Annotated in this window: 60 protein-coding genes, 1 tRNA gene and 1 other RNA gene (1 of these 62 running past the window's edge); 43 read left to right on the top strand and 19 right to left on the bottom strand. The window is 33.4% G+C overall.

Annotated elements, in window-relative coordinates:
• Positions 1–1,059 (top strand): response regulator transcription factor (locus ACWIUX_RS07125; protein ID WP_448590038.1); only part of this gene is annotated, 1,059 nt, incomplete at its 5' end.
• 126 nt (positions 1,060–1,185) lie between these two features.
• Positions 1,186–1,620 carry a hypothetical protein gene (locus tag ACWIUX_RS07130; RefSeq protein WP_448590039.1) on the top strand — a complete coding sequence of 145 codons (435 nt, stop codon included), beginning with the start codon at positions 1,186–1,188 and terminating at the stop codon, positions 1,618–1,620.
• A 2-nt stretch (positions 1,621–1,622) separates the two neighbouring features.
• Here ACWIUX_RS07130 and ACWIUX_RS07135 read toward each other — a convergent pair whose 3' ends face one another.
• From ACWIUX_RS07135 to ACWIUX_RS07160, 6 genes are read right to left on the bottom strand one after another with little or no spacing between them, the layout of a single operon-like run.
• Positions 1,623–2,075, bottom strand: a complete 453-nt coding sequence (locus tag ACWIUX_RS07135) for a hypothetical protein (protein WP_448590040.1) — start codon at positions 2,073–2,075, stop codon at positions 1,623–1,625.
• On the bottom strand, positions 2,072–2,578 hold the full coding sequence (gene coaD, locus ACWIUX_RS07140; RefSeq protein WP_448590041.1) for a pantetheine-phosphate adenylyltransferase: 507 nt from the start codon (positions 2,576–2,578) through the stop codon (positions 2,072–2,074). The genes ACWIUX_RS07135 and coaD overlap by 4 nt, the downstream gene beginning before the upstream one ends.
• Complete coding sequence (gene rsmD, locus ACWIUX_RS07145) at positions 2,571–3,134, bottom strand: 16S rRNA (guanine(966)-N(2))-methyltransferase RsmD (RefSeq protein ID WP_448590042.1); 564 nt, start codon at positions 3,132–3,134, stop codon at positions 2,571–2,573. Before rsmD ends, coaD begins: the two co-directional genes overlap by 8 nt.
• Positions 3,131–5,134 (bottom strand): ATP-dependent DNA helicase RecG, encoded by a 2,004-nt coding sequence (gene recG, locus ACWIUX_RS07150; protein ID WP_448590043.1) that lies wholly within the window; start codon positions 5,132–5,134, stop codon positions 3,131–3,133. The genes rsmD and recG overlap by 4 nt, the downstream gene beginning before the upstream one ends.
• 16 nt (positions 5,135–5,150) lie before the next feature.
• Positions 5,151–5,624: a 6,7-dimethyl-8-ribityllumazine synthase gene (ribH, locus tag ACWIUX_RS07155; protein WP_448590044.1), complete on the bottom strand. Its 474-nt coding sequence runs from the start codon at positions 5,622–5,624 to the stop codon at positions 5,151–5,153.
• 38 nt (positions 5,625–5,662) lie between these two features.
• Entirely contained in the window at positions 5,663–6,808 is a 1,146-nt protein-coding gene (locus ACWIUX_RS07160) for a bifunctional 3,4-dihydroxy-2-butanone-4-phosphate synthase/GTP cyclohydrolase II (RefSeq protein WP_448590112.1), read from the bottom strand.
• A 172-nt stretch (positions 6,809–6,980) separates the two neighbouring features.
• Between ACWIUX_RS07160 and ACWIUX_RS07165 the strand changes: the two genes are divergently transcribed.
• Positions 6,981–8,570 (top strand): serine hydrolase domain-containing protein, encoded by a 1,590-nt coding sequence (locus tag ACWIUX_RS07165; protein ID WP_448590045.1) that lies wholly within the window; start codon positions 6,981–6,983, stop codon positions 8,568–8,570.
• On the opposite strand, the gene ACWIUX_RS07170 is transcribed toward ACWIUX_RS07165, so the two are convergent.
• Complete coding sequence (locus tag ACWIUX_RS07170) at positions 8,567–9,808, bottom strand: threonine/serine ThrE exporter family protein (RefSeq protein WP_448590046.1); 1,242 nt, start codon at positions 9,806–9,808, stop codon at positions 8,567–8,569. The two genes, ACWIUX_RS07165 and ACWIUX_RS07170, sit on opposite strands and share 4 nt — an antisense overlap.
• Before the next feature lie 64 nt (positions 9,809–9,872).
• Between ACWIUX_RS07170 and ACWIUX_RS07175 the strand changes: the two genes are divergently transcribed.
• A complete protein-coding gene (locus ACWIUX_RS07175) occupies positions 9,873–10,352 on the top strand; it encodes a hypothetical protein (protein ID WP_448590047.1) in 480 nt (159 codons plus the stop codon).
• Between the two features lie 18 nt (positions 10,353–10,370).
• Here the strand turns inward: ACWIUX_RS07175 and ACWIUX_RS07180 are convergent, their stop codons facing one another.
• Positions 10,371–11,948 carry a DEAD/DEAH box helicase gene (locus ACWIUX_RS07180; protein WP_448590048.1) on the bottom strand — a complete coding sequence of 526 codons (1,578 nt, stop codon included), beginning with the start codon at positions 11,946–11,948 and terminating at the stop codon, positions 10,371–10,373.
• 80 nt (positions 11,949–12,028) lie between these two features.
• Between ACWIUX_RS07180 and ACWIUX_RS07185 the strand changes: the two genes are divergently transcribed.
• Positions 12,029–12,517: an adenosine-specific kinase gene (locus ACWIUX_RS07185; RefSeq protein WP_448590049.1), complete on the top strand. Its 489-nt coding sequence runs from the start codon at positions 12,029–12,031 to the stop codon at positions 12,515–12,517.
• Here ACWIUX_RS07185 and ACWIUX_RS07190 read toward each other — a convergent pair.
• The 3 genes from ACWIUX_RS07190 to ACWIUX_RS07200 all read right to left on the bottom strand — a co-directional run bounded on the left by ACWIUX_RS07190 (position 12,514) and on the right by ACWIUX_RS07200 (position 15,140).
• On the bottom strand, positions 12,514–13,728 hold the full coding sequence (locus ACWIUX_RS07190) for an EAL and HDOD domain-containing protein (protein WP_448590050.1): 1,215 nt from the start codon (positions 13,726–13,728) through the stop codon (positions 12,514–12,516). The genes ACWIUX_RS07185 and ACWIUX_RS07190 overlap by 4 nt on opposite strands.
• Positions 13,729–13,803: 75 nt before the next feature.
• Positions 13,804–14,463 carry an NAD(P)/FAD-dependent oxidoreductase gene (locus ACWIUX_RS07195; RefSeq protein ID WP_448590051.1) on the bottom strand — a complete coding sequence of 220 codons (660 nt, stop codon included), beginning with the start codon at positions 14,461–14,463 and terminating at the stop codon, positions 13,804–13,806.
• Between the two features lie 209 nt (positions 14,464–14,672).
• Positions 14,673–15,140, bottom strand: a complete 468-nt coding sequence (locus ACWIUX_RS07200; RefSeq protein WP_448590052.1) for a Spy/CpxP family protein refolding chaperone — start codon at positions 15,138–15,140, stop codon at positions 14,673–14,675.
• A 154-nt stretch (positions 15,141–15,294) separates the two neighbouring features.
• On the opposite strand from ACWIUX_RS07200, the gene ACWIUX_RS07205 reads away from it, so the two are divergent.
• A complete protein-coding gene (locus tag ACWIUX_RS07205) occupies positions 15,295–15,618 on the top strand; it encodes a DUF134 domain-containing protein (protein ID WP_448590053.1) in 324 nt (107 codons plus the stop codon).
• A gap of 1 nt (position 15,619) precedes the next feature.
• Here ACWIUX_RS07205 and ACWIUX_RS07210 read toward each other — a convergent pair whose 3' ends face one another.
• A complete protein-coding gene (locus ACWIUX_RS07210) occupies positions 15,620–16,804 on the bottom strand; it encodes a methyltransferase domain-containing protein (RefSeq protein WP_448590054.1) in 1,185 nt (394 codons plus the stop codon).
• A 91-nt stretch (positions 16,805–16,895) separates the two neighbouring features.
• Between ACWIUX_RS07210 and ACWIUX_RS07215 the strand changes: the two genes are divergently transcribed.
• Both ACWIUX_RS07215 and cydB read left to right on the top strand, forming a co-directional pair.
• Positions 16,896–18,212: a cytochrome ubiquinol oxidase subunit I gene (locus ACWIUX_RS07215; protein WP_448590055.1), complete on the top strand. Its 1,317-nt coding sequence runs from the start codon at positions 16,896–16,898 to the stop codon at positions 18,210–18,212.
• An 11-nt stretch (positions 18,213–18,223) separates the two neighbouring features.
• Entirely contained in the window at positions 18,224–19,234 is a 1,011-nt protein-coding gene (cydB, locus tag ACWIUX_RS07220) for a cytochrome d ubiquinol oxidase subunit II (protein WP_448590056.1), read from the top strand.
• 109 nt (positions 19,235–19,343) lie between these two features.
• Here the strand turns inward: cydB and ACWIUX_RS07225 are convergent, their stop codons facing one another.
• The gene (locus tag ACWIUX_RS07225) at positions 19,344–19,706 is read right to left on the bottom strand and encodes a DsrE family protein (protein ID WP_448590057.1); all 363 of its coding nucleotides are present in this window, start codon (positions 19,704–19,706) and stop codon (positions 19,344–19,346) included.
• A gap of 92 nt (positions 19,707–19,798) precedes the next feature.
• Between ACWIUX_RS07225 and rpmE the strand changes: the two genes are divergently transcribed.
• Together rpmE and thyX are read left to right on the top strand one after the other, a co-directional pair.
• On the top strand, positions 19,799–20,011 hold the full coding sequence (gene rpmE / locus ACWIUX_RS07230; protein ID WP_448590058.1) for a 50S ribosomal protein L31: 213 nt from the start codon (positions 19,799–19,801) through the stop codon (positions 20,009–20,011).
• Positions 20,012–20,032: 21 nt separating this feature from the next.
• Positions 20,033–20,731 carry an FAD-dependent thymidylate synthase gene (thyX, locus tag ACWIUX_RS07235; protein ID WP_448590113.1) on the top strand — a complete coding sequence of 233 codons (699 nt, stop codon included), beginning with the start codon at positions 20,033–20,035 and terminating at the stop codon, positions 20,729–20,731.
• 74 nt (positions 20,732–20,805) lie between these two features.
• Here thyX and ACWIUX_RS07240 read toward each other — a convergent pair whose 3' ends face one another.
• Both ACWIUX_RS07240 and ACWIUX_RS07245 read right to left on the bottom strand, forming a co-directional pair.
• Positions 20,806–21,171, bottom strand: a complete 366-nt coding sequence (locus ACWIUX_RS07240) for a Lin0512 family protein (protein WP_448590059.1) — start codon at positions 21,169–21,171, stop codon at positions 20,806–20,808.
• Entirely contained in the window at positions 21,149–21,814 is a 666-nt protein-coding gene (locus ACWIUX_RS07245) for a DedA family protein (RefSeq protein ID WP_448590060.1), read from the bottom strand. Before ACWIUX_RS07245 ends, ACWIUX_RS07240 begins: the two co-directional genes overlap by 23 nt.
• Before the next feature lie 125 nt (positions 21,815–21,939).
• On the opposite strand from ACWIUX_RS07245, the gene ispE reads away from it, so the two are divergent.
• Complete coding sequence (gene ispE / locus ACWIUX_RS07250) at positions 21,940–22,761, top strand: 4-(cytidine 5'-diphospho)-2-C-methyl-D-erythritol kinase (protein ID WP_448590114.1); 822 nt, start codon at positions 21,940–21,942, stop codon at positions 22,759–22,761.
• Here the strand turns inward: ispE and ACWIUX_RS07255 are convergent.
• The 3 genes from ACWIUX_RS07255 to ACWIUX_RS07265 all read right to left on the bottom strand — a co-directional run bounded on the left by ACWIUX_RS07255 (position 22,748) and on the right by ACWIUX_RS07265 (position 25,459).
• Entirely contained in the window at positions 22,748–23,449 is a 702-nt protein-coding gene (locus ACWIUX_RS07255) for a C40 family peptidase (RefSeq protein ID WP_448590061.1), read from the bottom strand. The genes ispE and ACWIUX_RS07255 overlap by 14 nt on opposite strands.
• A gap of 107 nt (positions 23,450–23,556) precedes the next feature.
• Positions 23,557–23,633, bottom strand: a tRNA-Asp gene (locus ACWIUX_RS07260).
• Positions 23,634–23,683: 50 nt separating this feature from the next.
• The gene (locus tag ACWIUX_RS07265; protein WP_448590062.1) at positions 23,684–25,459 is read right to left on the bottom strand and encodes an EAL domain-containing protein; all 1,776 of its coding nucleotides are present in this window, start codon (positions 25,457–25,459) and stop codon (positions 23,684–23,686) included.
• A 152-nt stretch (positions 25,460–25,611) separates the two neighbouring features.
• Between ACWIUX_RS07265 and ACWIUX_RS07270 the strand changes: the two genes are divergently transcribed.
• On the top strand, positions 25,612–26,760 hold the full coding sequence (locus ACWIUX_RS07270; RefSeq protein WP_448590063.1) for an O-antigen ligase family protein: 1,149 nt from the start codon (positions 25,612–25,614) through the stop codon (positions 26,758–26,760).
• On the opposite strand, the gene ACWIUX_RS07275 is transcribed toward ACWIUX_RS07270, so the two are convergent.
• A complete protein-coding gene (locus ACWIUX_RS07275; protein ID WP_448590064.1) occupies positions 26,750–27,742 on the bottom strand; it encodes a glycosyltransferase family 9 protein in 993 nt (330 codons plus the stop codon). The two genes, ACWIUX_RS07270 and ACWIUX_RS07275, sit on opposite strands and share 11 nt — an antisense overlap.
• A 139-nt stretch (positions 27,743–27,881) precedes the next feature.
• On the opposite strand from ACWIUX_RS07275, the gene ssrS reads away from it, so the two are divergent.
• From ssrS to cobA, 31 genes are all read left to right on the top strand, one after another.
• Positions 27,882–28,054, top strand: a non-coding RNA gene (gene ssrS, locus ACWIUX_RS07280) — 6S RNA.
• 16 nt (positions 28,055–28,070) lie between these two features.
• The gene (locus ACWIUX_RS07285) at positions 28,071–28,406 is read left to right on the top strand and encodes a histidine triad nucleotide-binding protein (RefSeq protein ID WP_448590065.1); all 336 of its coding nucleotides are present in this window, start codon (positions 28,071–28,073) and stop codon (positions 28,404–28,406) included.
• A 24-nt stretch (positions 28,407–28,430) separates the two neighbouring features.
• A complete protein-coding gene (gene rpsU / locus ACWIUX_RS07290; protein WP_013756837.1) occupies positions 28,431–28,610 on the top strand; it encodes a 30S ribosomal protein S21 in 180 nt (59 codons plus the stop codon).
• A gap of 11 nt (positions 28,611–28,621) precedes the next feature.
• The gene (locus tag ACWIUX_RS07295; protein WP_448590066.1) at positions 28,622–30,670 is read left to right on the top strand and encodes an HD family phosphohydrolase; all 2,049 of its coding nucleotides are present in this window, start codon (positions 28,622–28,624) and stop codon (positions 30,668–30,670) included.
• Between the two features lie 118 nt (positions 30,671–30,788).
• Positions 30,789–31,202 (top strand): rRNA maturation RNase YbeY, encoded by a 414-nt coding sequence (gene ybeY / locus ACWIUX_RS07300; protein WP_448590067.1) that lies wholly within the window; start codon positions 30,789–30,791, stop codon positions 31,200–31,202.
• A complete protein-coding gene (locus ACWIUX_RS07305; RefSeq protein WP_448590068.1) occupies positions 31,177–31,590 on the top strand; it encodes a diacylglycerol kinase in 414 nt (137 codons plus the stop codon). Before ybeY ends, ACWIUX_RS07305 begins: the two co-directional genes overlap by 26 nt.
• Positions 31,587–32,891, top strand: coding sequence for a hemolysin family protein (locus ACWIUX_RS07310; RefSeq protein ID WP_448590069.1), 1,305 nt, complete (start codon positions 31,587–31,589; stop codon positions 32,889–32,891). Before ACWIUX_RS07305 ends, ACWIUX_RS07310 begins: the two co-directional genes overlap by 4 nt.
• On the top strand, positions 32,875–34,497 hold the full coding sequence (locus tag ACWIUX_RS07315; protein WP_448590070.1) for a CTP synthase: 1,623 nt from the start codon (positions 32,875–32,877) through the stop codon (positions 34,495–34,497). Before ACWIUX_RS07310 ends, ACWIUX_RS07315 begins: the two co-directional genes overlap by 17 nt.
• Before the next feature lie 80 nt (positions 34,498–34,577).
• Positions 34,578–35,024 carry a cytidine deaminase gene (gene cdd, locus ACWIUX_RS07320; RefSeq protein ID WP_448590071.1) on the top strand — a complete coding sequence of 149 codons (447 nt, stop codon included), beginning with the start codon at positions 34,578–34,580 and terminating at the stop codon, positions 35,022–35,024.
• Positions 35,021–35,557, top strand: a complete 537-nt coding sequence (locus ACWIUX_RS07325; protein WP_448590072.1) for a recombination protein O N-terminal domain-containing protein — start codon at positions 35,021–35,023, stop codon at positions 35,555–35,557. The genes cdd and ACWIUX_RS07325 overlap by 4 nt, the downstream gene beginning before the upstream one ends.
• Positions 35,550–36,746, top strand: coding sequence for an MFS transporter (locus ACWIUX_RS07330; RefSeq protein ID WP_448590073.1), 1,197 nt, complete (start codon positions 35,550–35,552; stop codon positions 36,744–36,746). The genes ACWIUX_RS07325 and ACWIUX_RS07330 overlap by 8 nt, the downstream gene beginning before the upstream one ends.
• Entirely contained in the window at positions 36,739–37,860 is a 1,122-nt protein-coding gene (locus tag ACWIUX_RS07335) for a glycosyltransferase family 4 protein (RefSeq protein ID WP_448590074.1), read from the top strand. Before ACWIUX_RS07330 ends, ACWIUX_RS07335 begins: the two co-directional genes overlap by 8 nt.
• 231 nt (positions 37,861–38,091) lie before the next feature.
• The gene (locus tag ACWIUX_RS07340) at positions 38,092–39,369 is read left to right on the top strand and encodes a glycosyltransferase (RefSeq protein ID WP_448590075.1); all 1,278 of its coding nucleotides are present in this window, start codon (positions 38,092–38,094) and stop codon (positions 39,367–39,369) included.
• A gap of 1 nt (position 39,370) precedes the next feature.
• Complete coding sequence (locus ACWIUX_RS07345) at positions 39,371–40,252, top strand: glycine--tRNA ligase subunit alpha (RefSeq protein ID WP_448590115.1); 882 nt, start codon at positions 39,371–39,373, stop codon at positions 40,250–40,252.
• Positions 40,253–40,300: 48 nt separating this feature from the next.
• On the top strand, positions 40,301–42,373 hold the full coding sequence (gene glyS / locus ACWIUX_RS07350; protein WP_448590076.1) for a glycine--tRNA ligase subunit beta: 2,073 nt from the start codon (positions 40,301–40,303) through the stop codon (positions 42,371–42,373).
• A 4-nt stretch (positions 42,374–42,377) separates the two neighbouring features.
• Positions 42,378–43,190 carry a pyruvate, water dikinase regulatory protein gene (locus tag ACWIUX_RS07355; RefSeq protein ID WP_448590077.1) on the top strand — a complete coding sequence of 271 codons (813 nt, stop codon included), beginning with the start codon at positions 42,378–42,380 and terminating at the stop codon, positions 43,188–43,190.
• Between the two features lie 76 nt (positions 43,191–43,266).
• On the top strand, positions 43,267–45,918 hold the full coding sequence (gene ppdK, locus ACWIUX_RS07360; RefSeq protein ID WP_448590078.1) for a pyruvate, phosphate dikinase: 2,652 nt from the start codon (positions 43,267–43,269) through the stop codon (positions 45,916–45,918).
• A gap of 18 nt (positions 45,919–45,936) precedes the next feature.
• On the top strand, positions 45,937–46,965 hold the full coding sequence (locus ACWIUX_RS07365; RefSeq protein WP_448590079.1) for a deoxyguanosinetriphosphate triphosphohydrolase: 1,029 nt from the start codon (positions 45,937–45,939) through the stop codon (positions 46,963–46,965).
• Positions 46,966–47,066: 101 nt separating this feature from the next.
• Positions 47,067–47,411, top strand: coding sequence for a hypothetical protein (locus tag ACWIUX_RS07370; RefSeq protein WP_448590080.1), 345 nt, complete (start codon positions 47,067–47,069; stop codon positions 47,409–47,411).
• Between the two features lie 15 nt (positions 47,412–47,426).
• Positions 47,427–48,305, top strand: coding sequence for a lipoyl domain-containing protein (locus ACWIUX_RS07375; RefSeq protein ID WP_448590081.1), 879 nt, complete (start codon positions 47,427–47,429; stop codon positions 48,303–48,305).
• 65 nt (positions 48,306–48,370) lie between these two features.
• Positions 48,371–49,159: a 4-hydroxy-tetrahydrodipicolinate reductase gene (dapB, locus tag ACWIUX_RS07380; protein WP_448590082.1), complete on the top strand. Its 789-nt coding sequence runs from the start codon at positions 48,371–48,373 to the stop codon at positions 49,157–49,159.
• A gap of 144 nt (positions 49,160–49,303) precedes the next feature.
• A complete protein-coding gene (gene pstC, locus ACWIUX_RS07385; protein ID WP_448590083.1) occupies positions 49,304–50,245 on the top strand; it encodes a phosphate ABC transporter permease subunit PstC in 942 nt (313 codons plus the stop codon).
• A 1-nt stretch (position 50,246) separates the two neighbouring features.
• On the top strand, positions 50,247–51,065 hold the full coding sequence (locus tag ACWIUX_RS07390; RefSeq protein ID WP_448590084.1) for a PstA family ABC transporter permease: 819 nt from the start codon (positions 50,247–50,249) through the stop codon (positions 51,063–51,065).
• Between the two features lie 11 nt (positions 51,066–51,076).
• Positions 51,077–51,829: a phosphate ABC transporter ATP-binding protein PstB gene (pstB, locus tag ACWIUX_RS07395; protein WP_448590085.1), complete on the top strand. Its 753-nt coding sequence runs from the start codon at positions 51,077–51,079 to the stop codon at positions 51,827–51,829.
• A 17-nt stretch (positions 51,830–51,846) separates the two neighbouring features.
• The gene (gene phoU / locus ACWIUX_RS07400; RefSeq protein WP_448590086.1) at positions 51,847–52,512 is read left to right on the top strand and encodes a phosphate signaling complex protein PhoU; all 666 of its coding nucleotides are present in this window, start codon (positions 51,847–51,849) and stop codon (positions 52,510–52,512) included.
• Positions 52,513–52,718: 206 nt separating this feature from the next.
• Positions 52,719–52,937 (top strand): hypothetical protein, encoded by a 219-nt coding sequence (locus ACWIUX_RS07405; RefSeq protein ID WP_448590087.1) that lies wholly within the window; start codon positions 52,719–52,721, stop codon positions 52,935–52,937.
• A gap of 30 nt (positions 52,938–52,967) precedes the next feature.
• On the top strand, positions 52,968–53,396 hold the full coding sequence (locus ACWIUX_RS07410) for a universal stress protein (protein WP_448590088.1): 429 nt from the start codon (positions 52,968–52,970) through the stop codon (positions 53,394–53,396).
• A gap of 107 nt (positions 53,397–53,503) precedes the next feature.
• On the top strand, positions 53,504–54,955 hold the full coding sequence (locus ACWIUX_RS07415) for a menaquinone biosynthesis decarboxylase (RefSeq protein ID WP_448590089.1): 1,452 nt from the start codon (positions 53,504–53,506) through the stop codon (positions 54,953–54,955).
• A 42-nt stretch (positions 54,956–54,997) separates the two neighbouring features.
• On the top strand, positions 54,998–55,846 hold the full coding sequence (locus tag ACWIUX_RS07420; RefSeq protein ID WP_448590090.1) for a UbiA-like polyprenyltransferase: 849 nt from the start codon (positions 54,998–55,000) through the stop codon (positions 55,844–55,846).
• 21 nt (positions 55,847–55,867) lie between these two features.
• The gene (locus ACWIUX_RS07425; RefSeq protein ID WP_448590091.1) at positions 55,868–56,440 is read left to right on the top strand and encodes a UbiX family flavin prenyltransferase; all 573 of its coding nucleotides are present in this window, start codon (positions 55,868–55,870) and stop codon (positions 56,438–56,440) included.
• A 22-nt stretch (positions 56,441–56,462) separates the two neighbouring features.
• Positions 56,463–57,671, top strand: partial view of a uroporphyrinogen-III C-methyltransferase gene (gene cobA, locus ACWIUX_RS07430; protein ID WP_448590092.1) — the 5' portion only. Its footprint extends 297 nt past the window's final position; the window shows 1,209 of its 1,506 coding nt (coding positions 1–1,209); it begins with the start codon at positions 56,463–56,465; its stop codon lies beyond the right edge, outside the window.

Here is a 57,671-nt window from a genome sequence, read left to right on the forward strand (position 1 = left end):
ATCTTAATAATTTTTAACTCCATCTTTTTTGCGTATTTTTTAGTATTAACTTTTTCTATCTTCTTTAAAGAAAGATTTATTTCGTGGTCAGTAATATTTGCTATATCAACTCTTTTTGCTACGATTATTATGTTTTTATTAAATTTTTTAAACAACATTGCGGCATATTTTATCTTTTCATTATTACCACTTGTGTTTATTTTCCCAAAATTTGATCTTAGTTTTTTGTTTTTAAGAAGTTTAGATAAGTTTAGGTTTGGCATTTTTCCAAGGAAGGTTATCTTTTTATTTTTTGGTTATTATTGTTGTGGCGGAGCAGTATATAATTACCTTTTAAATTCTTCTTCTGGTGAAAACTATTTTCTCACAAATATAGCTTATTGTCTTGCTATTGTGACGTTACCCTTTGTAATTTATTTTAAGAGGTTGGAAATTTCAAGTTTATATAGACCATCTTTGGCCCTTTTAATTGCTGCCCTTTTTTGGTTACCAGTTTATTTTGAACATCCATTTTCTAAGTTAATTTTCGTTATTTTTCAGATTGCTTTTGCAATCTTTGATTTTTATTCTTTGTCATTAATACTTTATTTTGCTATCAAGGAAAAAAATGACATAAGAGTGATATCTTTTGGCTATTTTGTAATTACTACTTCTATATTTTTAGGGGAAATTTTATATTTTTTTATTCATAAAGTTTCTAAAAGTTATGAAATATTCAATTTTATGTCTTATGCAGTAGGTATAATGTTACTTTTGTTTTTTGTATTTGTAAAAGCTGACGATTACAATCCTTTTTTATTTTTTGCTAGAAAAATTCCTCACCTCTTAAATGAAAATAAACACTATAATAAGGAAATCGATATGAGCTTTGATTCTTTTAGGCTAACGCCAAGAGAAAAAGAAATTGTTAGATATATCTTGATGGGTAGAAATGGGAGATATATTGCTGAAAATCTGCACATTTCAGAAAATACCTTTAAGACTCATATGAAAAATATTTTTAGGAAATTTAACGTTTCAAATAGACAGGAATTAATTGACATATTTAGAAAAAATTAGTAAAAGCCTTTTATGTTTTTTGCTAAATGCAATTTTTTACAGTAAAAAAAGTAAATATTAGAAGACAATGGTAAGAATTTTTTACAGCTGTTATAATTATATTACAGAGTTAGCTAGGAGGAAATTATGAAAAAGAGAAATAGTAAGATATTAGACAATGATTTTAAGCTGGAAGCGTTGTCACTTATAAATTGTACCTTTAAGATGAAACCGCTTCATTCTCCTGAGAGTTCGATATTTGTGGATATCAAACCTTCAATAAAGAATACTGTAGACAGGACTCATGAGGTAGAGATTGTAACGAACATTAGGGGTACAGAATTGGATGATAGTGTGGAAGAAGGATCTGGGAGAAGAAAAAAGCCCTGGCTTGAGTTTTCGGCTACTTATTTTTTGGTTATAACTGAAAACAAAAAGGTAAAAGAAAAAGATAATTTGGTTATTGAAGCGTCTATAAAAGCTGTCTGGCCTTTTATAAGGGAATTTTCTCAAAATATGTTTTTCAGGGCAGGAATTCCTGCAATAATCGTTCCCATGAACCTTTTGGAGATTGAAAAATAAAACTAATCTTTTGACCTTAGTATTTCTTTACCTTTTCTAATATTGGCTAAAAGTTTGTCTATCTCGTACTCTAGTTTCTGCAAAACGTTTTCGGAATATTCTCTCGCCTCTTTCATAAGTTTGTTTGCTTCAATTCTCGCCTCGTTTTTTATTCTCTCAGATTCTTCTTTTGCTTTAATAATTAGGTCATTTTCATCTAACTTTTGTCTAGCTTTTAGATCTGCGTTGAGAATTATTTCGTCGGCTTTTTTCTGAGCATCGCTTAATATGCTTTCCTTTTCTTGGAGAAACTTTTGGGCTTCAACGATTTCTTGAGGCATGTTTATCCTAATTGAATCTATAATTCTAAATATTTCTTGCTCGTTTACCAAAACCATATTTGTAAGTGGTATTTTTGGAGAACTCATTACAAGAAGCTCAAGATCTTCTATGAATTTTAGAAAAGTTTGACTCATTTTTTCCCCTCTCTTCCTAATAGTTTTTCGTTTAGCGCGTTCTTTACAACGTCTGTTACCCAAGGAGTTACGTTTCCATTTAAAGAGGCAATTTCCTTTATTATTGAAGAGCTAATATATGAGTAGTCTTCGTGGGTCATCAAGAAAACAGTTTCAATTCTTGGATCCATTCTCCTATTTGTAAGAGCCATTTGAAACTCAAACTCAAAATCAGAAATTACTCTTAAGCCTCTTACTATAGAGCTTACATTAAGAGATTTTGCAAATTCAATTGTTAAGCAGGTGTAGCTTGTTACAGAGACATTGTCTGGCATATTTCTCTCCTTGAGCGACTCTTTTATAAGATTTACTCTTTCTTCTATATTAAAGAGTGCTTTCTTTTTTTCATTATACGCAACAGCAATAATTACTTCGTCAAAAAGGTGAGAAGCCCTTCTCACAATGTCTAAATGACCTAGCGTTATAGGATCAAAACTGCCTGGATATAAAGCCCTTTTAATCATCTAAAGGATCTTTGGGTACGTAAAAAGTAATCGTGTTGCTTGAATAGGTCCTTGAATCTAATATTTTCCAATGACATAAATTCTCCTTTGGCTTATTTTTAAAAAAATGATGCAAAATAAATATTGATTTTTTATGATAACATCTAAAATTAGAAAAGATTTGTAAAAGTTCTTCTAGATTATAAGAAAAAGGTGGATCCATATAGATTATATCAAATTTTATATCCTGACAATTAAGTAAAAATTTCTCAACAGAATAATTTACTATAGTACATCTATCTAGCAAATTAAAATTTTCTAAATTTCTTCTGAGGAAATCTGCTATTTTTGGATTTTTTTCAACGCTTATAACCTTTTTGGCACCTCGAGATAAGAATTCTATGGATACAGAGCCTATACCAGCAAATAAATCTAAAAGCGTGCAATCGATGACACTTCTACCAAGAATATCCATTAAAGACTTTCTAACCCGTGAGCTAAGAGGTCTAACCTCTTTTGTTTTTGGACTTAGTAAAAATCTATTTTTAAATTCTCCTCCAACAATTGAAGTTTTCAAATTGCCTTTATTACCTCTCTATCTCTGAAGGTTTTTTCCATCTTTAATTTTAATTCTTTGAAGTGTTTGAGATCTGGATCCTTTAATAAAATCAACTCTGCTACCTTTTGCGCCACTTTCATTATATCCTTATCTTTTAATGGATTTGCTACTTTTAACGTTTCATCTAAACCGCTTTGCTTAGAACCGATTATTTCTCCCTGACCTCTTAGCTCTAAATCTTTTTCAGCAAGCTCAAACCCATTGCTTACCTTTTCAAAAATTTGCACTCTTTTGCAAAAACATGATTCATCATCTACTAACAAATAACAAGTTGAATCAAGATTTCCCCTTCCAATTCTTCCGCGAAGCTGATGTAGTTGAGCTAGACCAAATCTTTCCGGGTTTTCTATTACCATAATATTTGCTTGGGGTATGTCAATTCCAACTTCAATAACTGTTGTAGAGACTAGTATTTTGATCTTTCCTGATTTAAAATCTTGCATAATTTTATTTTGTTCATTTTGGCTGAGTTTCCCGTGTATTAGACCTACCTCAAATTCTGGAAATATATTTATTAGTTCTTCGTGTCTCTTTTTTACTGATTCTAATTTTAAGGAATTTGAATCTTCTATTAAAGGACATACATAAAAAACTCTTGAGTCGCACTTTTTTAAGTTGTCCCGTATAATTGAATATAGTCTTTTTATGTCGCTCTTGTTTATTATTTTTGTAACTATTTCTTTTCTTCCCTTAGGCATACTTCTTATCTCAGAATAATCTAAATCTGCATAAAAAATTGATGCTAAAGTTCTTGGTATTGGAGTTGCTGTCATAACAAGCGTGTGCGGACATGTACCCTTTTCTATTAGACTCAATCTTTGTCTTACACCGAATCTGTGTTGTTCATCTATCACAACAAGCCCTAGATTTTTTAATTCAAGATCTTCAGTAATAAGGGCGTGAGTTCCAGTAAGAATTAAGGGTATACCTTTATTTATTTCTTCAATTATGAGTTTCCTTTCTGATTTTTTTGTTGAACCTGTTAGGAGATAAATTTTAACACCAATAGGTGCTAGCCACTCTCGAAGTTTTTCATAGTGTTGCCTTGATAGTATTTCTGAAGGTACCATAAATGCTGCCTGGAAACCAGAAGACACTGAGCACAATAAGGCACTAACCGCGATGACAGTCTTACCCGAGCCTACATCTCCTTGAAGTAACCTTTGCATAGGCTTACTTTTGCTTACATCCGAGAAAATTTCGTCCAGTACTCTTTTTTGGTCTTCTGTTAGTTCGAATGGCAATGAGGATAGAAATTTTTTTACTAATTCTGATTCTGGATTTAGTATTGGGGCCTCTTTTGAAATGTATTTTTGCTTTTCAGTGAGTATTGTTAGTTTCCATTGTAAAAGCTCGTCAAAGGCAATTCTTCTCCTCGCGCTTTCTAAACTTTTAAGGTCTTTTGGAAAATGCATAGTGTATAGGGCATCTTTAAGCTTCATCAATCTTAATTTATTTATTATTGATTCTGGCAATGTTTCGTTTATGTCCTTTTTTTCGGTAAAAATGTCATTTACGATTTGTCTTATTTCACTGTCGTTATATTCCAGACAATATTCGGGGTATATTCCAGAATTCTGATAAATGGGTTCTTTGCTTATAACAGGATGATAGAATACAATTTCTTTGTTGTTCAAAACTGCTTCACCTGCAAAATATGCGCTTGGTCTAAATTTTAAAATTTGCTTCTTTTTATATGGTTGATTAAACCAGCAAGCGCTAGCCTTTCTTCCTTCTATGTTTAATTCAACTTTTACCAATCTTTTTCTGTCTGGATAATATACAGGTATGCCTATTTGCGCCTTAAATGCAAGATGTTTTCCAGGTACTAAATCTTTAGAAGAGTTAACAACTTTAACTTCTTTATATCTTTTTGGAAAAAGATAAACTATATCTTCTTCCGATTCCAGAGAAAGCTCCTTTAAGAGTTGAGAAAACTTAATAGACTTTAAGGTCATAAAATGTTGGGTTCACTTACTCACTAACAGTTACAGTTTTTAATAATTGAATTGTTTCAATCAGTGATAATGCAGAATCAAACCCCTTATTTCCCGCTTTTCCTCCAGATCTATCAATGGCCTGTTCCATTGTATCGGTAGTTAAAACGCCAAATGATATAGGTAGTTCTTGTTCTAGTGAAACTAAAGCAATTCCCTTTGATGTTTCTGCAGCTACATAATCAAAATGAGGAGTTTCTCCTCTTATTACTGCGCCAAGTGCGATAATCCCATCAAATCTTTTTAGCTTGGATAACTTTTTTAAAGTAAGCGGAATTTCCCATGCTCCAGGTACGTAATAAATGCTTATATTTTTATCTTGGCACTCATGTCTTTTTAGGCAGTCCAAAGCACCATCTAGTAACCTTGAAGTTATTATGCTGTTAAATCTACTTACTACGATACCTATTCTAAGATCTTTGGCGTTAAGCTTTCCCTCGAATATTTGCATTGAGAATCCTCCTAAAATAAGTTTTTATAGTCATAAATCTAGAATATATGTCCCATTTTTTCAGCCTTACATCTTAGATAATCCTTGTTATAAGGATTGGGATCAATTTTAATTGGAACTCTTTCAGTTATTTCAAGTCCAAAACCTTTAATTCCAAGTAATTTTTTAGGGTTATTGGTGAGAATTCTTATTTTGGATAAGCCCAAATCCTTTAATATCATTGCTCCCATTCCATACTCTCTTAAATCTGGTGGAAAACCAAGCTTTATATTTGCTTCAACTGTATCTAGGTGGCATGCATCTTGTAGGTGATATGCTTTAATTTTGTTTCCAAGACCTATACCTCTTCCTTCTTGCCTTAGATATAGTATCACGCCTAGGCCTTCTTCGTTTATCATTTTCATAGCGGTATGAAGTTGGTCTCCACAATCACATCTAAGAGATCCAAAAACATCTCCTGTAAGACACTCTGAATGAACCCTTACAAGTACATTTTGTTTATTTCTAACATCTCCCTTTACAAGGGCAACGTGTTCGCTTTTATCCATTAAATATTTGTAAGCGTAAATTTTGAAATCGCCATATTTAGTTGGAAGATAAGCTTCAGCTACTCTTTGTACCCATATTTCGCTTTGTAATCTATATTTTATAAGATCTGCGATGGTTAAAATTTTCAACCCATGTTTTTTTGAAAACTCAATAAGATCAGGTAATCTAGCCATAGTTCCGTCTTCTTTCATAATTTCACATATCACTCCAGCTGGAAATAGCCCTGCCATGCTTGCAAGGTCAACTGCTGCTTCTGTATGGCCTGCTCTAACTACTACTCCTCCTTTTCGCGCTTTGAGTGGGAAAACGTGACCAGGTTTAACAAAGTCATCAGGTTTTGCGTTTGGATCTATTGCCGTTTTGATAGTTTGAGCCCTGTCAAAGGCGCTTATTCCGGTGGTTGTTTTGTTTTTCGCATCTATTGGCATTGTAAAAGCAGTATAGAAAGGATCTGGACTATTGCTTTCAAGAGTTTCTATATTAAGTTGTTTCAATCTCTCCTCAGTAAGCGGAAGGCATATCAAGCCTCTACCATAAGTTGCCATAAAATTAATATGTTCTGGTGTCACCTTTTCTGCCGGTATAAATAAGTCTCCTTCATTTTCTCTATCTTCATCATCTGTAATGATAATCATCTTAGAATTTTTAATGTCTTCTAGTGCTTCTTCAACGCTTGCGAATTTGAAATTTTCCAAGATTTAATCCTCCTTAAATTTACATAAATTTAAAATACCATATGCCTATTATGATAAAATAACTTCTGATTAATAATTATATATTATTTTTCTACTTTAAGAGGTAGAAGGCATGAAAAAAATAATTTTGGCTATTTTGTTCTTAATGGTTTTCCAAGATGTAGCTTTATCAAAAGATTTTAACGATGTTAGCAAGGAACTAAGTAATGCGGTAGAGAATATTGTGCGCTTTGATAATTACAAGAGAGCTTCACTGTATGTAATTTTTGGCGATAAGCATCTTTCAATAAATTTTGGCAAATTATCTAACGATGATGTTGAAAAATACGATATAGGAGGACTTTCAAGGTTATTTATCGGTGTCCAAGCGGCAAGACTAAGCGAGCTTGGAATGTTGAATCTTAATAATCCCATTTCAAAATATTTACCAGAGATAAAGAATAAATATACAGACAATATTAAGGTATCTGATTTATTAGAAGATCATACATATCTTCCTTTTAGTTATCCATATAAAATAAAATCTGTAAATGGCTTATTGGATTTTTTGATAAACAATGAAGGTCTTTTGAAGTATAATCAGTCGTATAATAGATCCCAAATTGCTAAAGATTTGTCGCTCTTAATTTTGGAAAGATGTGAAGGTAATAGCTCTAAAAATCCTTTCTATGATTTGTTTAAAGATTTCAATCTAAATAATACTAGTTTTGTTGATAATCAAGAAGATAATAATCTTGCTCTTTCAAATAAAATTTATAGTTCTTCTGAAAATATAGGTAGATTTTTATCTAAAATATTTTCAAATAAAAAGGTGTCAGAAGAAATTTTTAAAAGATTTGAGAAAACACCCTACGATCAGGACTTATACTTTTCTCCTCCTTTTATTTCCCAAAATATTACTTTAATAAATGAAGATAATGTATATGAAAAATACGGTTTGTTTTATCAATATGACGATTCGTCTGATTCTTTTCTCTACGTAATTCCACAGAAAAGATTTGCCATTGTTTTTCTTTCTAATTTTCAACTTAATTTTGATAAAAGGGAATATCTGTCGAGAGAATTACTAAGATTATCATTAAAGAAACTTCTTAATATGGATATCTTTGACTATAGCTCTAACAAGCCTCTAATGGGAATAGAAGACAAGGATAATTTTTTGGATTCATATGAAGGCTTTTTTGAAAATAGGAATGATATTATTGAATTCCATGTTGTTGATAAAAGTTTGATGTGCGACATGAACAAGAAGTTTTATTTTGTAAAATTTTTTGATGATTTGAGTTTTAGTCTTGTTCCTGTAAACAACCAAGAAGAGGATTACGTTAGAAAATTAAGGTTTAGATTTACTTCTATTAATGGCGTTAGGTATCTCGATTTATTAAATTTTGGTCAAAATATACCTTTTGCAATGGGAATTGAAGAGACAAGATATTCGGACGTATGGAAGGAAAGGTTAGGAAAATGGTTTAGCGTTAATGAAAATAGCTTGATTAAAGAGATTGAAATTGAAAAATTTAGAGGTTTTTATTTGTTGCAATATACTGACTTGGGAGGGGAAAGGATAAAGTTGCTATTGGTACCTGTTTCAAATAATAATGCTAGGATATTAAATTATGGAGATTTAGCAATAAGATTTTATTCAAACAATAATATTAGGAAGTTTATTTTTTTAGGAGATGAATTTGTAAAAAAGGATTAATTTTTTCTTTTTGGCTTATATGCTGAAATTATAAAATTTGAGCAGAGTAAGCCTGTAACTAATGCAATTGCTCTAAGACTCATATTAAAGGCTATGATAATGCCTTCGTTAATGTCTTTTGATAAAAACGATGAAAGACTCTGATAACCAACTACTCCAGGTACTAGCAATATTAAACCTGATATTAATGGTATATATTGAGATCCTCTACTAAATCTAGCCCAGAAGTTAGAAAAAAGACCGAGTACCAAAGATGCGAAAAAAATGCCGATTTGATCGCTTACGATTCGATTTCCAAAATAGAGGCCTATTTGTGCAAAGAGGGAAGAAATTAGCATTACTGGTGCATCCTTTATCCTTGCATTTAGTATAGCGATGAAAGCCAATGGCGCTAAAAGAGTCGCAATGTAAAGAAAGGGTGAGGGGATGGGTAAATTTTTTAGATCAAGTATATAAGAATTTTCATGAGGGAAGAAAAAATTTGTTCCAAGGGCTACCCCAAATACTATAAACATAAGAATGAATAAGGCTGAACTAAGTCTTGTTGTGCCAGATACAAGATTTCTGTTTGCAATTTCATCAATTCCAGAGATTAAAGTAAACCCTGGGAAGAGAACTATTAATCCTGATATAATTGATATAGACTGATCGTAGGGGCCAATTAATGTATATAAGATATTTGATAAAACTCCAGCAAATGCAGCACAAATAAATTCAAGCAATCTTGTGAGATTAAGCTTATTGGATATTACAGAAATTATTCCCGTAATACAACCTAAAAAACTTGACACAAAAAGTTCTTTTAAACCTCCCCCCATAATGATTGAAACCATTGCAGAAATAGCAAAATAAGAAAAAATAATAATCCAAAAAGGAAAGCTGTTGCGTTTTGACATTATCCTCTTTAGAAGTTCATGTCCCTCTTTTGCTGTTATTTCTCTTTCTAAAACTCTATTTGATATTTCATTTGTCAAAGCAATTTTTTCTAAATCAAGAATTCCAGGTTCAACTCTTAATATCGTTGTTGTAAAGATATCCTGAGTTTCGAATGATAAGAAAATTCCTGTTGGAGAAGAATAAACCTGTAATGAGATGTCAAAATTTGAAGCAACTTCCATGAGTCTTTCTTCAAGTGCATAAGAAGAGAAGCCACACTTGTGAAATGACCTACCAAGTTCTACTATAAATTTTACTTCTGGGCTGTTTTTTCCTGGAAAAATAGCTTGTTTACTGTTCATTTTAGATATAATTTGATATATTTTATTTTGATGTATTAAACAAACTTATTCATGAGGAGGCAAAATGAAATTTAAAGATGCTTTGATTTTATATCTACCTGCTATCTTATTTTCCTTTGTTGGCATTTTTTTATATTCGCTCCCATTTTGTAATTTTTTAACAAATCAAAATCTTTTAATACAAAACGTTACGTTTAACGACATAATAAACAATCCCACAATACATTTTATATTAAAAATACAAAATACCAATCTAAATCTTATATCAAAGTTTATATATTTTTCTACGGCTTTTGGAACTATTTTTTGGTTGCTTAAGCCTGCAAAGAGGATAACTAAGGTAGTTTGTGGTCTCTTGAGTTTAGTATTGCTTGTATCGTATTTCGTATTTTCTTTCACAATTGGTGTTGTGGTAAAGTATTCTGGGTTTTTTGTCCAATTTCAGTGGGGATTTTTCGTGATACTAGCATTTATTGTGATTGTGAATTCATACTATATGTTTTATTTTTTAAACGCAATTTTACCGGGCAAGCCTAAAAAGTAGAATTCGAATAATGAGACTTTATCTCGGTTTTGCCTGTTCTGCACGTATTTTGTGACCCTTTATAATTGATTTGTGTAATATTGCAATTATTCTTTCTGATACTTCTTCGGGCACTTCAAGGAAGGTAAATTTATCAAGTATTCTTATATTTTTTATATCCTTTTTACTCATATCTCCTTCTTCACAGATATAGTTAAGGATATCATCCTTTGAGATATTCTTTTCTTTACCTATGTTAATAAAAAGTCTTGTAACACCAGATCTTTCTCCTGTTTTTTTAAACCTTTCTTTATCAACTTCTAATTTTTCTTCTGGTTCTCCTTCCTGATATAATCTAATTGCGGCAGCTGCAATCTTTTCTGGTTCAAATTCTTCTGTCATTTCTTCTACTATTGAGATGTAATGTGATATGTTTTCTTGTTTTATTACTTTAGAAATCAGATCTTTGATTTCGTCTTTTTGCTTTTCTAGAAGATCTGACATGCTTGGGACTTCTTTTCTTTTAATTTTTACCTTGATAGCCTTTTCAATCAACCTTAGTTGCTTAAATTCTCTTGGAGTTATAAAGGTTATAGCTATACCAGATTTTCCAGCTCTACCTGTTCTGCCAATCCTGTGAACATATGATTCTGGGTCCTGAGGTATATCAAAATTGATAACGTGACTCACATCAGAAATATCAAGCCCTCTGGCTGCCACATCTGTGGCTACAAGAATTTCTAATTTTCCCTCCCTGAAAGACCTCATCACCTTATCTCGCTGGGCTTGAGTTAGATCTCCGTGTAAGCCTTCTGCACTGTACCCTCTTGTATTTAGCGATGCTACTAATTCGTCAACCCCCTTTTTTGTTCTGCAGAATATAATTGTTTTGTCCATGTCCTCAGTTTCAAGTATTCGGCATAAGGCTTCAAGTTTATCTTTCGACTCACAGTAAAATTGATCTGTTAAAGGCACTGTGAGTTGTTCCTTACTTATAGTTACGAGCTTGGGGTTTTTCATATACTTCTTTGTAAGAGCTATAATTGGGTCAGGCATAGTTGCTGAAAATAGTAAAGTTTGTTTGTTTTCGTTTTTAATTGATTTTAAAATCTTTTCAATATCTTCAATAAAGCCCATATCGAGCATTTCATCAGCTTCGTCTAAAACGAGTATTGAAATCTTAGACAAAACTAAAGTTTCTCTCTTTATGTGATCTAATAACCTTCCGGGTGTGCCAATTATTATTTGAGCTCCATTTTTCAATGCTTTTATTTGTCTTTCAATTGATTGTCCTCCATATATTGGCACAACTCTTAAACCTTTGTATTTTGAAATTTTAGATATCTCTTCAGCAACCTGTATTGCAAGTTCTCTTGTTGGAGTAAGTACTAGCGATTGAGGAATTCTATCTTTTGTAGTTTTTTCAGCTATCGGTATTCCAAAGGCCGCTGTTTTTCCTGTTCCAGTTTGAGCTTGGCCGATTACATCAAATCCCTGCATTACAATTGGTATAGTTTGTCTTTGAATTTCAGATGGTTCTTCAAAACCCATCTCTTTTAAAGCTAAAACTGTTTCTTCGCTTAATTCAATTTCCCCAAAATACGAACTTTTTGACAATTTATTTCTCCTTTTTTCTTTTTCTTTTTATTGCTAAAATTGTATCATAAGAATTTATATAGGGAGAGTGAGGTTTAAAAATGAAGCTAGAATTAAAGGGCATAAATATTCCAAAGGATGCTAATGTAATATTAGGTCAAGCTCACTTTATTAAAACAATTGAAGATATTTATGAAATTATTGTTTCTTCTAATCCTAATGCTAAATTTGGTATAGCTTTTTCGGAAGCATCGGGAGATTGTTTGGTCAGGAGTGAGGGGAACAATGAAGAGCTTGTAGATATTGCTGTGAAAAATTTAGTAGATCTTGCTTGTGGGCATAGTTTTATCGTCGTTTTAAAAAATGCATTTCCTATAAACGTGTTAAATGCTATAAAAAATTGCCAGGAAGTTGCTTCGGTTTTTTGTGCTAGCGCCAATGAAATCAAAGTGGTGGTAGCTTACGATGATGATGGAAATGGAGGGATATTAGGCGTTATTGATGGGCTTAAACCAAAAGGCATTGAAAATTTAGAGCATAAAGATAAGCGAAAGTCCTTTTTAAGAAAAATAGGCTACAAGCTTAGTTAGTTTATTGTTTCAAGGGAGCTTTCAGCCCAATTTATTGCTTCCATATATAGATTGCCCATTCTATCGTGCCTTATTCTAAGTTCATAGCACATTGATATTACCTTTTCCCAATCGCCCTTTTCATAGAGTTCTACAAGCTTTAGCGCTTGTAGATAATTTTTTGTTTGTGGGTTTTCAATGCCCCTGATAGCATTTGAGATGGTTTCACTTAATGGTAAATGAATTAAGATGCTCTCCTTTGAAAAGCCTGTTATCACATCAAAAAGTGATAGTAATCCTATTAGATAGTATTCATCTTCTTTGAACTTTTTGGACGTTTCTTGTGCCAAAAGTTGCATAAGCCTTGCTCTTGTAAGGGTGACTTTTAGAAGTTCCAAAGGGGCTTGAGTTTTTTCAGTAATAAGTATCATTAAAAGCCATTTAATCATCTGCTTTCTTCCCAAAAGAACTATTGCTTGCAAAACCGACTTTACTTCGCATCTAAAACCAAAAAACGAAGAGTTAACAAGCTTTAATATTTTGATTGTCAAGTATGCATTTTTTTTTATCTCTTTTTCAATTTTATCCCATTTCAGATCTTCAGATAAAAGCATTCTTAAAATATTTAAAATTTCAATTTGTGATGCTGTAAAATCCTTCTTTGACAAGGTTTCAGGTTTTGAAAAATAAAAGCCTTGAAATAAATTATAACCCTCTTCTAAGGCTTCTTGGTACAAACGGTTGTCTTCTATTTTGTGTGCAATTAATATTTTATTTTTGGGCGTGTATTTGGGTAGAATAGCTCTTTTGTCCTTTGGGGTAAGCGAAAAGTCAATTTTTATGGCCTTGAAAAAGTTTAAAATTGATTGGTCAGGTAAGTCGGATCCTTGATATGATAAGTTAATTCCAGAATAATATAATTTTGCTATAAATTGCAGGTCAGAGTCAACACTAATTTCATCTTGATTAATTTCAAAAAAGGTTGATTCTTGCGGTATAGGTGGCAATGTTTTTTTTAATGTATTGAGAGGAATATTTAAAAAAACAGGTAACCCCTTGCCTATATAAGTTATCCCATAATTAGTAAAGAGATCGACTATAACCTTTAACGATGCCTCTTCTGGATTTTTTCCTGAAAAATTGTTTATATCTGTATCTCTGTATAAAACCTCATATCCATAAGTCTTTTTCTCTGCATTCAATATTGGTTGTCTTGCAACAAAAGAACTCACCCTATACCTCTTTAAGAGTTTTTTAAGCCTAATAAAAAATTAAGTTTTTTAATTATATCACAGAAAAGTAGTGGTTTAGGAGCTTAAAACTTCCTTTTTAAAATTTTCTATACCGAACTTTTCTATAAATCTTGCAGTTCTATCTCTTGGATTTGCTTTATCAGTATAAACTTTTATAGCCTTTTTTACAAAGTCTATAGCTTCTTCGTCAGAGAGTTCTTCGCTTATAACGTCTCCAATTCTGGGAGATCTACCAGAATTGCCTCCGAAAATCAACTTCCAACCTTTAACGGTTCCAATTAAGCCAATATCTCTTGTGAAAGCTTCACCACAGTTAAATGGACATCCTGATACCCCAATTTTCAACTTTGCTGCTGTAGGTAAGCCGTATAAAATATTTTCTAATTTCATCCCCATTTCAAGAGAATTTTTTTGGCCAAACCTGCAAACGCTTGTTCCTGGGCATGCTTGGACGTAGTGCAGGCAAGGCTCAAGAGCCCTACCAATTCCTGTTTTCAGATCCGACCATACAGAGTCGATTTCGTCAGGTTTGATCCCAACTAATACAATCCTTTGCCCTGATGATATTTTGACTATCGGTATAGAATATTTTTTCACTACTGAAGAAATAGTTTCCATAGTTTCAAGAGAGAGAATTCCACATGGAATCCTTGCTACTACGGCGTATGTTTCTTTATCTCTTTGTAAGATTGCACCATTTTTTTCAAACTCCATTTTATCCCCCTTAAAGTTTTATTTGATATTATTTTAGCACCTATCATACAATAATTTTTATCATATATAGGGATTTATGCTTTATATAAAAAGAACTTCATCAATTAAAGCAATAAATTAGAACTTTTAAAGATTAGGTTAACTGTTAATATAAGAAAGTCCCCCTTCTTGAATTGAGGGGGACTTTTATTTTCTTGAAATATCTTAAGTTATCTCATAGACAATAAAATTCTTTGTTCAGGAGTTAATATCTCTAGGATTTTGATTCTATAGTCAGTATTTAGATTCATCATTTCTATTCTTGTACTATTTATTTCTTTAATTTTTGATTCGAGAAGAGATGTGTCAGCTTTGTTGGCAACTAGATTTCTGTAATCATTTCTTAAATTCCAGAGCTTTGTTCTTAGGACTTTAAGCTTTGCATACTTGTCATCCAAAATTGTTTTGATTTGTGCAACCTGGTTGTCTGTAAGATTTAACTTTTCTTTCATCCTTTCCAACTGTAAATTTTCTCTTTGTTCATAATTTAAGCCTAGTCCTTTGTAAGGCTTTCCGACTCCGAAATCGGGATTTGGGCCAGGACCAAAATTTCCAGTGCCAAAGGCAAAAGAATTTCCCATAAACCACACAGAAGCAAGTAGGGCTAAAGCCATAATACCTACAAAAAACTTTTTCATTTTTTACCTCCCATAATATCAGATTTAGAACCTTTTCTTCTTTTGAATACGACATCTTTCATTAAAAAGTAACAGGATTTTTTAATTTTTAATTATTGCAATATGCTACAATATATTTTTGTTATAATTCTTTAGTGTTAAGGAGATGATTGAGGTGCCAAGGCCAAAGTTAAAGAGATTTATTCAAATGGAGCCAAAGTACAGCGTTTATGCTCCAAAGGGTGTAGGCAGGGCTAAAGAAGAGATTTTGATGGATCTAGATGAAGTAGAAACGTTAAGGCTTGTTTTTGGTGAAGGTCTAGATCAGGATGGAGCTGCGAAAAAACTGGGTGTATCTAGACAAACTGTCGGTAGAACCGTAGAAATTGCAGGTAAAAAGTTAGCAGATTTTCTTGTAAATGGAAAGGTTTTGAAAATTAAAACTGATGGTAACTATGAATTTGTCAATAACAATTCTGATAAAAAAACAACTAACTAATTTACTTGTTTCCTTTTATTAGAAAAAGCGGAGCGCTGTGTCTATCGATGATGGCTTCTGGATCGGAAAGTGGTCTGAGGTATCCGCGTGATGTATAAGTACTAATTTCTTTGAAGTTGGTTTTTTTGTAAATATTTTGCAAGTATCCTAGCCTTTCGAAATCGTTAAGTTCCGACCATAGCAGTATTGATTTTGGTTTAAAGTACCTATTTGTAAATATTGTTACAAAAGAACCATCAGGTTTCAAAACCCTCTTTACCTCACTCACCAATTCGTGTGGGTGAGGTATATATTCAAAGCAAAAGCTACATAATACGAAATCAAATTGATTGTCGCTATATGGAAGTCGTGCATCCTTAAAGATATTTTTAGTATTAATGGAGGAAATTTTTTTGTTTATTGAGTACACCTCTTTGTTTAAACCTATGATTGCTATTTCAGGGTTATTCTTTAAATAAGGTGTAGTTCTACCCATGATATCTAGGATTCTTGAATTATCACTAATTATATTTTCTAATACTTCTCCAATTTTATTTTTTAAAACTGCATCAACGTTTATTATCGAAGAATTGCTTTCATAAAATATTCCGCTCTCACTTTGATCTTCGATGTTAAAAGAATCTTTAGAGTAGAAATCTGTTTCAATTTGTTTAAATTTTCCTTGCATTCCTATGCCTTCACCAAATTCAGATACCCAGTCAAAGCAAATTCCACCGGTATCACACTTAACTTCCGGTTGTTCAACAACTTTTATTATTTTGGCCTTAAGGGTACACCTTTTTTCTGATAATGGATGATTGAAGTCAGCAAAGAAAAGATCACTTCTTTTTTCTATACACCTAAAAAAGGGTTTTTCGATTGAATTTTTGCCCTCTCTACCCTTTAATGTTTCAATTTGATAAAACCTCCCAATTTTGAAAAAATTTTTCTCGTCTTCGGATATCCATTTTATTGGCAATATATTTTTGGATGAATATGGTTCAAATAATTCGCCAACATCATAAGTAAATTCAAATACATCGCCTACCTCCTTTCCCTCTAACCATTCGTATAAATTCTTTGGTAAGGTATCAGCGTCTAACCACATGTGTGGTCTAATAAAATAATTTTCGACGTGCTTTATGTTATCCTCATCCCACATTAAATCTAACGATATTGATATCCTTGAATCCTTATTAATTTTCAAATTGATCACCTCTTAAAAATAATTATTATTTCTATTGACGTATCCTGAACATTTAACTATAATCTATTATAATAAAGAAAGGGGGAAGATTATGGATGTTGTAACGTTGTCAAGGCTGCAGTTTGGAGCGGCTGCGATGTATCACTTTATTTTTGTCCCATTAACTTTGGGATTAGGCGTCCTTGTTGCAATAATGGAAACGCTTCACTACAGGACAAAAAATGAGATTTATCTGAAGATGACAAAGTTTTGGGGAAGGCTATTTTTAATTAATTTTATTTTAGGCATTGTTACAGGTATTACGCTTGAATTTCAATTTGGCACTAACTGGGCTCAATATTCTATCTATGTGGGTGATATCTTTGGAGCGCCCCTTGCAATTGAAGCTACTCTAGCCTTCTTTTTAGAATCGACATTTTTGGGAGTTTGGCTTTTTGGGTGGAAAAGAATATCACCAAAGATGCACTTAATTAGTATCTGGCTTGTTGCTTTTTCTTCAAATTTGTCTGCTCTCTGGATACTCATTGCTAATGCGTGGATGCAAGATCCAGTCGGATTTGTTCTCAAGAACAATAGAGCAGAGATGTCAAACTTCTTTGCCGTAGTGTTTAGCCCGTATGCATGGCTTAAATTCACACACACTATTACAGCGGGTTTTGTAGTAGGCGCCTTTTTCGTGATGGGCATTTCTGCTTATCACTTGTTGAGAAAACAAAATGTTGAATTTTTTAAGAAATCTTTTTATGTTGGGGCTACTTTTGGTTTGATTGCAAGCGTATTAGTTTTTTTGATTGGAGATTTTCACGCTGCAGAGGTTGCTCATGTTCAGCCAACAAAATTGGCTGCAATGGAGTCTATTTGGGACACCAGAAAGGCTGCGCCAATATATTTGTTGTTAGTGCCTGATGAATCACAGAAAACCAACTTGATAGAGGCTTTTCCAATACCATCGCTTCTAAGTTTGCTTGCTTATCATGATCCAAATGCAACAGTTAGAGGGTTGAACAGTTTTCCTTCAAATGATATTCCTCCTGTAACTCCAGTTTTCCTGAGTTTCAGGGTAATGGTTGGTTTGGGTACGCTTTTCATAATTTTAACAATCTTGGCGTGGTGGTTTGCCAGGAAAGATAAATTGCTTGATCACAGAAGTTTTTTGAAAATTATGCTTTATTCGCTTCCGCTTCCTTACATTGCTACTCAGGTTGGATGGATTGTTGCTGAGGTAGGTAGACAACCATGGATAGTTTATGGCCTATTAAGAACAAACGATGCTGTTAGTAAAAATTTAACAGTTGGCGATGTGTTGTTTACCCTGGGAGTTTTTATAGTTTTGTATACAGCGCTTGCAGTTCTTGATTTTGCACTTTTAATTTATTATGCCCGTAAGGGCCCATTGGAAACGGATTAGGGGGTGAAAACGTGCTAAATATTTTATGGTTTATTATTTGGGGACTTCTTTGGGCAATGTATTTTGCTCTTGATGGATTTGACCTTGGAATAGGTATGTTATTTCCATTTTTTGCTAAATCAGATCAAGATAAAAGGGCAATGCTTGAGAGCATTGGTCCTGTATGGGATGCTAACGAGGTGTGGCTTATAACTGCTGGAGGTGCTACATTTGCTGCTTTTCCTATTACATACGCCTATATGTTTAGTTTTTTGTATCTTCCACTAATGCTTATTCTTTACGGCTTAATAATTAGGGCAGTTTGCCTTGAATTTAGGTATAAAGTAAATAATCCAACTATAGTTTCTTTGCTGGAGTTTGGTTTTTTCCTTGGAAGTTTATTACCAGCACTTTTACTCGGGGTTGCTTTTGGTAATATTTTTCAAGGGCTTCCAATTGATCAAAATGGATATCACGGCAATCTGATAACACTTCTTAATCCCTTTGGACTAATTACGGGTATTCTATTTGTAGTAGCGTTCTTGCTACACGGTTCTATTTGGCTTTCATTTAGAACTGAAGGAGATATAAATTTAAGAGCTAAGTCTCTTGCCAGAAAGTTATGGTTTATCACATTGTTTTTTGCTGTTTTGTTTCTTGTTAGTGCATATTTCGTTACTAATCTTTATAATAACTATTTTTCTATGCCATATCTTCTTATTGTTCCTGTTCTTTGCGTACTTGGACTCTTGGGAGCTGGATTTTTTATTTATTCATCTGAAATTATGGCATTTTTATCTTCAGCAATATGTATAATATTCTTAACTTTTACAGGAGTTGGAGGATTGTATCCCAATCTAATTCCCTCAAGTATCAACAACGCATTCAGTTTAAGCGCATTTAATTCGTCTTCTAGTCAGTATACCTTAGCGGTTATGACAATTGTTGTAATAATATTTGTCCCTATAGTGCTGTTTTACAAATTTTGGACTTATAAGACGTTTAGTTACAAAATAAAGGAAGGAAAAGAAGAGGGTTATTAATTAAAAAGTATTAAGGTGTATGAACGATAATGTAGTTCATACACCTTATATAAGTTTCGAACAACCTTCAAGAACAAAGGTTTAACAAACCTCTAAAAAATAAAAAAATTTAATAGTTCAAAACGAGATCTGCCTCCATCATCTCTTTAAGTGCTCTTCCCGCTTTTATCATTTGTACACCATCTATTAACTGATCCTTTGGTATTTCCTTTGAAATGCAAGCAGGAATACAGGCAAGAAGTTTTCCGCCATTTGCAATAAAGTTGTCAACGTGTTCTTTAATACTGTCATGTTCCACAGCCCTTATGTGTTCATAGGTGCCTTTTGTAACGTTATAAATGCCGTTTGATTGAAATATCATTGTTACATCCATCTCCATAATTAGAGCAGTATTTGCCATTATAAAGGCAAAGGTGGCTTTTTCTGGATCGTCTGGTCCAGCTGTTACAGTTACAACAAGTTTTTCTGACATAGTTATTTCCCTCCTTTCTTAATAAGTTTATAATTATACATTCTATTTCAATTTGTGTTAAAATATTCTAATTTAAATTGGAGGTGTATCAGTTGAAAGAAGGAATTCATCCTCGATTTTATGAGGAGTGTGTTGTTACATGTGCTTGTGGTAATACCTTTACTACAGGCTCAACTAAGAAATCTATAAAGGTAGAGATTTGCTCAAAATGCCACCCCTTTTTTACTGGAACGCAAAAACTTGTTGATACAGAGGGTAGAATAGAGAAATTCAACAAGAAATACAGTAAAAAGGCAAGGGAGTAAACAACAATTAAGGTTTCTCTCATATTTCACACACCGGATCCCGTTAGGGCTATTGCCCTTGGGGCAAGGGTTTCTGTTTCGAATAAACTTATATCTGATATGTATTCTGAGCTAAAAGAGGACGAAGCGATTGAGCTAGTAAAGAGATTATATAAAATGGGTCACCACACACCCTTTGAACATGTTTCATTTACATTTGGTATTGAGAATATTTCTAGATCTTGTTCTCATCAGCTTGTAAGACATAGGATCGCGTCTTTTACCCAAAAGAGTCAAAGGTATACAAGGTTTGGTACAAGAAGTTTAGGATCAAGTTCCGATAAGAGAATAGAGATTGAAGATTTATACGTTTTTCCACCATCATTTCAAAAGCACCCATCAATTTTGACGAAATATAGAGACTATTTGGAATTGGGAAGAAGGTTGTATGAAGATCTTTTGTCTAAAGGGATACCTGCTGAAGATGCAAGGTATATTTTGCCTAATAGTGCTCATACCTCACTGGTTATGACAATGAATTTTAGAGAGCTTATGCATGCATCTTCACTTAGATTGTGTCAAAGAGCACAGTGGGAAATTCGATCTGTCTTTGAGGAAATAAAAAAAAGAGTTTTTGAGGTTTCCCCCTTTCTTTCAGAGTTTTTGTGTCCAAAGTGTGAAATTACAGGTTATTGCAATGAGGAGAAATCTTGTGGCAGGAAACCCAAAAAAGAGTCTTAAGAAAAAACAAGCAGCTGTTTGGCGAAATAAGAAACAAAGATTTTAATAATGTTATACGAATAACTTAGTGCTTTTTAATTGGTATCTATAAAAACGCTTATAGCTGCACAGCAAATTATCACTTCGTTGCTGACATCATTTAATTCTTCTATCTTAAGAGCTTTTATTGTCATGCCCCCTTCTTTAACAGATATTTTAATAGTACCCTGAATAGGGAAGGCCTTTTTTACTTCTTCTATGTCAACCATTTCTGGGTAAGGAATTCCTAATTCTGCTAAAATTTCAATTTTTTCTAAATTTCTGATATTAAATATCTCTATCAAACCTGTAATGTAAACGTTTTGAATTGCATTTTTAATAGCCTTTACTGCTGCTTTGGTGGGAGATTGCCCATGTTGATCAACTCCCATACCCATTTCAATTAATAGTCTCTTTTTCATATTCATCTCCTCTTTTAACTTTTAATATCTTTTTGCTATGTTTGTGTAATGAGAAATAAATATATCCAAATATAGTTATCGTAATGGCTAAGATTAAGGAAGCTAAAAGTGAATTTTCCTTGAATATTCTTATCCCTTCCATTCCTGAGAAACCAACTATTAATACGAAGATTGTCCATATTGAACTGCCTATTGTGGTTGGAATGAGAAAATCTTTTAGATTAACCCTTGAAATCCCTGCAATATAAGAAGAAAAATGCCTAATTCCAGGCAAAAAACGAACAATTATTAATATTACAAATCCTCTTTCTCCTTCAATGAGATATAAGATGTGATCTAATATATCTTTGTATTTTAAATTAAGTATAGAGATAAATAATTTTAGTTTACTTCCTAATAGGAAAGACAAACAAGCGCCACAAACTGTTGGTAAAATTGTCATAATAATTGCTTCTAGTGGATTTATAAATCCGGCGCTTACAAGGGCCCCTGTAATTAATAACATGCCTTCGTAGGGTAGAGGTAACCCCATTGAATCAAGACAAAGCCAGATGAAAGCAATAAAATAAAAGGTCCATATACTTATATTTAAATTTATTACGTTTAGGTAGAGCAAATTTAATAAATTTGAAATCTGTTCCAAAATTTCATCTCCTTTTTAGTTTAAAATAATTATACCAATTATGACATGGTATATAATTTTCTTGATTAGATTGAGTTTGTAGTAATTAATTATCATAGCTAGGAGGATTAAGAATTATTTTTACTATAAAAGCTTTTGCCAAAGTTAACTTAAGCCTTGATATTATAGGCAAATATCCTGATGGCTACCACGAAATTGTTTCTGTTTTTCACAGCATCGAACTTTTTGATTTATTAACTTTAATACCTATTGGTAAAAAAAACCTAATTCTTGATTCTAACATTAAAATTGAAAATAACATTTTACAAAAGATTTGGGATTATATCTCGTCAAAATATGATATTAAAAGTGGATTATACGTTAATTTGGAGAAAAATATACCCTTGATGTCCGGCTTAGGGGGTGGTTCAAGCGATGCGTCAGCTTTTCTATATGCAATTAATTTAATTTTTTCTTTAGGGCTAAGTCGTAAAGATTTAGTTAATTTGTCTATAAATTTTGGCTCTGATATGGCATATTTTTTATATGGTGGGATGTGTTTAGTCGAGGGTAGAGGAGAAAAAGTTACTAAATTAAAGGAATATTTAAAGGAGAAAATTATATTAGTTTTGCCAAAAAAAGGGATTTCAACGTCCTTTGCGTATGATTTATACGATAAAAATTCAAAAACAACTAATTATACTGAGGGATTTTTTGAAGGAAGAAAAAGTGGTTTTATTAAAACAGGTAATATTTTTGAAGATCTAATTTTACCACTAGACCCAGATCTAAAAAAAATTAAGGAAGTTTTGAATGAAAATTGTGAGTGGAATCTAATGAGCGGCTCTGGTTCAGCATTCTACGCTAAAACCAAAAAAATAGACACAATAAGAGAGAAATTGTCAGGAAAAGCACTTGTTATTGTCTCAAGTTTTAAACCATTGGAATTAGAGCTTATTGAATTCTAACAGCTCCAAAATATCTGTTCTTCCAATATGGATCATCAAGAGAGCAGATACTAACGCCTGTACTGGTATTGGCGGCAATAAATTTGCCGTTTCCAATGTATATCCCGTCATGTGATGCTCCAGGAAGGTAAGTTGTAAAGAATACCAAATCTCCAGGTCTTAGTTCTGATATTGAGATTGGCTTTCCTGCGTCATATTGCAGATCGGCTGTTCTTGGAAGATTTATTCCGTTTAATCTAAAAACATACTGAACGAAACCAGAACAATCGAAGCCCGTAGATGGCGCCTCTCCTCCCCACCTATATGAAATGCCCATAAATCTTACTGCAGTTCGTATTATGGGGTTTGAATTGATATCCATTTGTCTAGCGATTGAAGCCAAATCAAAGGTCTTGTACTTTTCAATTACTGTTAGCCTCCCCAATGTAAGACACTGGTACGTTATGTCATCAACTATTCCTGTGATTGGAAGCTTTGCCTCTTTTTGGTAGAGTTTTACTGCTTTTTCAGTTTTTTCATCGTAAACTTTGTTTACGCTTACGTTATACCCTAAATCATAAAGCTTTTCTTTTATGTTTTGTACTTCATCGGATACGTCCCCCGGCCTAAGAGTTATTGCAAAGGAATAGTTATTCATAGAAGAAAATGCAAGAAAAAAAACTAATATAAAGAGAATTTTCCTTTTCATTAAAAACCCCTTTTAAAATAGTAGTTGATATATTATAAACTACGAGGTTAAAAAAGGTTTAAAAATTAACCAATCTCATTTAAAGTTTGATTGGCCGATAGCTAAAGTGGCGGGGTGGACGAGATTCGAACTCGCGATCTCCTGCGTGACAGGCAGGTGTGTTAGGCCTCTACACCACCACCCCTTTGAATGAAATGTATGTTATCATATTTAAAAATTGTTTGCAAGTGTTTTTTAATTTGTACGCTGTTCCTGTTTAATTAAAACTTTTTCTTCTGTTAAAAAGTAGCTTTTCTTAAACTTTTTGCACAATTCTTTACATACTTTTTTAACTGCTGTAACTTTTTCAATCATATCTTCATAATTTGTAATTTCCATGTTATTTACAGTTGCTATTGAAATGCTAACTATTGGAAATTGCTTTTTAATGCCATCTCTGTCGGTTGATATTATATAGCCTCGTTCTACATCTTCTTTGTTGTAAAATCTTTTGATATTAAAGTCAAATTCTTCAATAATGTTACAACACAACCTTTCTATATCATATGACCCTACAATTGCTACGAAATCGTCTCCCCCCACGTGCCCTAAAAATGCATCTTTATAAAAGCTAATGTGTCTTTCCAATATGTTTGCAGTATATTTTATAATCCTATCGCCTCTCTCAAAGCTATAATAGTCGTTGAAAGATTTAAAATCATTTAGATCAAAATAAATCAAGGAAAAAGGTACCTTTTTGTCTAAAAATTCTCTAATCTTTTCTTCAATTATTAGATTTCCAGGTAATCCTGTAAGTGGATTTGAATATTTAGCTATATTTAGTTGTAGTTCCATAGATTTTTCTAAAAGTGTTATTATTGGAACTATTCCAAAATAACTTTTATCCCTTTCTACAATCACATAGTCATACAGCTTATCCTCTTCTCTATTTGCTATCCTTTTTATTGCTTGATCAATTGGGGTTGAGTAGTCAAGAATAAGAGGGTTTTTATCCATTATCCTTTCTACTGGTTTTTTTAACCACAATTCTCTCCCATATCGAGTGCCAAGATGTGTGAAAAAATCCCTTCTTGTAATCAACCCTACAACCTTTTCGCCATCTAGTAATGCTATGCCACGCAGCTTATTATTGCCTAAAAATATACTTTCTATATCTTTTGATAATGTTGAGCACTGCACGCCGTTATCTCTTCTTGCTATTGTACCTATTTGTACTTTAAATGCTGATGTAAGTTTCGTTTTTTCTAAGGACAACTTTGTCTCTTTAATGAAGTTTTTTAACCTGTCGTCTAAAACTAAAAGTTTCTTTGATGGCTTTCCTAGCAAAAATCCCTGTGCCAAAGGGGTTCCTAATTCAATCACAGTTTTTAACTCATCTAAAGTTTCAACTCCTTCAGCAATGAGTTTTATATTAGTGTTATTAGCGAATTCTACTAGTGCCTTTACTATAGATTTTTTGAGATTATCTTTATCGATATCTCTGATAAGAGACATATCAATTTTTATATAGTCTGGTCTAACTTCAGAAATAGTAGTAAGACCAGAATAGCCCGCACCTACATCATCAATTGCAATTTTGTAACCTTGTGTTTTATAGTTTTTTATAATTTCTTTGAACTCTATGTAATCTTTTATTGCTGTTTTTTCGTTAATTTCAAATATTATGTTAGATTGCTTAATTATCTTTTCGAACAAGTGTTTTGTATAACCCTTAACAAATTTTTCGTCTCTTATTATATCTGGATCTACGTTCAAAAATAAAATCTTATCTGATTGAAGGCTTAGAAATTTTTCGATAGCACTTGATCTTGTAGATAATTCCATTTCCCATAACAAGTTTTCATTTTTTGCACTTTCAAATAGCTTTACTGGGTTATATAAAACAGATTCTTCTGGGCCTCTTGTAAGAGCTTCATAACCTACAGTATCGCCGTTTGAAAGTGAAAATATTGGTTGGAACAATGTTGTAAAAAGTTTATTTTCTATTATTTCTCTTAACAGCTGTTTCATAATTACCACCTCCTACTCCTAACCAATAATAAATATTATGAATGTTAATTTTTTGTAAATATTCTTCTAAAATACAACTATTGATCAGAATTCTTAAGATATATTTTTATCTTAAGTGTTAAAATATAAAAAAATTAATGGGGAGTGCTTTTATGAAAAGGGTATTTATGAATAGACATAATATAAGCTTGATCTTCTTTTGTTTATTTTTATTTTCAAATCCTCTGAGTAATGCTGTTGATTATTTGTTTTTGACTTTGTCTTTTTTGACATGTCTTACTAGGGAAAATTTGTCTATCTTAAAAAAGGGGATTTTGCCTTATGCTCTTTTTTTATTTGGGTCGGCAGTCCTTTCTGGGATTGCAGCTGCCGATAAGGAGTTGTGGCTTAGGTGGACAAGTACATATCTTGAATACGCTATTGTAATATTCGTTACGTATTGTATTGTAAAGTCTAAAAGAGATGTAATTTTTTCTTTTCTTGCTTTGACTTGTTCATCTCTCCCCATTACTATATATGCATTTTTCTTCCAATGGCTAAAGGGCAAAGAAGTAGTGGGCAGCTTTCATTATTACACTGCTTACAGCGCTTATCAGGCACTAGCCCTCCTTGCTCCGTTTATTCTTGCAGTATATAACTATAAGAAGAAATCTTTTTATTTTTGGTTTGCTATCTACCTTTTTGAGTTTTTTGTGCTATATATATCAAGTGCAAGAGGTAGCTTTATATCGAGCATAATAGGGCTTTGTTTGTTTATGATACTGATTTTTAGGATAAAAGGATTAATTGCTGCAGCAATTATTTTTGTTGCTGGATTACTTGCTCCTATAAAAAGAAATGTAGGTATAACGAATTTTCTTGATCTCTTAAACTTTACCTATACTGCTAATCACGAGAGAATAATGTTTTGGAAGGTAGCTATATTTAAGATATTCCCTCTTAGCCCAATAATCGGAGTAGGCGCAGGACATTTTGCTTATCACTATAGATACCTCAACCCAAAAGATCCTCTTGCAAACTCGGTAGCTCACGCACACGATACTTTTATTCAAGTTTTAACTGATATGGGAATAGTTGGTTTAATTTGTCTTTTGACCTTGCTTTATCAGTACTATAAACAGACTATAAATTTGCTTAAAAATTCAAAGGGTTTTCAATGGGCTTTGTGTGCTGTTCTTGTTACCTTTATGACTGGATATTGGCTTGGTGAAGGACTTACTGGCAACATGTTTTATGGCAGAATGCAAATGGAAATATTGGCCTATTTTATGACTCTTTCAACAATCAAGCTTACAGATTAGAGAGGGCATTTAGCGCCTTTTCATAAACTTCGTCTGGAGTAATTTTTTTCATACATAAATTGTCTGGGCATTCTTTGTCAATACATCTGGTAGAACAAGGAAGGTTTTTATATATTACTATGTGATCTGTTTCTTCAGGAAGGGGGCCATATATTAGAGGTGAAGTTGGTCCAAATAGGCTTATTGTAGGAGTGCCGAGTCCTCTTGCTATGTGAAGGCTTGCTGTGTCGGGACAGATTAAAAGGCTTGAACTTTCTATTATTTTACAAAGTTCAAGAAGGTTTTTTGTTTTGTTTACCATATTTATTGCGTTTGAGTTTGAAACGATAATGTTTGCCTTTTCTACATCTTTTTCTGATCCAATTAGAATTACCTCAAGGCCCCTTTTGTGAAGCATATTTGCAAGTACAGCAAAATTTTCAGGTGGCCATTCTTTGCGATACCAACTAGATCCAATTGAAAAGAGTATTCTGTTTTTAATTTTTTTAACACCTTGTTTTATTATCCAAGGTTTTGGGTCAAATTTTTCTATTCCAATAAGCTTTAAAATATCGGCATAGTAGTAAATTATGTTTTGATTTTCATTTGGTTTCAAACATTTTGTGAGAAATATTTTGTTTATTCCATAGTCAAACCCTATTCTATTTCTTGCTTGAGATAAAAAAGAGACGATAGAATTTCTGGGTGAATGATGTAGAACTATGGCGTAGTCGAACTTTTCCTTTCTAAGCGAGAAGCACAATTTAATAAATGACAGGTAACCTTTATGCGAGCCTTTTTTATCGTAAAAAACAACCTTCTCACAAAATGGAATAATATTAAAAACGCTGTAAAGTGAAGGGATCTTTCTTGCAAAAAGTGTGAATTCACAGTTTTTATAATAGTTGTTTAAAGCTCTTAAAACCGGCGATGCTAGTAGTATATCGCCTATACCGGGATAACCAAATATTACAAGTATCTTAGTTTTTTCTTCTGATATCATTTTTTATATTATATTATTTTAACTTATGTTATTATTACAACAGTTTTACTTACAAGTATAAAGACCTTGTGTTGTTTGTTCTTCATTTTTGAGAATATTATTCTATTAACTCCAAGCCTTTTTTATGTTATACTCTTATAAGTTCCTGCGGTGTTCGTGATACCCTTGAGGTCTTGAGCTAACACCGAACTTCTGTAGGCAGATCTCTTCTTGTATTATGTTTGCCTCTCGCGAACGACTGCAAGAAGGTAAGCCAATTAGTGTATGAGGCTTGGGTTCAAGACTCTTGGTACACGGCACTGTGGGAGTATTTTCTTGGGAGGCTGACTTGCAGAGCTGTATCTTTTGTCTTATTGCCGAGAAGAAGGTAGATTCAAGAATAATATATGAAGATGATATTTCATTAGCCTTTATGGATATAAATCCAGTAGCTCCTTTTCATGCTCTTGTTATACCAAGAGAACATATAAGGAGTTTGGATGAAGTTAGGGATTTTAATTTGGTTTCACATTTATTATACGTGTGCAAACTAGTAGCCCAAAAGCAAGGCCTTGAAAAAGGATATAGGGTTGTAACGAATATTGGTGATGATGGAGGCCAGACAGTGTTCCATCTTCACTTCCATGTGTTAGGCGGTAGGCCTATGAATTGGCCGCCTGGATGATAATTTTGAGGAGGTTGTTAAACTTTGCCAGAAATTCGCATTAACAAAGATGAATCAATAGACAGTGCTCTGAAACGCTTCAACAAGGTTGTTCAACAGGAAGGTATTCTTTCTGAAGTTCGAAAGAGAGAATTTTATGAAAGCCCTAGTGTAAAGAAAAAGAAAAAGAGAGCTGAGGCTGCAAAAAAAAGAAAAAAAAGATAATTTAAATTAAAATGAACCTTACTCGCTTTGGCTCTCTTTTGGGGCAGCTGAAGCCTATTTGGTCGCGTTTTAAAGGGGAAGAGCTTTTTACCTACTTACTAATTGCATTTATGTTGGCAGCCCTTCTTTATAATTTGAGAGGGGCATATCCTACTTTGGCCGTTGGCAAAATGGTACCTTTTGATGTGGTTTCTCCCAAAGATGCTCAAATTGTAAATAAGGTTGCAACGGAGGAGCTAAAGGTACAGCGAGAAAAGGCTGTACCCGATGTTTTAGTTGTAACTTATGATAAATTTGGGTCTATTCACGATTCTATAAACTATTTTCTTTCAAATTTGGAATCTACTAAAGACCTTCCTGAATCACAAAGGATTGTAAAGCTTAAAGATATGGCGCCCTTTTTAACTGAGAAAGATATAGAAATATTAATTTCATCTAACCCCAAGGAATTAGAAGCTGATACAAATAAGATATTTGTGCTATTGCAAAAAGAAGAAAGACTAGATGTACTGTCTAATCAGGTAGCTAGTATTATAAGTTCTTTAAAATTAAATCCTGATACCTCACAAGCTTTTATGAATCTGATTTTGGGATATTTTAGGATAAATGCAACTATAGACAATAAGTTAACTAACGAACTTAAACAAAAAGCAATTCAAGATATCACCCCTGTTGTAATAGATGTAAAAAAGGGACAGGTGCTTGTTAGAAGTGGAGAAATTCTAACTCCTGAAAAAGCCTATCTATTAAAAGAATTAGGTATTATGGACAACCTTTCAGGAATAAGGAATTTTGTAAGCCTATTTCTTTTTTCTGCCCTATTGTTATTTGCCTTTAGATTTATTGTTTATAATTTTTCACCAAAGTTAACTCTTGATAGGGGACATTTGATAGTTCTTGGTGCACTTTCATCCGTTTATATACTTTTTGTTTTTGTTTTATTTCCTATTTCCCCAATTATTGTTCCTCTTGCAAGTATATCTTTGCTTTTAGCTTTAATTTTTACCCCGGCTGTATCGCTTCTTTATTCTGTTATTTTGGCAATTTTGGTCTTCTTTTTTGGAAATTTTAGTTTGTTGGGTTTTTATATAGCTCTTATTAGTGCTTTTGCTGGTGCCTTTTTTGGTAGAGGTATACAGAAAAGAGGAGATCTATCTGATACAGCTTTTTTGTTTTCTTTAACGTTTTTTTTAGCTGTGCTGCTCTGGGATATTTGGAGTGATATAAACATACTTGATTCTCTTAGTCAATTTGCTTTTGCTATTGCAAATGGATTTTTATCATCAATTGCAGCAATGGGCGCTCTTCCATATATTGAAAGCACTGTAGGTGTTCTTAGCCCATTGAAATTAATGGATTTGTCAAATCCGAGTCATCCTCTCTTAAAAAGGTTGCAGATTGAAGCTCCAGGAACCTATCACCACAGCATTATAGTGGCAAACCTTGCTGAAACAGCGGCAGAAGAAATTAACGCAGATCCTCTACTTGCAAGAGTAGCATCTTATTATCATGATGTAGGAAAACTTAAAAGACCTCAATTCTTTGTAGAAAATCAAAAAAATGGTGTAAACTTACATGCTGAAATATCTCCCTGGTTGTCCGCAACTATATTAACTTCCCATGTAAAAGATGGTGTAGAAATTGCTAAATCATATGGAATTCCAGATAAAATATTAGACATTATTTCTCAACATCACGGCACAAGCTTGATTGTATTTTTTTATCATAAAGCCTTACAATCCGGTTTTTCTGAGGTAGAAGAGAAGGATTTTAGGTATCCTGGTCCCCTTCCTAAGACTAAAGAAGCTGCGATAGTGATGCTTGCTGATGCGGTCGAGGCTGCAGTAAGGGCATCTTCTGGATCTGTATCTCCAAAAATAGATAGTTTAGTTGACAGGATTTTTAGAAACAAACTTGAAGATGGCCAGCTCAGCGAATCGCCTATTACTCTTCAAGAGCTTCTTAGAATAAAGGAAGTTTTTATAAGGCTATTTGTAGGATCTTTCCATCAAAGGATTGAATATCCTGATTTAGCAAACCTTAATAAAAAGCAAACTTGAATCTGGAGGTTTTTGGACTGAAGATTGGACTGAAGAATATTAGGATCCTTTCAATGAAAATATTAGAATTTGCAATTTTTCTATGAGTTTAGTATTATCTAAAAAAAAGAGATATAAATTGAACTATGTTAAATTTAAAAAAGCTATTAAGTACTGTATGGATTTTTTTGGTGTAGGGGATCTTGAGCTTAGTTTGTTATTGACAGATAATGAAGAAATTAGGGGTTTGAATAGGGAGTTTCGTAAAAAAGATTGTCCTACAGATGTTTTGTCTTTCGAAGGAGATTTTAATTTGGGCATTTTAGGGGATATTGTAATTTCAGTAGAGAAGGCAAAGGAAGATTTTTTCTCTAATTCTTACGGCGAGATAGTTCCTGAGGTTGCTAAAAGGAGTTTTGAGAACTATTTACTATGGTTGGTTGTTCATGGGATTTTGCATAATTTAGGGTTGGATCATGATAACGAAATTAGTGAGAAAGAAATGAGATCTAAGGAGAAGGATTGTCTTGAAAAGGTCTCACAGTATTTATAAAAGCTTTTATTTTGCAATAGTAGGATTTTTAGTGGTTTTGAAAGAAGAGAGAAATTTAAAGATTCAACTAATTTTGTTTTTATTATTACTATTTTTTGGATATTTACTTAGATTTAAGCCTATTGAATGGAGTGTTGTGCTATTATCTTCATCTATAGTGATAGTTTCAGAGATGGTTAATTCAGTTATCGAAAGAATAATGGACTATGTGAATCCAGAATTTGATAACAAAATAAAGGTAATAAAGGATATATCTGCTTCCTTTGTTTTGGTTGCGTGTTTTTTTTCGGTAATTATTTTTTTGATCTTGTTGTTGAGTCGTTTTTCACATATTTACAGTTTAGGAAGTCTCTTAAATTATTCTTTTAAAGGAATTAGTTTAGCATGATGACATATATTCTTTTGTCTTTGTTTTTAATGGTTTGTTCTGCTTTTTTGTCTTGTAATGAGACTGTTTTTACTAAAGCAAGTAGAATAAAAATTATGCAATGGATCAATGATAGGCATTCTGGATACGAAAAGGCAGAATTTCTTCTAACATATCCGCAAGAAGTAATAACAACCCTTTTGCTACTTAATAACTTCGTTAATATTGCTCTTTCTACTTTAATAACGTCTTTTATGATAGAACTATTTTCTTTAAATAGTATCGGTTCTATAGCAATTGCTGCTACTTTATCTCTAGTAGTTTCTTCGCTTTTAATTATTGTTATATGTGAGATAGTTCCAAAAACTATCGGCTATTATTTTGCTGATAAATTATTTTTTGCTTTTATGCTTTTTCTTTATTTTATAACACATATAAGTAGACCTTTCGTTTTTGTGTTTACTTCTTTATCAAAGACATTTTTGTTCCCTTTTGGTATAAAAAATGTTAAGGGTTTGCCATCAATTACAGAAAGCGAATTAAAATATCTTGTTAACGTAAGTGAAGAAGAAGGAATCATAGAAAAAGAAGAAAAAGAGATGATAAGCGGTGTTTTTGAGTTTAAAGATAAAGTGGTCAGAGAAATAATGATTCCAAGGATTGATATGGTATGTATAAAAAAGGGAACTACATTAAGCGATACATTAGAAATTATTAGAAAAGAAGGACATTCGAGGTATCCTGTTTATGATGGGGACATAGATAACATTGTTGGTATTTTATACGTAAAGGATATTCTTATGAATTTAGGACCAAATACCGACTATTCTAAAAGCATAGATTCTTCTCTTAGAGAGGCTTATTTTGTACCAGAAGGCAAGAATATTAGCGAACTCTTTAGAGAGCTTCAGTCAAAAAGGTTGTATATGGCTATTGTAATAGACGAATTTGGTGGAACAGCAGGTTTGTTGACTGTGGAGGATCTTGTAGAGGAAATAGTTGGCGAAATTAGAGACGAATATGACTTTGATGAAGAGGCTCTTGTAAAGGACTTTAACGAAAATAGTTTTATTGCAAATGGCAGATTAAGTTTGAGAGAGTTTGCTGCTAAGGTTGAAGTTGATTTTGAAGATTTTATTGAAGGATATAATGAAGAAACATTGGCTGGGCTATTGTTCTCTCTCTTTGGTAAAATACCAAAAGAAGGGGAAAAAATATCGTTCAAGGGTATCGAGTTTAAGGTTTTGAAGATTGATGGAAGAAGAATAAAGGACGTATTGGTTACTAGGAAGAAAGGAGACATGGATGAAGTTAAACAATAAAACAAAATTTATTTTTGTTACTGGTGGTGTTACATCGTCACTTGGGAAGGGCATAGTAGTAGCTTCATTAGGGAGGATACTAAAATCTATGGGTTTAAAAATAAACGTCATTAAGCTAGATCCTTATTTGAACGTAGACCCTGGGACGATGAATCCGTATCAACACGGTGAGGTTTTTGTAACTGATGATGGAGCTGAAACTGATCTTGATCTCGGACATTATGAGAGATTTATAAATACAAATCTAACAAGATCGTCAAATTTAACATCAGGTATGGTTTACCAAGAAATACTCTTAAAAGAAAGGCGCGGAGATTTTCTTGGAGGAACAGTTCAAGTTGTACCGCATGTAATAAATGAAATAAAATTAAAAATAAAAGAAGCTGCTGGGGTACTTGATGATGGTGGCATTCTTATTTGTGAGGTTGGCGGTACTGTAGGAGATATTGAAGGGGAGCCTTTTCTTGAAGCAATTAGACAGTTTAAGAAAGATGTTGGAAGGAACAATACGCTTTATATTCACTTAACTCTTGTTCCTTATTTAAAGGCCGCAAAAGAACTTAAAACAAAACCAACTCAACACAGTGTAAAAGAGTTAAGAAGTATCGGTATACAACCTGATATTATAATTCTTAGATCGGAAAGGCCTATTAATAATTCTATAAGAGAAAAGATATCCTTGTTTTGCGATGTAGAACCTGAAGCTGTAATTCCTCTGGAGGATGTAAAACACGTAATCTATGAGGCTCCAATCTTGCTTGAGTCTAACAAGTTAAGTAGACTTGTGGCAAGCATGTTAAAAATAGAACCTTATGTAGAACCACGGCTGGATAGCTGGATGAGAATCGTAGAAATGGCAAAGAATTTGAAGGATACCGTTGAGATTGCTATTGCAGGGAAGTATGTTGGTCTACCTGATTCTTATATTAGTGTTGTAGAATCTCTAAAACATAGCAGTTTGCATTTAGGATATGGACTAAAAGTTAGATGGATAAACACTGAGGATATTAATTCTATGGACGATGCAAAGAGGATGTTCGAAGGGGTAAGGGGAATTGTAGTGCCGGGTGGTTTTGGTGTAAGAGGTATAGAGGGGAAAATATTAGCAGCAAGATTTGCCCGTGAGAACAATATACCGTATTTTGGGCTTTGTTTGGGCATGCAGATTATGTGCATCGAATTTGCAAGAAATGTGCTTGGATTAGAGGGGGCAAACAGCACTGAATTTGATGAAAACACAAGATTTCCCGTGATCGATCTTATGGAGGAACAAAAGGGTGTAGTGGATAAGGGGGCTACAATGAGGCTTGGTGCATTTCCCTGTAGGTTAGTGGATGGTACAATTGCAAAGCGTGCATATAATCAAGATTTAGTTTTTGAAAGGCACAGGCACAGATATGAATTTAATAATCTATTTAAAGAGGATTTCGAGAAAAATGGAATGATTGTTAGTGGTATATTTGAAGAAAGGAATCTAGTTGAAATTTTAGAACTAAGGGGTCATAAATGGTATTTAGGAACTCAATTTCATCCAGAATTTAAATCAAGACCAAATAAACCCCATCCTTTGTTTTTTGACTTTATGAAAGTTGCAATATCTAATTAGCTTGAAGTTTGATTATTCTTTGACTTTGAAATCTTTTTAGAAAATAGTTTGGCTTGTGATTCTATTGGAGAGTTAAGAGTTTGAATATAGAGAAAGAAATAAATTTACTTTTAAACCTAGATTTTAAAAATAAAATTGACAAAGATCTAATAGAAGTGCTTATAAATGAAGCTGAAGAGGCTTCAACCTTTTCCTATTCGCCATACTCTAAATTTTCTGTAGGGTCTAGTTTATTGTTGGAGAATAGGAATATAGTTCGTGGTTGCAATATTGAAAACTCTTCTTATGGATCGACTATTTGTGCCGAGAGGGTAGCTATTTTTAAAGCCATATCTTCGGGTGAACGAAATTTTTTGTGTCTCGCTATTTACAACAAGGATATTCTGCCATATCCGTGTGGATGTTGCCTCCAAGTAATGTCTGAATTTGTATGTAAGCATTTCCCAATTATTTTAATTTCAGATAAAGAAAAAAAGGTTGTTTGCTTCTCAGAGCTTTTAAAGCAACCTTTCAGTCTGAACAAATGATAAATTGCGGGATTTTTCTCAGATCTTATCCAGTTAGGGAAAATAGTTTTATTTTTAAGATCTTAACTAATGGTCAAGGATCAGTACCGGCTCTCCTAAGAGGTAGTAAAAAGAGAGTTTTTAGTAAATTGATTTTTCCTGGCTCTCTTATAGACGTGGAACTCATTAAAACAAGGGGAGAGATTATGATATTGAATGACTATAAAGTAATAAAATCTCCCATGATAACTTCCTTTAGACAATCTATTTTGCTCTCATTATATTTGGAAGTTCTAGATAAGATCGCAAAGGGGGCTTTTGAATCTGTTCAAAGGGTATTCAAAAATATAATTTTGGATGATGAGACGCAGTTTAAAGATTTAAATTGGCTTATTAGATGCTTGAACGAAGAATTTTATTATGCAGGTTTTTTAGATAAGTTTTCCCATGAAAAATGTACAGGTGATTTAAAAACATTAAAGAAACAAATAATTGAAACTTTAGGCTATTTGCCGAAATCGCTGAAACTAATTGAAAAAGAATATCATGAATAAAATTTGGATCCTTGAAGATAAGTACTTTTTAAGATTGTGGATTGCTCAGATTTTTTCGCAATTTTCTGATAAGTTCTTAATGGCTGCTTTAATGATTGCTGTTTCAAATATAACTAGTACAAATATTAGCGTTTCTTCATTAATGGTAGCCTTTGCGCTTCCATCAGTTATTATAGCTCCGTTTATAGGAGTTTTCTTGGATAAGGTTGACAGAAAGATCATTTTGGTTTTAATAAACATTTTAAGAAGTTTGCTTTCTGTCTTGTTAGTGTTTTTTTTAGAGAATTTGTTTGCGATATATTTATACAGCTTTTTTATAGCGTCTTTAATTGTCGTATTTGCTCCAGCAGAATTTGCTATGATACCAAAAACGGCATCTAAGAAGAATTTGGCAGCTGCAAATTCCCTTTTTAACGTTACTTGGGTGATGTCATTTATACTTGGTTTTGCTGCTATAAGCCCTATAGTATTATTTTTTGGTATAAAGGTGGCAGTACTCTTTGCTGCTATTTCTTATTTAATAGCTTCAATTGTGTCTTCTATACTACCAAGTGACAAACCGCATTCAGAAGCAAAATATTGTTCTTTTAAGAAAGCTCTTTTTGATTCATTTTCTTATATAAAATCTTCAAAACTAATTCAAGTGTTAATACTTGAGCAGTCTATTGCAACATCCTTAATGGGTATGGTAAGTGTTTTAGCAGTAGGGTATGTTAGGGAAGTTTTGCACCTTAGTGAGGCTAACTTTTCTATTATAGTTGTTCCTGCTGGTCTTGGAATGGTTTTTGGTTCTTTAATAATCGGGCATATTAAGATTCCAAATTTCAAAAACTCTACGATAGTTGGCGCTGGAATATTATTTGCTAGTTTATGTTTATCGTTTATGTCGATACTTACTCAACTACTCATAGTTCCGATTATTTCCTTTTTATTAGGAATATCAAACGCGCTTGTAAATATTCCAATTCAATCTATGATGCAAAAGGTGGTAAAAGAATCATTCAGAGGGAGAGTTTTTGCTATTCTAAATATGTTTATTAGTTTTACTTCTACCTTTCCAATTCTCTTTGCAGGAGAATTAGCGGATATGTTCGGTGTAAGAATCTGTTTTCTAATACTTGGTATATTGACTTCTCTGTTATATTTCTTTATGAAGTCTGTTGCATTGGAGGCTGATAGGATTGAATAAACTCAAAATACTAATTCTAGGCAGGCTTTCTCCAGTTGATGGAAATTCAGTTTATGTGCAAGAAATTAAGGAAAAGCTTAGTGAAAGGGGGCATAACGTTCATCTTTTGCTTTTTGATGAAGGAGAAGATGTGGAAGATAGGAGTTTTTTACCGTACTTGTTTAAAACACAACCGTATATCATGATAGCTCCTTCAACAATAAAAAAGTTAAAAGACATCGTAAAAGCTGTAAAGCCAGATTGTATACACATCTCTTTGACTCTCTCCTTTTTAGATTTTTTTATTCCAGATATATTTGACGATATTCCTGTGGTTGCTACATTTCACCCGCCATTTGATAAGAATAAAACATTATGGGGGGTAATTTCACAACTCGTTTATAATGTTTATGCTCCTTTTTTGAACAACTATGATAAAATTATTACCCTTTCTCCCGTTCAAAGCGATTTTCTTATAGAAAGAGGTGTGAAAAAGGAAAAGCTTCAAATTATACCAAATGGAGTTGATCCAATTAGATATTCGCCTGGCTTATCCTATCTTAAAGAAAAGTTTGGGGCCTACTTTTTGTTTCTATACCTTGGAAGAATAAGCCCTGAAAAAAATGTAAGAGTTTTGTGTGAGGCATTTTTGGAAAATGATTTTCCTGAAGAAGTAAAGTTGCTTATTGTTGGTGATGGTATTGAACTTTTGAAATTAAGAAAGGATTTTGATAAAGAGAATATAATATTTTTTGGTGAGGCCAATCTGGATATGAAGCAAAGTATCTTTAGATCCAGTGATGTCTTTGTTTTACCCTCCTCGATAGAAGGGCTCCCTCTTGCTCTTTTAGAGGCAATGAGCTCAAAATTGGCGTGTATTGCAACTGATGTTGGTGCAACTAAAGATGCAATATGTGGATCTGGAATTTTAATTAATCCTACAAGGTTAAAAGAAGAATTAGTTCAAGCTATGATGACTGTTTATAAGGATAAAGAGTTGAGAGAAAGGCTTGCGAACAAAGCAAGAGAAAGGATTATAAATGACTTTAATATATTTAAACAAATACAAGTTCTTGAGAATGTTTACTATAATGTTATAAATTCAAGAGATCTGTTGAAAAATAATATATTTTGAATAATTTGAATAAGTAAACGTTATTAGACGGATTTGAAATTATATAAAATAAACAAATTAATCCAAAAAAAGCATTAAACGTTTCAGAGGGGAGTTAAAAGGATCAAAGGGTTTAATATAGCGGTTATTATAAAATATAAATCAGTTTTGTCTCTTTTTTTTATATTTTTTTACTTTCTAATATGGTATTTTGTTAGGAAGATTATAATTATCTTTTATTTTATATTTATTATGGTTTTTTTTGCATACCTGTTTTATCTATTTAGAAGGATTAAAGAGATCGATAATGAAACAAGTTTTGAATTAAGAGAAGACAAAAGCAACAACGTAGTTCGTGAGTTTAGCTTATTAGTATGTGCTCATAATGAAGAGAGCGTTATTGAAAGTACACTAAAAAAAATTGTTGAATTAGAAGGGAAATTTGAAATAATTGTGGTAGATGATAGGTCTAAAGACAAGACAGGAAAAATAGTTGATGATTTTATCTCTAATTACAAAAGAAAATTTGAATTTGATGGTAAGGAAAATTTAAATTCTTTAAATGATTATAAAGAAATGAAAGTTTTACACAGAGCTTATGATTCAAAACCAGGAAAGTCTGCCAGCTTAAATGATGGTATAAGGCTTTGTACGGGCGAGTATATTATTGTATTGGATGCAGATTCGTATTTTGATGATAAAAAAGCTCTAATTAAACTTTCTGATTATGTTAATACTTATTGGCCTGATGCAGTCCAACTTAGAAAGATCTCGTCCAATCCTGGTTATAATTTAATTTCCTACTTATCATTTCTAGAGTTGTGTTTGGATTCTTTTATGCAGAAAGCTAGAAATGCATTTGGAGGTGCAGTTGAGCTTAGAGGAACAGGGATGGTTATAAGAAGAAGTGTACTAATTGAAGTTGGTGGCTTTGATGAAGAATCTATTACTGATGATCTTGAAATGTCTTCTAGATTGTTTTTTAATAAAAAGAAGATTGTGTTTTTAGAAACTCCTTTTGTTTACGAACAAACCGTTTTTGATATTCGTTCTTGGTGGGCACAAAGGTTTAGATGGCTTGAAGGGTCACTTAGAAGATATATTAAGTATTCAGTACTTATATTAAAAAGGATGCTTTCAAATAGAACTGATATTTCATTTAAGGCTGTTTCTTTAGAATCAACAAAATCGAATCTTGATTTTTTTCTTTTTTTTATTTCAGAGTTTTTAATACCTTTTTTTGCTATACTTTCTATATTTGAAGAGTTGGGATTGTTGATTTTTGGAAAGGGTGATATTTTAATAATTTTAGCCATCTTATTATCTTATCCAGTAGTAATATTTCCAGTTTCACTGTTTTTTTTAGAAGATTATTTTAATATGAATTTTATAAGAAGAGTTTTAATTTCTCTAATTTTTTCTTGTTATATGTTAACCTGGATGTTTATAATGCTCTTTGTTTTTAAAAAAATTTTATTTGAAAAGAAATCTAGTACTTGGATTTCTCCGAAAAGATTAGGAGGTGTTTGAAATCAAAAAGTTAAATTTTCAACAAATTATACTAAAACTTCAAGATTTCTGGACAAAAAACGGCTGTGTGCTCCTTCAACCGTATGATGTAGAAAAGGGTGCAGGTACAATGAATCCTGCAACCTTTTTAAGGGTTTTGGGAAGAGATAGTTGGAATGCGTGTTATGTAGAACCATCCAGAAGGCCTACTGATGGCAGATATGGTGAAAACCCAAACAGATTGCAACACTATTATCAGTTTCAGGTAATTTTAAAACCTGCTCCAACATTTACTCAGGATATATATATAAAAAGTCTTGAGGCATTAGGTTTGGACGTTAAGAAGCACGATATAAGATTTGTAGAAGATGACTGGGAGTCCCCAACTCTTGGTGCATGGGGAATAGGTTGGGAGGTATGGTTAGACGGTATGGAAATAACCCAGTTTACTTATTTTCAGCAAGCTGGTGGGATAGATCTTGATCCAATTTCTCTTGAAATCACCTATGGATTAGAAAGAATTGCGCTGTATCTTCAAGATGTAGACAATGTATTTGACATAAAAATTAATAATAATGTAACTTATCGTGATGTACATTTTGATAATGAGGTAGAATGGTCAAAATTTAACTTTGAGGAAGCAAATATTTCAATGCTAAAAAGACATTTTGATGATTATGAAGAAGAGGCTCTGAGATTAATAGAGATAGGCTTACTTAAGCCAGCCTACGATTATGTGCTTAAATGTTCTCATAACTTTAACCTTTTGGATGCGAGAGGCGCTATCGGTGTTTTAGAAAGAACGCACTACATATCAAGGGTTAGAAATCTTGCAAAGGAAATTGCAAAAAAGATTGTAACTCTCAAAGAAAACAAGAAAGAAGATAAAAGAAAAACTATTTAATATATACGATATTATTTTAAAAGAAAGTGAGGAAACGTAGATAAAAATATGAAATACTTACTGGAATTAGGCTGTGAAGAGATGCCATTTAATTTTGCTTCTAAAGTATATACTGAATTTAAAGAAAATTTCTTAAAAGAGTTTTCAGAGATATTTATTGGCAGTGACTTTGATTTGATTAAAAGAAGTATAGAGTGTTATGCAACCCCTAGAAGGATTGTTCTGTTTTCTCAGCTTCCTGATTTTACCCCTGAGACCAGGCAAAAAATAAAAGGGCCACCAGTAAAGTTTGCATATGATTCTAACATGAATCCCACTTCAGCACTATTTAAGTTTGTTGAAAAGTTTAATATTTCTATTAATGATGTAGAGATCGATAAGAGTGAAGGCGGAGAGTATGTGATATTTTACAGAATTGATAAAGGGTTAAAGGTTTCAGAAGTTGTTTCTGACATAGTGCCTAAGGTGGTTTCGGAATTAAAAATGCCCAAAAGTATGAGATGGGGTGCGGGTATAAGATTTGTAAGACCAATAAGATGGATATTATCTATTTCTGATTTAGGGCATATAAAAGTAAATCTTGGGAAATTGGAGTCTGATAAATTTACATATCTTGAGAGATTTGCACCAGATGAAAAGTACGAAGTAAATTCAATTGAAGATTATTTTAATGTAATGAAGGAAAAAAATATTATTATTAACCAAGATGAAAGGGCCAACAATATAAACTTTGAAATTAACAGCGTTTTAGGAAACGATAAAAAGATAGTTTTTGATCAAGATCTTTTAAAAGAAGTATTATTTTTAGTTGAGAGTCCTAAAGCATTTTTGGGTTCATTTAATCCTGATTTTTTAAAATTACCAAAAGAAGTGCTGATAACAGTTATGGCAAAACACCAAAGATATTTTGCTGTAATGGACACCAACGACAAAATATTGCCTAATTTTGTAGGAATAGTAAATGGTAGTAACAAAAATATGAAGTTAGTTAAATCTGGAAATGAAAAGGTTTTAAAAGCAAGGTTATCAGATGCAATGTTTTTTATGAAAAAGGATTTAACAAAAAAATTAAGAGATAGGTTAGACGATTTAGTTAGTGTTTCTTACCTGGAAGGGTTAGGAAATTATCTTGATAAAACCTTTAGAATTAGAGAATTATCTCTTGCATTTAATAGGTTTTTTGATATAAATTTAGATGAAGAATTAATTAAAAACTCATCGACACTTTTGAAATGCGATCTGGTTACCCAGATGGTTTTTGAATTTCCTGAGTTACAAGGAGTGATGGGGAGGATTTATGCTGAAAAAGAGGGTATTAAACCTGAAATTGCGCTTGCAATAGAGGAGCATTATCTTCCAATTAGTATGAAATCTCCATTACCTACAACTTTATTAGGAAAGCTGCTTTCTTTTTCTGATAAATGCGATCACCTATTTATGTCCTTTTTGAACAACTTAATTCCATCAGGATCAGGAGACCCATATGGCCAAAGGAGAGCGAGCGCAGGAGTATTGAGAATACTGTTGGATTATGGATATGAAAACGAGCTAGAAGAAATATTTAACTTTGCATTAAATTCTATTTCTTATATCACTACCCTCCCTTCAAGGGATATTAGTCAACTGATTAATTTTATGAAGATTAGAATGTCATCTATGTTTATTGATATGGGGTATAGATATGATTTTGTTGATGCCGTTTTGGACGTTACGTCATCGCCTGTAAAGGCTAAAAGAAGGCTGGATGTTCTTACTGAATGGTCAAAGAGAGATGACTTCTTTGACATTGTGAGTACTATTATTAGACTTGAGAGGATTATTTCAGATAAAGAAGAATTAGCGAAATTCGATCCTTCTTTACTAATAGAAAAGGATGAAAAAGAACTTTTTGAAAGATTTTCTTATTCTAAGGATAAATTAGAAGAGGCAATTTTGAATAAGAATTATGTTGAAATTCTTAATATAATTATTGAACTTTCAAGTCCTATTCACACGTTTTTCGAGAATGTACTTGTTAATGTGGAAGATAAAAAACTTAGAGATAATAGAAAGGCACTATTAAACTCAATATCAACACCCTTTTATAAGTTGTGGAATTGGAAAAGGATCGTAAGGAGTTAGCCAAATGAATATTCTTATTTTATCTGACTCAACTGGCCATACTGCGCAAGCAGTAGCGGTTGCTGCTACAAGTCTTTTTCCAGATAATGCAGTCAACTTTAGAATAAAAAGGATCCCATATGTAACAGATGAAAAAAAGCTTATTGAGATTTTAGACAATATTAATCCCGAAGATACTTTAATTTTGTATACAATTGTTACCACTCAGCTCAGATCTTTGTTAAGAGAGGAGGTAGAGAAGAGATCTATTAAGGCCGTTGACGTTTTAGGTCAAACAATTGACGCTATTAAAATGTTCACGAGGCAAAGCCCCATTGAGAAACCTGGTATATTGCACAAACTTGATACTTCATATTTTAGCAGAGTAGAGGCTATAGAATTTGCTGTAAGATGCGATGATGGAAGGGCAAACATAGGTGATTTACTGAAAGCTGATTTAATATTGATTGGAGTATCAAGAACGTCTAAAACTCCTCTTTCAATGTATATGGCGCATCAGGGTTATAAGGTTGCAAATATTCCCTTGGTTTTGGGCATCGATCCGCCAAATGTACTTTTTGAATTGCCAAGAGAAAAAATAATTGGCCTAACTATTGAACCAGCTGCTTTGGCTGCTATTAGAGCAAAGAGATTGGAAAAGATGGGTATAACAGGTATGAAGGCGTATATGGATATAAGGTTTGTAGAAGAAGAGCTGCGTTTTGCTGACAGAATTATGAAAAGGATTGGGTGTAGAGTTGTTGATGCGACAAACAAGGCAGTAGAAGAAACAGCCACAGAAATATTAAACATTTTATGTAACAATAAAATTTCCTAGATGGTTTATCTTTTGTGCTAAAATCAAGTAAATCAGTATAGAGGAAATTTTAAATTTTATTTCAGGAGGAAAAATTATGGGGAAATGGGTATATTTATTTGAAGAAGGTAACGCTTCTATGAAAGATCTTTTAGGCGGCAAGGGTGCTGGCCTTGCAGAGATGACAAATATTGGTTTGCCTGTGCCCCCGGGCTTTACTATTACTACTGAGGTGTGTAATTTGTACTTGGAAAATGGAGATAAAGTCATAGAAGAGCTCTGGCCCATGGTTCTTGAAAAGGTTAAGGTAATTGAAGAGAGAACGGGAAAAAAGTTTGGTGCTCAGTCAGGTTTGCCCCTTCTTTTTTCAGTAAGATCTGGCGCAAAGTTTTCGATGCCTGGGATGATGGATACTGTCTTAAATATTGGTTTAAACGATGAAATTGTAGAATTATTCAGTAAAGAATCGGGCAATCCAAGACTTGCGTACGATTCGTATAGAAGACTTTTGCAAATGTTTGGCGATATTGTGTTGGGTATGGGAATTCATCCCTTTGAAAATGAACTTGAGATTATAAAGGCGCAAAAAGGCATTAAAAACGATGTAGAATTAAGCGTTGATGATCTTAAAGAACTTGTCGGACGATATAAGAAAATATATGAAAGTGAAGGAAAGGTTTTCCCACAAGATCCCTTTGTTCAGCTGAAGATGGCAATAGAAGCTGTATTTAAATCGTGGAATGTTCCTCGAGCGATTAGTTATAGGAAAATAAATAACATTCCAGATAACCTTGGTACGGCTGTAAATGTGGTTTCTATGGTATTTGGCAATATGGGAGACGATAGCGCTACGGGTGTAGCGTTTACGAGAGATCCAAAGACAGGCGAAAAGGGAGTTTTTGGCGAGTACCTTTTAGATGCGCAGGGTGAAGATGTGGTAGCGGGCATAAGAACGCCTAAACCAATTAGTGATTTAAAAGATGATATGCCAGAGGTCTATAACGAACTTTTAAATATTTGTAAGGTGCTAGAAGATCATTATAAAGATATGCAGGATATTGAGTTTACTATAGAAAAAGGAAAACTCTATATGCTTCAAGTTAGGACTGGAAAAAGAACTCCTGGTGCGGCTGTAAAACTTGCTATGGATTTCTTGAAAGAGGGTTTGATAAGTGAAGAGGAGGCAATTTTAAGGGTTGAACCCTCACAGGTAGACTTTCTACTCCATCCTAGAATTGACGTGTCTTCTAAACTCAAGAGCATAGCAAAAGGACTAGGTGCCTCTCCAGGAGCTGCAACTGGTAAAGTTGTTTTTGATGCTGATTTAGCTGCCAAGATGGGCGATGAAGATGTTATCCTTGTGAGACCTGAAACTGTACCAGATGATATTCATGGTTTAGCCGCTGCAAAGGGTGTTCTTACTGCTAGAGGTGGTATGACAAGTCATGCTGCTGTGGTAGCTAGAGGAATGGGAAAACCTGCTGTTGTGGGTGCTGAATCTATTAAGATAGATTTAAATGAGCGATCATTTACCGTAAATGGAGAAACAATAAAGGAATTTGATGTTATAACGATAGATGGTACCTCTGGGAATGTTTTTAAAGGGGTTGCTCCGCTTATAATGCCAGAGTTAAGTGAAGATCTTCAAGATTTGCTAGTTTTAGCTGATAAGGTAGCAAAAATTCAAGTCAGAGCAAATGCTGATACTCCAGAAGATGCGAGAAGGAGTTACGAATTTGGAGCAAAGGGTATAGGCCTTTGTAGGACCGAACATATGTTTATGGCTCAAGATAGATTGCCTGCTATGCAGGAGATGATTGTAGCCGAAACAATAGAAGAACGAAAGGCTGCGCTCGAAAAATTGCTTCCTATGCAAAGGGAAGATTTTTACGGAATATTTAAGGAGATGAAAGGATATCCTGTAATAATTAGACTTCTTGACCCGCCTCTTCATGAGTTTTTGCCTAAAAGGGAAATTTTGAAAGAAGAGATTGCACAACATGAAAAAAGTGGAGAGAAGGAACTAGTAGAAAAAAAGAAAAGACTCTTGAGAAGGGCTGAGACTCTTAAGGAATCCAATCCGATGATGGGTTTCAGAGGTTGTAGGCTAGGTCTAGTTTACCCTGAAATAAATGAAATGCAGGTAAGGGCTATTTTGGAAGCTGCAGCAATGGTGATCAAAGAAGGAGAGCGAGTCTTTCCAGAAATTATGGTACCTCTTGTAGGACACATAAATGAAATAAGGCTTGTTAGAGAAAAACTTGAAGAAGTAGCAAAAGAGGTTATTTCTGAACAAGGTGTACAAATACCTTATTTATTTGGAACAATGATAGAATTACCAAGGGCTGCACTAAGGGCTGATGAAATAGCAAAGTATGCTAAGTTTTTCTCCTTTGGTACAAATGACCTTACGCAAATGACATTTGGATTTAGCAGAGATGACGCAGAAAGTAAGTTTTTGCCTGTTTATCTAGAACGAGGTATACTGCCAGTAAACCCATTTCAGACATTGGATAGAGATGGGGTAGGTGAATTAATGAAGATAGCTGTAGAAAGGGGCAGATGTGCGAACGCAGATCTCGAAATAGGAATATGTGGCGAGCATGGAGGAGATCCTGATTCGATAGCTTTTTGCTATGAAATAGGTCTTAACTATGTTAGTTGTTCTCCTTTTCGTGTACCCGTAGCAAGATTGGCTGCGGCAAGGGCGACTATTCTTGCTAAGGTGAGATACGAATCTGATAAATAATTAGAAATAAACCTTAAAATGCTCGTTTATAGAACTACTCAAGAGGAAAGAGAAAAAAGATATCTTTCGAAATTGGCGACACTAAGTTCTAAAACTTTGGGTCGCCAATTTGTTGAACCTGAGTGCGAATTTAGGAATCCCTTTCAGAGAGATAGAGATAGAATTATTCATTCAAAGGCATTTAGGCGATTAAAACATAAAACTCAGGTATTTATTTCTCCTGAAGGGGATCACTTTAGAACGAGATTAACTCATGTCCTTGAGGTGTCTCAAATTTCAAGAACATGTGCGAGGATTTTAGGTTTAAATGAGGATCTAGTTGAGGCAATTAGTTTAGGACACGATTTAGGACATACACCGTTTGGCCATATAGGGGAAGAGGTATTAAACAAGTTATTGCCTCCTTTTAGCCACGAACAACAAAGTCTTAGGGTTGTTGATATTTTAGAAAAAAGAGAGGGTAAGGGATTCGGTTTAAATCTTACTCACGAGACAAGAGACGGTATTTTAAGACACAGTATAAGTGACAAAATTAAGCCTATTACTCAAGAAGGTTTATTGGTAAGGTACTGTGATAAGATTTCGTATATATGCCACGATCTGGATGACGCAATAAGAGCTGGACTTTTGAAGTACGATGACTTGCCCTTTTTTGTAAAAGAAATTGGAAAGACTCATAGTGAAAGAATAGGCACGCTTGTGAGGCTTGTTGTTGATGGTTTTGATCCAATAAAAGGTTTTCTCGATGACGCGAAATTTATAGATGTAATTAAAAATTTACGAGATTTTATGTTACAAAAGGTATATTCAGCCGAGATTTTAAGAAGAGAAGAGGAGAAGGTTACAAGGATGTTTAATTTTATAATAGAATATTTAAAGTCAAATCTTAATTTGATTCCAAATTTGCCAGAGGTTTATGGAGAAAGCGTTTTTAGCGAAGATACTGCTAATATTGCAATAAAGGATTATATCTCAGGTATGACTGATTCTTACATAATACTATACTTTGAAAAAAATTTTTTGCCTTCAAGCTGGCCGCTTAAGTAAAATTTTCGTTTTAAATGTGTTAAAATCATTACAAAGTTCTCTTGGGTGAAAATTACTTTAAGAGAATAATTAAATTGTTTTATTTTTAGAAAGGGGGCTTTATGCTTTATCAGATTGCTTTACATGTAAAAAGTTGCGATACATATAGGCTAGGAATTGCAATTGAACAGGTTGAAAGATTATATCAAAAGGTAAGTAAAGGTTCTATCTCGGTGATATTTCTTTTCACCTTTGAAGGTATTGATTTGTTTTATAAACACAAGATACCTGAAGAACTTTTAAGAAGAATGGAGAACTTAGCCACTTATGGAGTAAAATTTAAGTTAGTTTTACCTGACGATGGAGAGGTAAAATTGGACGAATATCCATTTCTAGACATTATCGAAGCTGGTTTAATAGAGCTTGTGAAACTCTATAGAGCTGGATATTTGTATATAAGTATATAATTTTAAGGGGTTTTTATGCAAATTTTGATGCCTGAAATAAATAAAGATAGTATAAGAAATAGATTAGTGAAATGGCTAAAGAAGGAAAACGATTTGGTAGAAATAGGAGAAGAAATCGCCTTAATTGAGAATCAGAGGGTAACAAGTGTAATAAAATCACCTTCTTCTGGAAGGCTGGTAAATATGCTTCAAGAAAATAGTTTTATTAACGTGGGGCAGCAAGTTGCTGAGGTTATAGAAAATAATTTATTAAAAGAACAAAGTTCATCAGAGAAGGTAACTACTGGTTCTCAGTGTGGGAGTGATTTGATTTTACAAGTAGATAATACCAAAGAAGATGAAGTCATTATTCCTGGAAATGATTCTTTGAGTTTGAAATGTAGAGTCGATATTTCTAGATCTTTGTTTTTTGTACATGATAATTCTATTAGATTTTCAAGTTATTTGTTTTTTTGTATATCAAAGGCATATTCTAAATATCCATTCTTAGGGAAGCAATATCCGATTAATTTTCTTGAATTAAGTGAAGTTGGCTTAGAAAAAGTTAATTCCTATTCTGATGATTTGTTGAATAAAATAGAATCGGTTGGTTTGAGCTCGTTAGATGAATTTTTTAAGAAAAATGAGCGAAATATAGATTTTTCATTAGATAATAGTTTTAATGTAATTCATTGTGAAAATATAGCGTTAGAAAACGTGCGATTTACTTTTTATAAGAAAAGTAGTGCAATTTTAGCTTGCTTTTACAATATATCTGAGGATTTTGAAAATGGTTCTAAAGAAGAGTGTAACTTGTTCTTTAGCTCAAATTTTGGAAGAAATTTATCTGATATCTTGAATTTTATAAGAAAATTAAAGTCCTTTTTAACTAAACCTGAAAATTTAGTTCTCTAAATTTTTATGTTCTGCTTCACGGGCAAGAACTATTAGGATACTATTATTTGATGGAGGAGATAAAGATGATTAAGGTAGTAGTAGCGGGTATTGGTGGTAAGATGGGGAGGATGGTTTCTGAAACTATATTAAAACAACCTGATATGAAATTGGTTGGGGGAGTTGATCCTGCTGTATCGGGAAAATCTCTAGCTGATTTATTTAGAATTGATGATTCTACAACTGTGAGCGCAACTATTGAGGATCTTTTGGTAAATTCTCAATTTGACGTTTTAGTAGATTTTACAAGAGGTAACATTGCCCCGCATACTATTGAAAAAACTCTCGAGTATAGGAGGAATGTAGTAGTAGGCACTACTGGAATTGACGGAAAGGAATTAGATCGTTTAGGCAAAATGGCCAATGACTTAAAAGTTGGCTTTTTCCTTGCACCTAACTTTTCTTTGGGTGCTGTTTTAATGATGGAGTTTGCGAAGAAGGCAGCGAAATATTACAATCATGCTGAAATAATAGAGTTGCATCACAATCAAAAGGCTGATGCTCCTTCTGGAACTGCTTTAAGAACGGCATATTTAATGTCTGAGGATTCAAAAGTTTTTAACAAAGATACGGTTAAGGGCGAAGAAAAGATAAAGTGCGCTCTTGGCGGGGAGGTGAATGGTATTAGAATTCACTCGGTTAGGTTGCCTGGTTTTGTAGCACATCAGGAAGTTCTTCTAGGAGGCTTAGGTGAAATTCTAACTATCAGACATGATTCTCTTTCAAGGGAGTCCTTTATGCCCGGGGTGCTACTTGCGATTAGAAAGGTACAGGGGTTAAGCGGGTTTGTCGTAGGTCTTGAAAATTTGCTGTAAATTTTTCTTGTTTTGAATATAGTTTTGATAACAATATGCAAATATAATTTAAAAATCCTTTTTAATCTATTTTTTAACATAAAATTAACATTAATGTGATAAATTAAAAATGATATAACACATATGTAGGGAGTAAAAACGCTAATGTCGAAGAAGATTCAAAATATAGTTAATTTTCTTCCCCTTTGCCTTTCAAACTTTTCTTTGTTCGAATTGTTATTAAAACTTGTTGCTGTACTTTTAATATTTTTGCCCATTTTGATTTTTGTGGTTTTATTTATAAACTCTCTTCCAGCAATATATCATTTAGGTTTTAGCGTATTTACTACGAATAATTGGGATCCTGTAGATGATAAGTTTGGAGTAATATCACCGTTACTCGTAACAGTTATGGTTGGAGTGATTTGTACGTTTTTAGGCTTGATGCTTTCAACTCCTATTGCTCTTTTTCTCTCGTTTTACTCAAGAGGAAGGATATCAGCATTTTTTTCTACTGTGATTGATGCGCTTGCTTCTATTCCTTCCGTAGTTCTTGGTTTGTGGGCTATTTTTTATGTTGCACCGCACGTCGATAAAGTTGAAAATGTTATAAGAGATTTATTTGGATTTATCCCCTTTTTAAAAGGAAATCCTTCTCCATTTGGTCTTTTTACTACTATATTGATTTTGACGTTGATGCTTATTCCAATACAGACTGTTTTGATTAAGGAATTAATAACTCTGGTACCAAGAAATTTGATTGAAGCAGGCTTTAGTTTGGGTACAACAAAATTTGAAATTGTAAGAAGTTTAATTTTGCCATTTATAAAAAAGGGCATGATTGCTGTGATATTTCTCTCTCTTGCGAGAGGGATGGAAGAGACTATGGCTACTGCAATGCTCATTGGAAACAGGCCCCTTTTTCCTGATTCGCTTTTTTCTCCAACGGCAACTCTTACAAGTATAATTGCAAATGAATTTGCTGAAGCGTTTTCGCGAATCTATCTATCTGTTTTATTTGAACTTGGCCTTATTTTATTCATACTTGTATTTGTAACTAACGTTATTGCTAAACTCATACTAAGGCTTTTATATAGGGGAGTTTAATTTGAGAGTAATAATAGACAAAATTTTCCAAATTTTTACTTTAAGTGTTGCAATTTTTGTTTCTATAATTTTAATATTTATACTCTTTCAGCTTATAAAGGATGGTATTAGTTCATTGAGTCTTAATTTTTTTATTGAAAGCGCTAGACCTGTGGGTTCTAACTCGGGCGGATTTAAACAAGCTATTTTGGGTTCATTAATTATAGATTCAATTGCAATGTTAATAATTGTTTTTCTTTCTATCCTTGGAGGGCTATTTTTGTACTTTTATCCAGAAACGCTGCTTTCAAAAATATTGAAAGAATCCATGTCTCTTTTGCAGGGGACTCCCACAATTGTTTGTGGGATATGCGTTTATTATATACTTGTTAGGTCAATGGGGCATTTTTCCGGACTTGCTGGTTCAGTAGCCCTTGCTTTGGTTGGAATTCCATATATGGTACTTGCAAGTGAACAGATTTTCAGTATGACTCCAACTCTTTTGTTAGAGGCTGCTTACTCACTTGGTCTTTCAAGAACAAGAGTAATACTATATGTGGTGCTCAAGTTTGCTAAATTTCCACTTCTTGCTATTTCACTTCTTACTCTCGCAAGAATAGCGGGTGAAACTGCTCCACTTCTTTTTACTGCTTTTGGTAATAGCTTTTTAGAGCTAAATCCTTTAAGACCAATGGCTGCAATACCTTTACAAATTTACGTGTATGCGATATCTCCATATGACGAATGGCATAGACTTGCCTGGGCCGGAGCCCTACTTTTGATAGCTTTTGTTACAGTCTTAAGTTTAATTTTAGGTCGTTATAGAAGATTGGGAGAATAGGCGGAAAGAATATGATAAAAATGAAGTTGCAAGACGTTCATGCCTTTTTTGGAAAAAATGAGGTTTTGAAAGGTATTAACCTTGATATTTATGACAAAGCTGTTACTGCAATAATTGGCCCCTCTGGATGTGGCAAAACAACTCTTCTAAGATGTTTAAATAGGATGCATGAACTCGATAAAAATGCATATATCACAGGTAAAATACTTTTAGACGGTGAAGACATTTTTAAGATGGACCTTTATAAAGTAAGAAGAAAGGTTGGTATGGTTTTTCAAAGGCCTAACCCATTTCCTTTTATGTCTATTAAAGATAACGTTCTTGCTGGTTTTTTGATGAGCGGCAAGAGGCTTTCAAAAAAGCAAAAAGAAGAAATATGTGAAAGAAATTTAATTAGAGTAGCTCTCTGGGATGAAACGAAAGACAGATTAAATGACCTTCCTACGAATTTATCTGGTGGTCAACAACAAAGGCTTTGCATAGCAAGAGCTCTTGCGAACGATCCTGAGGTTATTCTGATGGATGAACCTACATCAGCACTTGATCCAATTTCTACCGCAAAAATTGAAGAATTAATAGTTAATCTAAAAAGCGAAATAGTGATAGTAATAGTTACACATAACATGCAACAGGCAGCCAGGATTTCTGATTTTACGTCGTTTATGTATATGGGAAGTTTGGTAGAATATGGGATAACAGAACAAATATTCAAAGTTCCAAAGGAAAAGCTTACAGAAGACTATATAACTGGCAGATTTGGCTAAGAGAGTGAGGTGTATCTTTGAAAAGACACTTTGATATAGAAATTAGAGAATTAACGAAGAAATTGTTTGAGATGACTACTATTGTTGAAAGGGCAATTGACCTAGTGATTCTTTCTATATTAGAGAGGGATTCTAGAATTGCCCAAGAAGTTATTGAAAGTGAAAAGATGACAGATGAGCTTGAGATTGAAATAGAAGAGCAGTGCATGACTATGCTGGCTCTATACCAGCCGGTTGCAAAGGATCTTAGATATATAGTTATGATTATGAGAATAATAGTGGATCTAGAAAGGATGTCTGATGAAACAAAGAATATTGCACTTGCAGCTATAAATTTGTTGAAGGATCCGCCAATTGAGATCTTTATGCAAAGAATTCCTGATATGGCTAAGAAGGTAAAGGTTATGGTTAGAGACGCTATTACCTCTCTTGTTGAAAGAAGCGAGGAGATAGCTATGAGCGTAATAGAAAATGACGATGCAGTAGATGAAGATTACCATAATATTCTCAATAGTTTATTAAAAGAACTTTCTGAGAGAAAACTTAACTGTGAAAGAATTATAGATTGGTTGTTTATTACTAGACATTTTGAAAGGTTGGGAGACCACGCTACGAATATTGCTGAAGACGTTCTATATATTGTAAGAGGTAAAAACGTTAAGCACATGAAACCTCAATTTTAATCGTTTTAGCTTGGCTGTGAGGGGGATAGGTTATAGTTAAAGTTAAATTATTTTAGTTTTAAATATGGGGAGATGCAGCTATGAAAATAAGGGTTACAAATGAAGCAAGAAAGTTTATTCAGAGTAGAACCAAGGGAACAGCCTATATTATTATAAGCGCGCCTATAAAATATTGCGGTTCCTGAAGTGATCCAGAGCCTAGCAGTTTGCAGGCAAGAATTGTAACTTTAGAACAGATAAACAAATTTAAGCACGATCTTATTTTTTGGGATGAAACAATAAATGTGTACATCGATTTCCTTACAGATAAATACTTTGGTCAGATTGATCATGTCTTAGATCTTTGTTATGATGATACAACTGGTACTCCATATTTGTGTGTGAATCCTGATCCAAGGCTTCTTATGGATCTGGCTAAAATCTAAAAATATACCTTAAAGAAGTAGGAGGCAAACATGAAAGTTTTAGTTGCTGTGGATGGTTCTAAGCCCTCTATGAAGGCTGCAGAATTTGCTTTGAACTTGGCAAAAGAGCACCATTCTGTTGAAGTTATACTTTTGACTGTTGGTTGTGCATATGATTGGACTTATGTGAGCGATGATGTCTTTGTTGATCCTGAAAAAATTAATGAAGCTTGTGATCTTGCCTTTTCTAAAAAATTAGATGAGGCTAAAAAGATTTTTGACGAAGCAGGAGTCAAAGTAAAAGCTGTTCTGATTTCTGGAGGTGATCCCGCAAAAGAGATTTTAAAGTATGCAGAGGAAAATAACGTAGATAGAATTGTAGTTGGGAATAAGGGTTTAAATCCTTTATCAGGACTTTTGGGAAGCGTAGCTTATTCTATTTTAAAGAATGCAAAGGTACCAGTAATTTTGGTTAAATAAAAATATAAACAAATTAAATAAATTTAAAACGTTAATCTCAAAGATTTGAGCTTTTGTTTATTCTTTATTTTGTTTTATATCTTTAATATTCTTTAACTATTTAGGGAGTGAGCGTAATAGGTTCCTTTTCTTCGTTAGGTGAATACTTATCTTTTTTGGAAAAGAATAATGAGTTGAAGAGAATAAAGGTAGAGGTTGATAGCTATCTTGAGATAACTGAAATAGCTGATAGATTCGTGAAAGTTGGCGGACCAGCCTTATATTTTGAAAAGGTAAAGAACTCTAGTTTTCCACTAGCTATTAATATATTCGGAACATGGGATAGAGTAGTAAACGCAATAGGAAATCCTGATGATATTGCTAAAAAAATTGAGGACTTCCTTAAGTTTCCTACTAAAAAAATTGGTTTTTGGGATGTTTTTAAGTCTCTACCAGATATTTTGGGACTTATGAATATAAAACCAAAAATTGTTAATAAGGCACCCTGTCAGGAGGTTGTATTAAAGGGTGACAAGGTGAACTTAAACGATCTTCCGGTGCTTCATTGCTGGCCTCTTGATGCTGGTCCATTTATTACTCTCCCACTTGTTATTACCCAAGATCCTGAAACTAAAGAGAGAAATCTTGGAATGTATAGAATGCAGGTCTTTGATAAAAACACTACGGGCATGCACTGGCATCCCCACAAAGATGGGGCTAGGCACTATTCAAAATTAAGAAAAGGTGAAAAAATGCCTGTTGCTGTGGCTATTGGAGCAGATCCAGCGACTATTTATGCTGCAACTGCACCTCTTCCGCCGAATGTTGATGAATTCGTTTTTGCGGGTTTTCTTAGAGGTTCAGGGGTGGAGTTAGTTAAAGCGTTTACTTCTGATTTGCTTGTGCCTGCACAAGCCGAATTTATTCTAGAGGGATATGTTATTAAAGGAGAACATAGAAAAGAAGGGCCATTTGGAGATCATACTGGATTTTATTCTCTAGAAGATGAGTTTCCAGTGTTTCACGTAGAGTGTATTACCCATAGGAAAAATCCTGTTTACGTAGCTACCATTGTGGGAAGACCTCCTATGGAGGATGCGTATCTTGGTAAGGTAACTGAAAGGATATTTTTGCCTATGCTAAAGATGACTTTGCCTGAAATAGTCGATATAAATTTGCCAATTGAGGGAGTGTTTCACAATTTAGCTATAGTTTCCATTAAAAAGCAATATCCAGGACATGCAAGAAAGGTTATGCATGCCTTGTGGGGGTTGGGACAAATGAGTTTTACGAAATTTATTATTGTGGTTGATGAGGACGTAAACGTTCATGATATGTCTTACGTTAGATGGAAAGCTCTAAACAACGTAGACCCAGAGAGGGACATTGAAATAGTTAAAGGTCCTGTAGATCTTTTAGACCACGCATCTAGCTATCCGCGGTTTGGTTCTAAAATGGGGATTGATGCAACAAGAAAAATGAAAGAAGAAGGCCTTATAAGAGAATTTCCTCCAGAAATAATAATGGATAAAAAAATAAAGGATTTGGTAAGCAGGCGATGGAAAGAATATGGATTTTAGCTTAATTGAAAGGGGTTTGAAGGTATAAGAAATCAAATCGTATTGAAGTTAACAAACATTCTTAATGATATAAGGGTAGAACATACAATTTTTTCTTTACCATTTTTATTGGCCTCTGCTTTTATAGCCTCGGGTGGTATTCCTAAAATTGAAAAGCTAATTTTAATAGTACTTGCTCTTTTGTTTGCAAGAGCAGCTGCTATGTCGTTTAACAGGTTTGCAGATGCAAATATTGATAAGTTTAATCCAAGAACTGCAAATAGATCTATTCCAAAAGGTTTAGTAAGAAGAAATGATATGCTTTTATTTGTAGTCTTTTGCTCTTTAATTTTTGTCTTCATTTCCTTTTTGCTCGGCAATCTAACGTTTGAACTGTCACCTGTAGCGCTTTTTATAATTTTTTTCTATTCTTATACGAAAAGGTTTACAGCGTTAAGTCATATTGTTTTAGGTATTGCCCTTAGTCTTGCACCTGGTGGAGCATGGATAGCCTTGAGAAACGACTTTGGTTTGGTACCTTTTTTCATGATGTTAGCTGTTGTGTTTTGGCTTGCTGGATTTGACGTCTTATATTCTCTTCAGGATTTGAGTTATGATATAAAACAGGGACTTCATTCTATACCAGTAGTTATAGGTGAAAAGAATTCTTTATATGTAGCTAGATTCTTTCACACACTTACAATAATTTTTTTGATTCCGATTGGTTTTTTGGCTGACATAAGCTTTGTTTACTATATTGGTTTGGGTTTGTTTGCAGGATTGTTGTTTTATGAGCATTCACTAGTTAAGCCAAACGACCTTTCAAAAATAGATGTGGCCTTTTTTAACGTTAATGCTATCTGTTCTTTTATTTATGCACTTTTTGTGATTGTTTCAGTATTAATAAAATAATATAAATATTAGGTGAATAATTTGAAAAGGATTGTAATTGGTATTACTGGAGCAAGTGGTATAAGGTATGCTTTAAGAATAATAGATGTTTTAAGAAAAGAGGTTGATTTGTGTGTAATATATACTAGGGCAGCAAACCTCGTAATGATGGATGAAGAAAAGATTGACATAAACGTTATAAAAGAAAGGTATAGTGAGGTAATCTTTTATAGTGAGGACGATTTTAGTTGTAAATATGCGTCTGGATCGCAGGATCTTGATGCCGTAATTGTCTGCCCCTGCTCTGCTGCTACCCTTTCTAGCGTTGCAAACGGTTTATCTTCGAATCTTTTAGAAAGAGTTTGTGATGTAGCTCTTAAAGAAGGCACTAAGTTAGTGTTAGTATTTAGAGAAACGCCTCTAAATTTGATTCATATTGAAAACATGAGAAAGATTGCTATGGCTGGTGGTGTTATCTTGCCTGCCTGTCCTGGATTTTATAATAACCCAAAGACAATAGATGATATGGTAGACTTTGTAGTGTCAAAGGCGCTGAATAGAGTTGGAATTTCAAATAATCTTTTAAAACCCTGGAAATATGAAAATAAATCTTAGACTTTAAGGAGCGTAAACAGTTATGGGAAAGGTTTTTTTGGTGGGCGCAGGTCCTGGAAATGAAGGGCTTTTTACAATATCTGGGTTAAATGTCCTCAAAAAGGCTCAAGTTCTAGTGTTTGATAGGCTTATTCCTAAAGAGCTTTTGTCGATGGTTCCAGAGGATTGCGAGCAAATCTATGTGGGGAAAGAATCGAGTAAACACGCAATGAAGCAAGATGATATAAACAAATTACTTGCTGACAAGGCATCTGAAGATAAGCTTGTAGTTAGACTAAAAGGCGGAGACCCATTTTTGTTTGGTAGGGGTGGAGAGGAGGCTCTTTATCTCAAAGAAAGGGGTATAGAGTTTGAATTAGTCCCTGGAATTAGCGCTGCTTTAGCTGTGCCGCTTTATGCTGGAATCCCGGTTACGCACAGGAAGGTGGCTTCATCTTACGCTATATTTACCGGGCACGAGGATCCCACAAAAGAAGACTCTACCATTGATTGGGAGCACTCTCTTGGTGCAGATACACTTGTCTTCTTTATGGGGGTAGAAAGACTCGACAAGATAGTAGAAAAGATAATAGCTGTTAGAAAGGATAAAGAAGTCCCTTGCGCATTAATTCAAAACGGAACCCTTCCCACTCAAAAGGTTGTAGTAGGTAAGTTGTCAAATATAGTAAGTCTTGCTCAAGAAAACTCAGTAAAACCACCTGCTTTGTTTGTGGTGGGCAATGTAGTTAATCTCAGAGAAGATTTGATGTGGTTTGAGAAAAAGCCTTTATTTGGTAAAAGAGTTATAGTAACCAGATCAAGGACGAAGGCAAGCCTTTTAAGCGAGAAATTAAAGGAAAACGGCGCAGAGGTTTTTGAGATACCAGTAATAAAGTGCGTTCAAATAGCCGATCAAAAAGAATTTAAACCTGTTTTTGAAAACTTGTGCGAATATGAGTATATAGTTTTTAGTTCATCAACTGGAGTGAAAATATTCTTTGATAACTTATTTAAAGCTGGATATGATAGTAGGTATATAAAATCTAAGATTGCTGTGATTGGCGATGGCACGAGAGATGAGCTCTTAAAATATGGCGTAAAAGCAGATATTTTGCCTGAAAGGTTTGTGGCAGAAAGTTTAGTTGAGAGTTTCAAGAAAACTAATGAATCTAAGAGAGTCTTGATACCAAGAGCTAAAGAGGGTAGAGATGAGTTAGTAATGGGATTACTTGATAAAGGATATGTAGTGGAT

It is taken from the genome of Thermodesulfobium sp. (assembly GCF_053498235.1).

Coding starts and splice junctions, on each gene's coding strand:
- ACWIUX_RS07130 (WP_448590039.1), top strand. CDS start 1,186: ATGAAAAAGAGAAATAGTAAGATATTAGACAATGATTTTAAGCTGGAA.
- ACWIUX_RS07135 (WP_448590040.1), bottom strand. CDS start 2,075: ATGAGTCAAACTTTTCTAAAATTCATAGAAGATCTTGAGCTTCTTGTA.
- coaD (WP_448590041.1), bottom strand. CDS start 2,578: ATGATTAAAAGGGCTTTATATCCAGGCAGTTTTGATCCTATAACGCTA.
- recG (WP_448590043.1), bottom strand. CDS start 5,134: ATGACCTTAAAGTCTATTAAGTTTTCTCAACTCTTAAAGGAGCTTTCT.
- ribH (WP_448590044.1), bottom strand. CDS start 5,624: ATGCAAATATTCGAGGGAAAGCTTAACGCCAAAGATCTTAGAATAGGT.
- ACWIUX_RS07160 (WP_448590112.1), bottom strand. CDS start 6,808: ATGATTATCATTACAGATGATGAAGATAGAGAAAATGAAGGAGACTTA.
- ACWIUX_RS07165 (WP_448590045.1), top strand. CDS start 6,981: ATGAAAAAAATAATTTTGGCTATTTTGTTCTTAATGGTTTTCCAAGAT.
- ACWIUX_RS07170 (WP_448590046.1), bottom strand. CDS start 9,808: ATGAACAGTAAACAAGCTATTTTTCCAGGAAAAAACAGCCCAGAAGTA.
- ACWIUX_RS07175 (WP_448590047.1), top strand. CDS start 9,873: ATGAAATTTAAAGATGCTTTGATTTTATATCTACCTGCTATCTTATTT.
- ACWIUX_RS07185 (WP_448590049.1), top strand. CDS start 12,029: ATGAAGCTAGAATTAAAGGGCATAAATATTCCAAAGGATGCTAATGTA.
- ACWIUX_RS07195 (WP_448590051.1), bottom strand. CDS start 14,463: ATGGAGTTTGAAAAAAATGGTGCAATCTTACAAAGAGATAAAGAAACA.
- ACWIUX_RS07200 (WP_448590052.1), bottom strand. CDS start 15,140: ATGAAAAAGTTTTTTGTAGGTATTATGGCTTTAGCCCTACTTGCTTCT.
- ACWIUX_RS07215 (WP_448590055.1), top strand. CDS start 16,896: ATGGATGTTGTAACGTTGTCAAGGCTGCAGTTTGGAGCGGCTGCGATG.
- ACWIUX_RS07225 (WP_448590057.1), bottom strand. CDS start 19,706: ATGTCAGAAAAACTTGTTGTAACTGTAACAGCTGGACCAGACGATCCA.
- ACWIUX_RS07240 (WP_448590059.1), bottom strand. CDS start 21,171: ATGAAAAAGAGACTATTAATTGAAATGGGTATGGGAGTTGATCAACAT.
- ACWIUX_RS07255 (WP_448590061.1), bottom strand. CDS start 23,449: ATGAAAAGGAAAATTCTCTTTATATTAGTTTTTTTTCTTGCATTTTCT.
- ACWIUX_RS07265 (WP_448590062.1), bottom strand. CDS start 25,459: ATGAAACAGCTGTTAAGAGAAATAATAGAAAATAAACTTTTTACAACA.
- ACWIUX_RS07270 (WP_448590063.1), top strand. CDS start 25,612: ATGAAAAGGGTATTTATGAATAGACATAATATAAGCTTGATCTTCTTT.
- ACWIUX_RS07275 (WP_448590064.1), bottom strand. CDS start 27,742: ATGATATCAGAAGAAAAAACTAAGATACTTGTAATATTTGGTTATCCC.
- ACWIUX_RS07295 (WP_448590066.1), top strand. CDS start 28,622: ATGAACCTTACTCGCTTTGGCTCTCTTTTGGGGCAGCTGAAGCCTATT.
- ACWIUX_RS07310 (WP_448590069.1), top strand. CDS start 31,587: ATGATGACATATATTCTTTTGTCTTTGTTTTTAATGGTTTGTTCTGCT.
- ACWIUX_RS07315 (WP_448590070.1), top strand. CDS start 32,875: ATGAAGTTAAACAATAAAACAAAATTTATTTTTGTTACTGGTGGTGTT.
- ACWIUX_RS07325 (WP_448590072.1), top strand. CDS start 35,021: ATGATAAATTGCGGGATTTTTCTCAGATCTTATCCAGTTAGGGAAAAT.
- ACWIUX_RS07330 (WP_448590073.1), top strand. CDS start 35,550: ATGAATAAAATTTGGATCCTTGAAGATAAGTACTTTTTAAGATTGTGG.
- ACWIUX_RS07340 (WP_448590075.1), top strand. CDS start 38,092: ATGGTTTTTTTTGCATACCTGTTTTATCTATTTAGAAGGATTAAAGAG.
- glyS (WP_448590076.1), top strand. CDS start 40,301: ATGAAATACTTACTGGAATTAGGCTGTGAAGAGATGCCATTTAATTTT.
- ACWIUX_RS07355 (WP_448590077.1), top strand. CDS start 42,378: ATGAATATTCTTATTTTATCTGACTCAACTGGCCATACTGCGCAAGCA.
- ppdK (WP_448590078.1), top strand. CDS start 43,267: ATGGGGAAATGGGTATATTTATTTGAAGAAGGTAACGCTTCTATGAAA.
- ACWIUX_RS07365 (WP_448590079.1), top strand. CDS start 45,937: ATGCTCGTTTATAGAACTACTCAAGAGGAAAGAGAAAAAAGATATCTT.
- ACWIUX_RS07370 (WP_448590080.1), top strand. CDS start 47,067: ATGCTTTATCAGATTGCTTTACATGTAAAAAGTTGCGATACATATAGG.
- ACWIUX_RS07375 (WP_448590081.1), top strand. CDS start 47,427: ATGCAAATTTTGATGCCTGAAATAAATAAAGATAGTATAAGAAATAGA.
- dapB (WP_448590082.1), top strand. CDS start 48,371: ATGATTAAGGTAGTAGTAGCGGGTATTGGTGGTAAGATGGGGAGGATG.
- pstC (WP_448590083.1), top strand. CDS start 49,304: ATGTCGAAGAAGATTCAAAATATAGTTAATTTTCTTCCCCTTTGCCTT.
- pstB (WP_448590085.1), top strand. CDS start 51,077: ATGATAAAAATGAAGTTGCAAGACGTTCATGCCTTTTTTGGAAAAAAT.
- ACWIUX_RS07410 (WP_448590088.1), top strand. CDS start 52,968: ATGAAAGTTTTAGTTGCTGTGGATGGTTCTAAGCCCTCTATGAAGGCT.